General features: G+C 61.9%; 53 protein-coding genes and 1 other RNA gene. 29 read left to right on the top strand and 25 right to left on the bottom strand.

Annotated features, from left to right (window positions below; all coding sequences use genetic code 11):
- Window positions 1–186 precede the first annotated feature (186 nt).
- The 7 genes from mbhE to mnhG are packed head-to-tail and all read left to right on the top strand — an operon-like array spanning window position 187 to window position 5,944.
- Window positions 187–2,487: a hydrogen gas-evolving membrane-bound hydrogenase subunit E gene (gene mbhE / locus IG168_RS04780; RefSeq protein ID WP_226876535.1), complete on the top strand. Its 2,301-nt coding sequence runs from the start codon at window positions 187–189 to the stop codon at window positions 2,485–2,487.
- Window positions 2,484–2,900 carry an MnhB domain-containing protein gene (locus IG168_RS04775; RefSeq protein WP_193162294.1) on the top strand — a complete coding sequence of 139 codons (417 nt, stop codon included), beginning with the start codon at window positions 2,484–2,486 and terminating at the stop codon, window positions 2,898–2,900. The genes mbhE and IG168_RS04775 overlap by 4 nt, the downstream gene beginning before the upstream one ends.
- A 1-nt stretch (window position 2,901) precedes the next feature.
- On the top strand, window positions 2,902–3,270 hold the full coding sequence (locus IG168_RS04770) for a Na+/H+ antiporter subunit C (protein ID WP_193162287.1): 369 nt from the start codon (window positions 2,902–2,904) through the stop codon (window positions 3,268–3,270).
- Between the two features lies 1 nt (window position 3,271).
- Complete coding sequence (locus IG168_RS04765) at window positions 3,272–4,777, top strand: Na+/H+ antiporter subunit D (RefSeq protein WP_193162285.1); 1,506 nt, start codon at window positions 3,272–3,274, stop codon at window positions 4,775–4,777.
- 18 nt (window positions 4,778–4,795) lie between these two features.
- Window positions 4,796–5,269: a Na+/H+ antiporter subunit E gene (locus IG168_RS04760; RefSeq protein ID WP_193162283.1), complete on the top strand. Its 474-nt coding sequence runs from the start codon at window positions 4,796–4,798 to the stop codon at window positions 5,267–5,269.
- Window positions 5,269–5,610, top strand: a complete 342-nt coding sequence (locus IG168_RS04755; protein ID WP_193162281.1) for a monovalent cation/H+ antiporter complex subunit F — start codon at window positions 5,269–5,271, stop codon at window positions 5,608–5,610. The genes IG168_RS04760 and IG168_RS04755 overlap by 1 nt, the downstream gene beginning before the upstream one ends.
- Window positions 5,597–5,944 carry a monovalent cation/H(+) antiporter subunit G gene (mnhG, locus tag IG168_RS04750; RefSeq protein WP_319024663.1) on the top strand — a complete coding sequence of 116 codons (348 nt, stop codon included), beginning with the start codon at window positions 5,597–5,599 and terminating at the stop codon, window positions 5,942–5,944. Before IG168_RS04755 ends, mnhG begins: the two co-directional genes overlap by 14 nt.
- A gap of 87 nt (window positions 5,945–6,031) precedes the next feature.
- Here mnhG and IG168_RS04745 read toward each other — a convergent pair whose 3' ends face one another.
- The 5 genes from IG168_RS04745 to IG168_RS04725 form a co-directional block, all read right to left on the bottom strand.
- On the bottom strand, window positions 6,032–7,318 hold the full coding sequence (locus IG168_RS04745) for a DASH family cryptochrome (protein ID WP_193162276.1): 1,287 nt from the start codon (window positions 7,316–7,318) through the stop codon (window positions 6,032–6,034).
- Window positions 7,319–7,394: 76 nt separating this feature from the next.
- On the bottom strand, window positions 7,395–8,588 hold the full coding sequence (locus IG168_RS04740; protein WP_193162274.1) for a CaiB/BaiF CoA transferase family protein: 1,194 nt from the start codon (window positions 8,586–8,588) through the stop codon (window positions 7,395–7,397).
- A 119-nt stretch (window positions 8,589–8,707) separates the two neighbouring features.
- Window positions 8,708–9,853, bottom strand: coding sequence for an acyl-CoA dehydrogenase family protein (locus IG168_RS04735; RefSeq protein WP_193162272.1), 1,146 nt, complete (start codon window positions 9,851–9,853; stop codon window positions 8,708–8,710).
- Window positions 9,854–9,923: 70 nt separating this feature from the next.
- On the bottom strand, window positions 9,924–12,107 hold the full coding sequence (locus IG168_RS04730; protein WP_193162271.1) for a 3-hydroxyacyl-CoA dehydrogenase NAD-binding domain-containing protein: 2,184 nt from the start codon (window positions 12,105–12,107) through the stop codon (window positions 9,924–9,926).
- Window positions 12,108–12,251: 144 nt separating this feature from the next.
- Entirely contained in the window at window positions 12,252–13,463 is a 1,212-nt protein-coding gene (locus IG168_RS04725) for an acetyl-CoA C-acetyltransferase (RefSeq protein WP_193162269.1), read from the bottom strand.
- A 305-nt stretch (window positions 13,464–13,768) separates the two neighbouring features.
- Between IG168_RS04725 and IG168_RS04720 the strand changes: the two genes are divergently transcribed.
- The gene (locus IG168_RS04720) at window positions 13,769–15,001 is read left to right on the top strand and encodes an OmpA family protein (RefSeq protein ID WP_193162267.1); all 1,233 of its coding nucleotides are present in this window, start codon (window positions 13,769–13,771) and stop codon (window positions 14,999–15,001) included.
- Window positions 15,002–15,081: 80 nt separating this feature from the next.
- Here the strand turns inward: IG168_RS04720 and IG168_RS04715 are convergent, their stop codons facing one another.
- Window positions 15,082–16,116, bottom strand: coding sequence for an AraC family transcriptional regulator (locus IG168_RS04715; protein ID WP_319024662.1), 1,035 nt, complete (start codon window positions 16,114–16,116; stop codon window positions 15,082–15,084).
- 198 nt (window positions 16,117–16,314) lie between these two features.
- On the opposite strand from IG168_RS04715, the gene IG168_RS04710 reads away from it, so the two are divergent.
- Window positions 16,315–16,626 (top strand): helix-turn-helix domain-containing protein, encoded by a 312-nt coding sequence (locus IG168_RS04710; protein ID WP_193162263.1) that lies wholly within the window; start codon window positions 16,315–16,317, stop codon window positions 16,624–16,626.
- A gap of 97 nt (window positions 16,627–16,723) precedes the next feature.
- Here the strand turns inward: IG168_RS04710 and IG168_RS04705 are convergent, their stop codons facing one another.
- From IG168_RS04705 to rpiA, 3 genes are all read right to left on the bottom strand, one after another.
- On the bottom strand, window positions 16,724–17,098 hold the full coding sequence (locus IG168_RS04705; RefSeq protein ID WP_193162261.1) for a DUF4168 domain-containing protein: 375 nt from the start codon (window positions 17,096–17,098) through the stop codon (window positions 16,724–16,726).
- A 253-nt stretch (window positions 17,099–17,351) separates the two neighbouring features.
- Window positions 17,352–17,984 (bottom strand): transglycosylase SLT domain-containing protein, encoded by a 633-nt coding sequence (locus IG168_RS04700; protein WP_193162259.1) that lies wholly within the window; start codon window positions 17,982–17,984, stop codon window positions 17,352–17,354.
- A gap of 23 nt (window positions 17,985–18,007) precedes the next feature.
- On the bottom strand, window positions 18,008–18,682 hold the full coding sequence (rpiA, locus tag IG168_RS04695; RefSeq protein WP_193162257.1) for a ribose-5-phosphate isomerase RpiA: 675 nt from the start codon (window positions 18,680–18,682) through the stop codon (window positions 18,008–18,010).
- A 191-nt stretch (window positions 18,683–18,873) separates the two neighbouring features.
- Here rpiA and ilvA point away from each other — a divergent pair, with 191 nt between their 5' ends.
- Complete coding sequence (ilvA, locus tag IG168_RS04690) at window positions 18,874–20,415, top strand: threonine ammonia-lyase, biosynthetic (protein WP_193162255.1); 1,542 nt, start codon at window positions 18,874–18,876, stop codon at window positions 20,413–20,415.
- Between the two features lie 227 nt (window positions 20,416–20,642).
- Entirely contained in the window at window positions 20,643–20,780 is a 138-nt protein-coding gene (locus IG168_RS04685; RefSeq protein ID WP_193162318.1) for a hypothetical protein, read from the top strand.
- A gap of 80 nt (window positions 20,781–20,860) precedes the next feature.
- On the opposite strand, the gene IG168_RS04680 is transcribed toward IG168_RS04685, so the two are convergent.
- The 4 genes from IG168_RS04680 to IG168_RS04665 form a co-directional block, all read right to left on the bottom strand.
- Window positions 20,861–21,445 carry a 5-formyltetrahydrofolate cyclo-ligase gene (locus tag IG168_RS04680; protein WP_193162253.1) on the bottom strand — a complete coding sequence of 195 codons (585 nt, stop codon included), beginning with the start codon at window positions 21,443–21,445 and terminating at the stop codon, window positions 20,861–20,863.
- Between the two features lie 166 nt (window positions 21,446–21,611).
- A non-coding RNA gene (gene ssrS, locus IG168_RS04675) (6S RNA) lies at window positions 21,612–21,792 on the bottom strand.
- A 71-nt stretch (window positions 21,793–21,863) separates the two neighbouring features.
- Complete coding sequence (locus tag IG168_RS04670) at window positions 21,864–22,190, bottom strand: cell division protein ZapA (RefSeq protein WP_193162251.1); 327 nt, start codon at window positions 22,188–22,190, stop codon at window positions 21,864–21,866.
- A complete protein-coding gene (locus IG168_RS04665; RefSeq protein ID WP_193162249.1) occupies window positions 22,190–22,393 on the bottom strand; it encodes a TIGR02449 family protein in 204 nt (67 codons plus the stop codon). The genes IG168_RS04670 and IG168_RS04665 overlap by 1 nt, the downstream gene beginning before the upstream one ends.
- Window positions 22,394–22,648: 255 nt before the next feature.
- On the opposite strand from IG168_RS04665, the gene IG168_RS04660 reads away from it, so the two are divergent.
- From IG168_RS04660 to IG168_RS04625, 8 genes are all read left to right on the top strand, one after another.
- Complete coding sequence (locus tag IG168_RS04660; protein WP_193162247.1) at window positions 22,649–23,209, top strand: UPF0149 family protein; 561 nt, start codon at window positions 22,649–22,651, stop codon at window positions 23,207–23,209.
- Entirely contained in the window at window positions 23,209–24,591 is a 1,383-nt protein-coding gene (gene pepP, locus IG168_RS04655) for a Xaa-Pro aminopeptidase (RefSeq protein WP_226876534.1), read from the top strand. The genes IG168_RS04660 and pepP overlap by 1 nt, the downstream gene beginning before the upstream one ends.
- On the top strand, window positions 24,591–25,841 hold the full coding sequence (ubiH, locus tag IG168_RS04650; protein WP_193162245.1) for a 2-octaprenyl-6-methoxyphenyl hydroxylase: 1,251 nt from the start codon (window positions 24,591–24,593) through the stop codon (window positions 25,839–25,841). The genes pepP and ubiH overlap by 1 nt, the downstream gene beginning before the upstream one ends.
- 57 nt (window positions 25,842–25,898) lie before the next feature.
- Window positions 25,899–27,131, top strand: a complete 1,233-nt coding sequence (locus tag IG168_RS04645) for a UbiH/UbiF/VisC/COQ6 family ubiquinone biosynthesis hydroxylase (protein WP_193162243.1) — start codon at window positions 25,899–25,901, stop codon at window positions 27,129–27,131.
- Between the two features lie 33 nt (window positions 27,132–27,164).
- On the top strand, window positions 27,165–28,169 hold the full coding sequence (locus IG168_RS04640) for a rhomboid family intramembrane serine protease (RefSeq protein ID WP_193162241.1): 1,005 nt from the start codon (window positions 27,165–27,167) through the stop codon (window positions 28,167–28,169).
- Window positions 28,170–28,175: 6 nt separating this feature from the next.
- Window positions 28,176–29,312 carry a CNNM domain-containing protein gene (locus IG168_RS04635; protein ID WP_193162234.1) on the top strand — a complete coding sequence of 379 codons (1,137 nt, stop codon included), beginning with the start codon at window positions 28,176–28,178 and terminating at the stop codon, window positions 29,310–29,312.
- Window positions 29,313–29,536: 224 nt separating this feature from the next.
- Window positions 29,537–29,770: a hypothetical protein gene (locus tag IG168_RS04630; protein ID WP_193162226.1), complete on the top strand. Its 234-nt coding sequence runs from the start codon at window positions 29,537–29,539 to the stop codon at window positions 29,768–29,770.
- A 119-nt stretch (window positions 29,771–29,889) separates the two neighbouring features.
- Window positions 29,890–30,456 (top strand): CBS domain-containing protein, encoded by a 567-nt coding sequence (locus IG168_RS04625; protein WP_193162224.1) that lies wholly within the window; start codon window positions 29,890–29,892, stop codon window positions 30,454–30,456.
- 67 nt (window positions 30,457–30,523) lie between these two features.
- Here IG168_RS04625 and IG168_RS04620 read toward each other — a convergent pair whose 3' ends face one another.
- Window positions 30,524–31,216 (bottom strand): 2OG-Fe(II) oxygenase, encoded by a 693-nt coding sequence (locus IG168_RS04620; RefSeq protein ID WP_226876533.1) that lies wholly within the window; start codon window positions 31,214–31,216, stop codon window positions 30,524–30,526.
- Between the two features lie 158 nt (window positions 31,217–31,374).
- Window positions 31,375–33,642, bottom strand: a complete 2,268-nt coding sequence (locus tag IG168_RS04615) for a carbohydrate binding family 9 domain-containing protein (protein WP_193162222.1) — start codon at window positions 33,640–33,642, stop codon at window positions 31,375–31,377.
- A 414-nt stretch (window positions 33,643–34,056) separates the two neighbouring features.
- Here IG168_RS04615 and gcvT point away from each other — a divergent pair, with 414 nt between their 5' ends.
- From gcvT to IG168_RS04600, 3 genes are all read left to right on the top strand, one after another.
- A complete protein-coding gene (gene gcvT, locus IG168_RS04610) occupies window positions 34,057–35,145 on the top strand; it encodes a glycine cleavage system aminomethyltransferase GcvT (protein ID WP_193162220.1) in 1,089 nt (362 codons plus the stop codon).
- Between the two features lie 99 nt (window positions 35,146–35,244).
- The gene (gene gcvH / locus IG168_RS04605; protein WP_193162218.1) at window positions 35,245–35,631 is read left to right on the top strand and encodes a glycine cleavage system protein GcvH; all 387 of its coding nucleotides are present in this window, start codon (window positions 35,245–35,247) and stop codon (window positions 35,629–35,631) included.
- A 122-nt stretch (window positions 35,632–35,753) separates the two neighbouring features.
- Complete coding sequence (locus IG168_RS04600; protein WP_193162216.1) at window positions 35,754–37,361, top strand: winged helix-turn-helix domain-containing protein; 1,608 nt, start codon at window positions 35,754–35,756, stop codon at window positions 37,359–37,361.
- Window positions 37,362–37,383: 22 nt separating this feature from the next.
- Here the strand turns inward: IG168_RS04600 and IG168_RS04595 are convergent, their stop codons facing one another.
- From IG168_RS04595 to IG168_RS04580, 4 genes are all read right to left on the bottom strand, one after another.
- Window positions 37,384–38,469: a serine hydrolase domain-containing protein gene (locus tag IG168_RS04595; RefSeq protein ID WP_193162214.1), complete on the bottom strand. Its 1,086-nt coding sequence runs from the start codon at window positions 38,467–38,469 to the stop codon at window positions 37,384–37,386.
- 229 nt (window positions 38,470–38,698) lie between these two features.
- Entirely contained in the window at window positions 38,699–39,355 is a 657-nt protein-coding gene (locus tag IG168_RS04590) for a hypothetical protein (RefSeq protein WP_193162212.1), read from the bottom strand.
- A 171-nt stretch (window positions 39,356–39,526) separates the two neighbouring features.
- Window positions 39,527–41,782, bottom strand: a complete 2,256-nt coding sequence (gene ptsP / locus IG168_RS04585; protein ID WP_193162210.1) for a phosphoenolpyruvate--protein phosphotransferase — start codon at window positions 41,780–41,782, stop codon at window positions 39,527–39,529.
- Between the two features lie 76 nt (window positions 41,783–41,858).
- Window positions 41,859–42,548 carry an RNA pyrophosphohydrolase gene (locus IG168_RS04580; protein WP_319024661.1) on the bottom strand — a complete coding sequence of 230 codons (690 nt, stop codon included), beginning with the start codon at window positions 42,546–42,548 and terminating at the stop codon, window positions 41,859–41,861.
- A 144-nt stretch (window positions 42,549–42,692) separates the two neighbouring features.
- Between IG168_RS04580 and IG168_RS04575 the strand changes: the two genes are divergently transcribed.
- Window positions 42,693–43,358 carry a histidinol-phosphatase gene (locus IG168_RS04575; protein WP_193162208.1) on the top strand — a complete coding sequence of 222 codons (666 nt, stop codon included), beginning with the start codon at window positions 42,693–42,695 and terminating at the stop codon, window positions 43,356–43,358.
- A gap of 41 nt (window positions 43,359–43,399) precedes the next feature.
- Entirely contained in the window at window positions 43,400–44,572 is a 1,173-nt protein-coding gene (locus IG168_RS04570) for an imelysin family protein (RefSeq protein WP_319024660.1), read from the top strand.
- An 84-nt stretch (window positions 44,573–44,656) separates the two neighbouring features.
- Here the strand turns inward: IG168_RS04570 and IG168_RS04565 are convergent, their stop codons facing one another.
- From IG168_RS04565 to IG168_RS04540, 6 genes are all read right to left on the bottom strand, one after another.
- Entirely contained in the window at window positions 44,657–45,190 is a 534-nt protein-coding gene (locus IG168_RS04565; RefSeq protein WP_193162206.1) for a DUF882 domain-containing protein, read from the bottom strand.
- A 432-nt stretch (window positions 45,191–45,622) separates the two neighbouring features.
- On the bottom strand, window positions 45,623–46,156 hold the full coding sequence (locus tag IG168_RS04560) for a DUF882 domain-containing protein (RefSeq protein ID WP_193162204.1): 534 nt from the start codon (window positions 46,154–46,156) through the stop codon (window positions 45,623–45,625).
- Between the two features lie 360 nt (window positions 46,157–46,516).
- Window positions 46,517–47,701, bottom strand: coding sequence for a L,D-transpeptidase family protein (locus IG168_RS04555; protein ID WP_226876531.1), 1,185 nt, complete (start codon window positions 47,699–47,701; stop codon window positions 46,517–46,519).
- 6 nt (window positions 47,702–47,707) lie between these two features.
- Entirely contained in the window at window positions 47,708–48,985 is a 1,278-nt protein-coding gene (locus IG168_RS04550; RefSeq protein WP_193162202.1) for a L,D-transpeptidase family protein, read from the bottom strand.
- Between the two features lie 179 nt (window positions 48,986–49,164).
- Entirely contained in the window at window positions 49,165–51,081 is a 1,917-nt protein-coding gene (locus IG168_RS04545) for a L,D-transpeptidase family protein (protein ID WP_193162200.1), read from the bottom strand.
- A gap of 325 nt (window positions 51,082–51,406) precedes the next feature.
- Entirely contained in the window at window positions 51,407–52,219 is an 813-nt protein-coding gene (locus IG168_RS04540; RefSeq protein WP_193162198.1) for an NRDE family protein, read from the bottom strand.
- A gap of 114 nt (window positions 52,220–52,333) precedes the next feature.
- Between IG168_RS04540 and lgt the strand changes: the two genes are divergently transcribed.
- From lgt to IG168_RS04515, 5 genes are all read left to right on the top strand, one after another.
- The gene (gene lgt, locus IG168_RS04535; RefSeq protein WP_193162196.1) at window positions 52,334–53,173 is read left to right on the top strand and encodes a prolipoprotein diacylglyceryl transferase; all 840 of its coding nucleotides are present in this window, start codon (window positions 52,334–52,336) and stop codon (window positions 53,171–53,173) included.
- Window positions 53,174–54,007 carry a thymidylate synthase gene (locus tag IG168_RS04530; protein WP_193162194.1) on the top strand — a complete coding sequence of 278 codons (834 nt, stop codon included), beginning with the start codon at window positions 53,174–53,176 and terminating at the stop codon, window positions 54,005–54,007.
- Entirely contained in the window at window positions 54,008–54,523 is a 516-nt protein-coding gene (locus tag IG168_RS04525; RefSeq protein WP_193162192.1) for a dihydrofolate reductase, read from the top strand.
- Window positions 54,524–54,796: 273 nt separating this feature from the next.
- Entirely contained in the window at window positions 54,797–55,579 is a 783-nt protein-coding gene (locus IG168_RS04520) for a DUF3450 domain-containing protein (RefSeq protein ID WP_193162190.1), read from the top strand.
- A partial coding sequence (locus tag IG168_RS04515) for a MotA/TolQ/ExbB proton channel family protein (protein WP_193162188.1) occupies window positions 55,576–56,900 on the top strand: 1,325 nt, incomplete at its 3' end. The genes IG168_RS04520 and IG168_RS04515, both read left to right, overlap by 4 nt.

The raw sequence follows: 56,900 nt of genomic DNA, 5'->3' as shown, positions 1-56,900 counted from the left end.
CGGTATTGGGGCGCTGCCAGTCGATGTTGCCGTTGACCGCCGGCCAGTGGCCGCTCAACAGTTTCAGCAGAAAGGATTTGCCGCGGCTGTCGGCATCGCGCCCATAGGGCCGGACTACAATTGCCGGCTAGTGGGACTAACAGTCGGGCATGTGAGGCGGCACGGGGTTCGTGCCGGAAAGGGATTTTGACGCATAGCGAAGTGCATTCCGTGGGTCGGCGTGGCGATACAGTACTGCAGCTGATGGTACTGGCAGTGCCGGTGGCGGTGACTGTGTGGCTGCTGACACTGCTGGGCCCGGTGCGCGCTCAGGGAGCGCTGCGCTTTGGGATCGAGTGGGTGCCGAGCCTGGGTGTGGCGCTGGACTTTCTGGTGGATGGCCTGAGCCTGCTGTTTGCGTTGCTGGTTGGCGGCATCGGAATTTTTGTCACCGTCTACGCCGCCGGCTACCTGCGCGGCCACCCGCTGTTGCGCCGCTTTTACCTCTACCTGTTGCTGTTCATGCTGGGCATGCTCGGCCTTGTCCTGGCGGGCAACCTGATCACGCTGTTTGTCTTCTGGGAAATCACCACGCTCGCCAGTTACCTGCTGATCGGCTTTGATCACGCCAGCGCGACCGCCCGCCGTTCCGCCCTGCAGGCGCTGCTGGTCACCGCTCTGGGCGGCCTTGCGCTGCTCGTCGGGCTGGTGTTGCTGGGGATGGTGGCGAGCAGTTTCGATCTGGCCGCGGTGCTGGCCCGGGGCGAGCAGGTGCGGCAACACGCGCTCTACACGCCGATTTTTCTTCTCATCATCATCGGCGCCTTCGCCAAGTCGGCGCAGGTGCCGCTGCATTTCTGGCTGCCCAACGCCATGGCCGCGCCCACGCCGGTGAGCGCGTATCTGCACTCGGCCACCATGGTCAAGGCGGGTATTTATCTGATCGCACGGCTGCATCCAGTACTGGCATCTACCGATCTGTGGATGTGGACACTGACGCTGGTGGGCGCCGCCACGGCGGTTATCGCTGCGGTGCTGGCGCTGCGCCAGACCGATCTCAAGCTGGCCCTCGCCTACACCACGCTGGTGGCGCTGGGCACACTGACCATGTTCCTGGGTTCCGATGACTCTGTTGCAGTGGCTGCCGCGATCACTTTTGTTCTGGTGCACTCTTTCTACAAGGCGGCGCTGTTTATGGTGGTGGGCATTGTCGATCACCAGGCCGGTACGCGGGAAATCAACGCGCTGGGCGGGCTGGCCGGGCGGTTGCCGGTCACGTTTGTCGCCGCGCTGGCGGCGGGCCTTTCCATGGCCGGATTCCCGCCCTTTCTCGGCTTTATCGGCAAGGAACTGAAATACGAGGGCGCCCTGGCAATCGCCACCGAGCCGGTGCTGGTGGCGGGTGCGGCGGTGTTTGCCAATGCGCTGATGGTGGCGGTGGCGGCGACGGTGGTGCTGAAACCCTTTGTCGGCAGCCGTCCGCCGGCGCTGACCGCAACGCGCGAGGCGTCGGTGAGCCTGTGGCTGGGGCCGCTGCTGCTGGCGGCACTGGGGCTGACCTTCGGCCTGGCGCCGGGACTGCTGGCGGACACGCTGGTACAGCCGGCGGTTACCGCGATTCTGGGGCGTCCGGAAACGGTGAAGCTGAAGCTCTGGCACGGGGTCAATGTGCCGTTACTGCTGAGCGTGCTGACGCTGGCGCTGGGGGTTGCCGTGTTCGTGTGGCAGCGCCGCATGCGCGACCTGCTGAGTCGCGCGGCGCGCTGGCTGCCACTCAGCGCCGATCGGCTGTGGGACGGCGCCCTGGCGGCGCTGCGGCGGGGTGCCTATCTGCACACGCGCTGGTTGCAGCACGGCGTATTGAAGGGTTACCTGGCGGTGGTGTTCGCGGCGGTAGCGGCCGGCCTGCTGTGGGTGCTGGTGCACAGCGGTGGCCTGCCGGAGCAACTGGGCTGGCCGCGCCTGACCGTCAAGGAATGGGCTGCGCTGGCGCTGGTGCTGGCGGGCACGCTGGCGGCGGTGGGCTGTCGCGCGCCGCTGACCGCCATCTGTAGTCTGGGGGCCATGGGCGTGGGAATCGCGCTGATCTACCTGTTCTTCGGCGCGCCGGATGTGGCCATTACCCAGCTGTTGGTGGAAACCCTGTTCCTGGTGCTGGTGGCGATGATCCTGCACCGCCTACCACTGGCCAATGCGGTGCGCGGGCCGCGCGTGCGTCTCGGTCATGCGCTGCTCGCCAGTGCGGTGGGGATCGCCGTTAGCCTGGCCATACTGCTGGTGCTGCAGCAGCCGTTCGGCAGTCCCACCAAGAACTACTTTGAACTGGCGGCGGTGCCCGAGGCGTTCGGGCGCAATATCGTCAATGTCATCCTGGTGGACTTCCGCGCGCTGGATACTTTCGGCGAAGTGGTGGTGGTGCTGATTGCCGCCGTGGGCGCCGCCGCGCTGCTGGGGTCGCGACGCCGCGCGCTGTCCGCGCGGGCGCAAGGCACGAGGCGCAACCCGTGAAGTCGATCGTACTGCAGGGGACCACGCGCCTGCTGGTGCCCCTGCTGTTGTTGTTCTCGGTGTATATGCTGCTGCGCGGCCACAACCTGCCGGGCGGGGGCTTTATTGCCGGGTTGATTGCGGCGGCGGCTTTCATTCTCTGCGCGCTGGCGTGGGATATTCGCACGGCGCGCGCGGCACTGCGGATCTCACCGGCGCGCCTGGCGGCGGGCGGTGCGCTGCTGGCCGCGCTGTCGGGGGTGCCCGGCGCGCTTTGGGGGAACCCGCCTTTCACCGGCCTGTGGCTGTTTATCGGCGGCGGCGCGGGCGACAAGGGCCTGCCCCTCAGTACCGTGCTGCTGTTCGATGTGGGCATCTACCTGGCGGTGCTGGGGGCGGTGCTGACGCTGTTCTTTGCCTTGGAGGAGGACTGAGGTGGAAACCGCTCTGGCTGTACTGGTCGGCATCATGGTCGCGACCGGTGTCTACCTGATGCTGACCGCCAACCTGTTGCGCTACCTGTTCGGCCTGATACTGCTCTCCAATGCCGCCAATCTGGCGATCTTTGCCACCGGGCGGCTGACCCGCGCGGTGCCGCCACTGGTGCCGGAGGGATTGCAGGCGCCGGCGGAGCCGGTGGCGAATGCGCTGCCGCAGGCGATGATTCTCACCGCGATCGTGATCGGTTTTGGTCTGCTGGCGTTTACCCTGGCGCTGGTGGTGCGCTGCTATCGCGAACTCGGCACCCTCGACGCCAATGCCATGCGTCTGTCGGAGCCTCCCGCCGCCGACGAGGAGCACTGAATTGGGCTGGCTGCTGGCACTGCCTTTCCTGATCCCGATTGTCGCCGGTCTGCTGGCGCTGATGGCGCGCGGTCGTGTGTGGCTGGCGCGAGCCATCGGCCTGCTCGGATGCGCTGCACTGCTGCTGGTGACCCTGGGCATTTTTATTGTGGTAGCTCGCCACGGGCCGGTAGCGGCGCAGATGGGCAGCTGGCCGGCGCCTTTCGGCATCACCCTTGTGGCGGACCGCCTCAGCGCCATCATGCTGCTGGTGACCGGGGTGGTGGGCATATCGGTGATGGTGTTCGGGCTGGCGGATATTGACCGGCGCCGCGAGCGGCAGGGTTATCAGGGATTTTTCCAGTTGCTGCTGGCCGGGGTGTGCGGCAGTTTTGTCACCGGCGATCTGTTCAATCTGTACGTCTGGTTCGAGGTGATGTTGATCGCCTCATTCGCGCTGCTGGTGCTGGGCGGCGAGCGGCGGCAGCTGGATGGCGGCATCAAGTATGTGGCGCTCAACCTGGTTTCTACCCTGCTGATGTTGACCGCCATCGGTCTGGTGTACGGCCTTACTGGCACGCTGAATATGGCCGCCCTACATCTGGCCATGTCGGAGGTGCAGCAGCCGGCGGCGATCAATACGCTGGCGCTTTTGCTGATCGGCGCGTTCGGTATCAAGGCCGCACTGTTTCCCCTGTTTTTCTGGTTGCCGGCGTCCTACCACGTACCGCCGGTGGCGGTCACTGCGGTGTTTGCCGGCCTGCTTACCAAGGTTGGGGTCTACGCGCTGATCCGCACCTTCACGTTGATTTTCCCGGCGGATCTGGCGCTGGCACACGAACTGCTTTTGGGCATGGCGCTGTTGACCATGCTGACCGGTGTACTGGGTGCGGCGGCGCAATATGAATTCCGCCGCATTCTCGCTTTTCACATCATCAGCCAGATCGGCTTTCTGGTGCTGGGATTGGCGCTGTTCAGTCCGCTGGCGCTGGGCGGCTGCATTTTTTATATGGTCCACAATATCGTCGCCAAGACCAATCTGCTGCTGATCAGTGGCACCGCGCGGCGCATGGCGGGCAGTTTTGAGCTGGCGCAAATTGGCGGTCTCTACCGCGCGAGTCCGTTGTTGGCGACGCTGTTTTTTATCGCCGCATTTAGTCTCGCCGGCTTCCCGCCCCTGTCGGGTTTCTGGGCCAAGTTACTGCTGGTAATTGCAAGCCTCGAGCAGGCGGCCTACTGGGTGGTGGCGGTCATGCTGGTTACCGGCGCACTCACTTTGTTTTCGATGAGCAAGATCTGGGCTGGGGCCTTCTGGAAATCGCACCCCGGCGATGGCCCGCGGCTGCTGCACGCATTCGGCGCGGCGGAGCGCGTGCAGCGGCTATTGCCCGCGGTGGCACTGGTGCTGGTGACCCTGGCGCTGGGTCTCTTCCCGCAGCCGATGATCGCGTTTTCAGAGGCAGCGGCGAAGGAGTTGTTGAACCCAGCCGGGTATATCGATGTGGTGCTGGCGGGGCGCTCGCGGTGATATCAAAGGGTAAATAGTGTGAAGCTTTTTCTGATCAATATTTTGCTGGCGATCAGCTGGTCGGCCCTGACAGGCAATGCCTCGCTGACGAATTTTTTGCTGGGGTTTGCCATCGGTTACGGGGCGATCGCGCTGTCGCCTGTACCGCAGGGAAGCGGTGATTATTTCCGACGCCTGCCGCGCATTCTGAGCCTGCTGATTTTTTTTCTGCGCGAACTAGTGGTGTCCGGCATGCGCACCACGCGTGAGGTGCTGTCGCCGTTGCGGCGGAGTTGCCCGCAGGTGATTCGCGTAGCCACCGGGCTGCGCGAGCACAATCAGTTGCTGTTGCTGTCGCAACTGGTGTCGCTGACGCCAGGCACACTGGTTCTCGATATTTCGCCTGAGGCCGATGCGCTGTATGTGCATACGATGTTCGTGACCGATGCGGAAATATTCCGGTGCGAAATCCGTGACGGTTTGGAAAAGAGGATCAGGGAGGCGTTCGACTGATGTTGCAAGTGATTGTGGAGGGACGCTCGCCGCTGCTGGCATGGGCGGTGAACATCGCCTCCTGGCTGCTGCTGCTGGCCTTGGCGCTATGCTTTTACCGCCTGTTGCGCGGCCCGTCGCTGGCGGATCGGGTGGTGGCGCTGGACGTGCTGAATATTCTGGCGGTAGCCTACTGCGCACTGCTGGCAATAGCGTCGGGTCGCGCCGTTTACCTGGACGCGGCGATCGCACTGGCGTTGGTGGCCTTCCTGGTGACGGTGGCCTTCGCCCGCTTTGTAGAGCGCAGTGCATCAAAGCGGCCACCTGCGGCTGGGGCGGGAGGTGACCGTGTCGATCACTGAATGGCTGCTGGGACTGTTGATCCTGGTGGGAAGCTTTTTCGGTTTTACTGCGGCGTTGGGCCTGGTACGCATGCCGGATATCTATATGCGCATGAGCACCTCGGGCAAGGCCGCCACCCTTTGTTGTGGATTGCTGCTGGGCGGGGTGGCACTGTTGTTCCATGATGCGCGTGTCACGGCGCGGGCGGTGGCGGCAACCCTGTTTCTGTTCCTGACGGTACCGGTGGGTGCGCATATGATTGCGCGGGCCGCGTTCCGCACCGGCTCGTCGATGTGGAAGGGTCCAGACCGGGAGCAGGATCTGCGCCCACAATCCGCGCGCGATACGGATTGAAGCGGGACCGTCGGCATCGGCTTTGGTGTTGTTGTCGGCGCTGCGTAGCGGTTACGGGTCTTTGCCCGATGGCACAGGAGTGGGGCTCTAGCTGCTCCACAACTGGCGATAACTGCCGTCCGGGTCGTAGCGGTCCGCCTGCGCATCGATTTCGAATTTGCGGTCGCGCGGGTCGTTGCCCACGCCGCTCTGGTAGAGCCAGTTGCCGTAATTGCTGTGCACGTCGTAATCGATCAGCAGGCTTTCGAACCAGGCGGCGCCGATGCGCCAGTCCTGACCCAGTTCCTTGCACCAGTAGTTGGCCACGACCTGGCGGCCGCGATTACTCATCCAGCCGGTGGCGGCGATCTCGCGCATGTTTGCGTTGACGAAATCGTACGGCGTGCGCCCTTCGATCCACTGCTGCAACACTTCAGGATCCCGCTGCCACTGGCGTTCGCCATCGGACAGGCCTGCGGCGCGGAATATCCGGTCGCCCTGCTGCAGCGAGATGTACTTGAAGTAGTCGCGCCACAGCAGTTCGAAGATCAGCCAGTAAGTATCCTGGTTGGCGATGACGTCGCGCTCGAAGGCTTTCACTTTCCAGTACACCTGCCGCGGCGACAGGCAGCCGTTGGCGAGCCACGGCGACAGCTTGCTGCTGTAATCGCGGCCGAGCAGGCCATCCCGCGTGTGCTTGTAGCGGGTCAGGCCGAGGGTGCGCCAGAAGTACTGGTGAATTCGCGCACGCCCGGCATTGCTGCCGCCGACAAACGGGAAGGCGCTGCGCGGATCCGCGTCGAACAGTTCCAGGCCGAGCTCTTCCAGCTGGGGTATACGGCTGTCGCACTCGATCAGATTGCCGGGGCGGCGGCCGGGTGGCACGGGCACCAGCCTGCGCACCTGGGTTTCCGCTTCGCAGCGATCGCGGAATTTGCTGAAGACCTGGGGTATATCATCCAGTGACGCAATTGGAATATCGTCCGGGTGCAGCAGGAACTGGTCGTAGTACTCGTGCAGGTTGACGTCGCGCATCTCCGGCTTGGCGAACACGCGCTCGAGTGTCTGGCGTTCGTCGCGGGTCCACTCCCGCTGGCGGTAGATATCGGTGACGTTGTAACGCCGCACGATATCCGGCACCAGGGTCGCGGGATCGCCGTGGCAGATCATCAGGGAGATATTCAGTGCACGCAGCTGTGTGCGCAGGTCGCCGAGGCTCTGGCGCAGGAAGCGCGCCCGGTACTTGGCGGTGCGCCGGAAGCCGAATTCATCGGGCCGGAAGTACTGCGGATCAAAACAGTAGAGTGCGATGACGCCGGCGTCGCTGGAACAGGCCTGTTGCAGCGAGTGGTTGTCGCCGGTGCGCAGATCGTTGTGAAACCAGACCAGATTCATCGCGCAGCCTTCGGGTGGTTGGCCTGCCGCTATCGCCAGCCCCACCAGAACAGGGTTCTCCGATCAGCCGCGGGGATCAGGCAACCACGCCCTCGCCGCACAGCTGTTCGCACTCTTCGTCAGTGTATCCCAATAAATTTAGCAGCTCTCGCGAGTGGGCACCGAGGCTGGCGCCGGCAGTGTGCGCAGTGGGCTTGTGGCCGTCGAAGACAAATGGCGTGTTGATCTGTGCCAGCGCGGTGCCGTCGTCGAAGTTGGCGCTGCACAGCATGCCGCGTTCGCGCAGCAGCGCACTGCCGACGGCTTCACCGAAGTTCAGCACCGGTTCGACGCAGGCATCGCAATCGGCGAAGGTGCGCAGCCAGTCGTCCAAGGTGCGCGCGCCGATGGCGGCGGCAATATCCTGTTTCAGCGCTGCCTGCTGTTCGGTGTCGAGCACCCTTTCCAGCCAATCCGGGTGCCCCAGTGCGGTGAAGAACTGCTGGGCGAACTGGGGTTCCAGGCTGCCGACCGACAGGTAGCGACCGTCGGCGGTGCGGTAGTAATCGTAAAAGCCGCCGCCATTCAGCAATTCCTGTTCGATCTGTGGATCGCCGGCGCCGGCCAGGGCATTGGCGCCACTGACGGCGTTCAGGGCGAAGGCGCAGTCGGTCATGCTGATATCGATGCGGCTGCCGTCACCGGTCTGCTGGCGCTTGTACACGGCGGCGAGAATCGCCATCACCGCGTGGTGGGAGCCGCCGGCGATATCGGCGACCTGGGTGCCGGCGAGGGCGGGGCCCGACGCGCTGCGGCCGGAATAGCTGGCCAGGCCGGACAGGGCCAGGTAGTTGATATCGTGGCCGGCCCTGTCTTTCAGCGGGCCTGTCTGGCCGTAGCCGGTGATGGAGCAGTAGATCAGGTCCGGGTGGGTTTCCCGCAGGGATTCGTAACCGAGGCCGAGCCTGTCCATCACGCCGGGGCGGAACTGTTCCAGCACCACGTCGTACTCCGCCAGCAGGCGCCGCACGATATCGCCGGCACGGGCATCTTTCAGATTCAGTGCCATGGACTGTTTGTTGCGGTTGATGGTGGCGTGGGCGGCGGAGACCTTGTGGTGCTCGCCGACCATCGGCGGTAACCCGCGCAGCATATCCGGGCGGGTGGGGGATTCGATACGCAGCACCTCGGCGCCCATATCTGCCAGCAACATGGTGGCATAGGGGCCGGGCAGCAGTGTGGAAAAGTCGAGAATTTTCAGGCCCTGCAGTGGGCCGTTATTGTTATTCATAGCGTATCTGTTTTTTTTGGATTGCCGGGAAGCACAGCATCGCCATTCCGGGTTGAACCGGAACGACGATGCATCTGCAAAGAGCGCTCAGGCGCGTTAAAAAACTTCGCGCCCCGGGATCAGTCTTTGAGTAAATCGCGCGAAATAATCAGCTTCATGATTTCGTTGGTACCGGCGTAGATGCGCTGTACGCGGGCGTCAGCCCAGGCGCGGGCGATCGGGTATTCCCACATATAGCCGTAGCCGCCGTGCAGTTGCACGCATTCGTCGAGCAGCTTGCACTGGAAGTCGGTGGCCAGCAGCTTGGCCTTGGCGGCGGTGCTGGCGTCCAGTTTCTTCTCGTAGTGCAGTTCCATGCAGCGGTCGACGAACACGCGCAGTGCGGTCAGTTCGCTGTCCAGTTCTGCCAGCTTGAACTGGGTGTTCTGGAAGGCGGCGATGGGTTTGCCGAAGGCCTTGCGCTCGCGCACATAGTCGACGGTCCAGCGCAGACCCGCCTCCGCGTTGGCAATGGCGCCGATGGCGACCCCGAGGCGTTCCTGGGCCAGTTCCTGCATCAGGTAGATAAAGCCCTGGCCCTCGCCACCGAGCAGGTTTTCCACCGGCACCTTGACGTCGTCGAAGAACAGCTCGGAGGTGTCCTGGGCTTTCATGCCGACCTTGTCCAGGTTGGTGCCTTTCTTGAACCCGGGCAGGTCGGTCTCGACCAGCAATAGGCTGACACCGGCGGCGCCCTCTTCGGGATTGGTCTTGGCGACGACAATGACCAGGTCGGCCAGCTGGCCGTTGGTGATAAACGTCTTGGAGCCGTTCAGCAGGTAGTGGTCGCCGTGCTTGATCGCGGTGGTGCGCACATTCTGCAGGTCGGAGCCGGTGCCCGGTTCGGTCATCGCAATGGCGGTGACGATCTCGCCACTGATGCACTTTGGCAGGTATTTCTGTTTTTGTTCCTCGGTGCCGTAGTTGACGATATAGGGCACGGCGATATCCGAGTGCAGGCCCCAGCCGATACCACTGAGGCCGGCGCGGCAAATCTCCTCGGCGACAATCGCGTTGTAGCCGAAGTCCAGGCCCAGGCCGCCGTACTCCTCGGGAATCTGCGGACACAGGAAACCCATCTCGCCCGCCTTGTTCCACAGTGCGCGGTCCACCTGGCCGTCTTTTTCCCACTGGTGGTGAAAGGGCGCGGCTTCTTTTTCCAGAAATTTGCGCACGGTATCGCGAAACTGTTCGTGTTCTTCGTTAAAGACGGTTCTCGGGATCATCGTTGTTCTCCAATTTATTCTTTGCTACCTGATACTGTGATTTCGCCATACCGGCGATGTTAGAAGCTAGTTATTCGTCATTTGCATCCGCCAGTTGCCCATTGGATTCTGCCAGCTTTTGCAATGACTGCGGCGGAGCAAAGCGCTCGCCGTAATTTTCCGCCAGTTCCTGCGCGCGCGCGTAGAAGGCCTGCGGGCCGTACTGGTTGATGTACTGCAGGGCGCCGCCGGTCCACGGCGGGAAGCCAATGCCGAAGATGGAGCCGATATTGGCGTCGCGCACGCTGCGCAGGACGTCTTCGTCATAGCAGCGCAGTGTTTCGACGGCCATGGCAAACAGCAGCCGTTCCTTGACGTCTACAAGAGGCGGTTGCTGCGCCGCGGCGGGGAACTCGCCGGCAAGCCCACTCCACAGGTGTTTTTTGCCACTGTCCGGATAAGTGTAGAAGCCGGCGCCGGCGGCCTTGCCGGCGCGCCCCAGTTCCAGCATGCGATCGACGATGGCGTCCGCCGGGTGCGACGGCGCGGTTTTACCCTCACTGGCGAAATCCGCCACCGTCTGCTGGCGAATCCTGCCCATCAGTGTCAGCGATACCTCGTCGCTGACGGCCAGGGGGCCGACCGGGAAACCCGCCAGTGCAGCGGCATTCTCGATGGTGGCCGGGTGTACGCCCTCGCCGAGCATGGCGATGCCCTCATTGGTAAAACAGCCGAACACCCGCGAGGTAAAGAAACCGCGGCTGTCGTTGACCACGATCGGTGTCTTGCCGATCTGCAGTACGAAGGCGAAGGCCCTGGCGAGGGTCTCATCGCTGGTCTGCTCACCGCAGATGATTTCCACCAGCGGCATTTTTTCCGCGGGGGAGAAGAAGTGCAGGCCGATAAAGTTCTGTGGTCGCTCGGCGGCGCGGGCCAGGCCGGTGATCGGCAGCGTCGATGTATTGGAAGCAAACACCGCGTCGCCGGCCAGCTGCGCCTCCGCTTCGCGGGTGACTTGGGCCTTCAGGTTGCGGTCTTCGAACACCGCCTCGATGACCAGATCGCAACCCTGCAGATCGGCCGGATCGATGGTGGTGTGAATGCGGCCCAGCACCGCCTGCATCGCGGCTTCGTCCATGCGCCCGCGATCGACGCGCTTCTGCAGAGTACGCACAGTGTAGTCGCGGCCCTTTTCCGCCGCGTCCAGGGAGACATCCTTGAGAACCACATCGACGCCCTTGCCGGCACAGGCGCAGGCGATGCCGGCGCCCATCATGCCGGCACCGAGGATACCGATTTTCTGCACCGGTGCGGTTTCGCCGCTGCGCGCAGTGAGAAATTCGCGCGCGGTGTCCGGCAGTGAGGCGCCGGCCTTGATTGCGTTCAGGCCGAACCAGAAGGTACCGATCATGTTCTTCGCCACCTGGCCACAGGTGAGCTCGACGAAGTAGCGGGATTCGATTCGCGTGGCGGTGTCGAAATCCACCTGGGCGCCTTCGACTACCGTGGCGAGAATCGCTTCCGGCGCCGGCAGGCAGCCCTGGGTCTTCTGTTTCAGCATTGCCGGGGCCACCACCAGCAGCTGCGCATTCTTCGGGTTCTTGGCATCGCCGCCGGGCATGCGGTAGCCGGGCTGGTCCCAGGGCTGCTGCATGGATTCTTCGCTATTGGCGCGAATGAAAGCGCGGGCGTGGGCGAGCAGTTCGTCGGCGTCGCCAGCGAGCTGGTGAATCAGGCCCGCGTCCAGTGCGCGCTGTGCATCGACCTGCTTGCCTTCGAGCAGATACGGCAGTGAATTCTGCATACCGAGCAGGCGCGGCATGCGCACGCAGCCGCCGCCGCCGGGGAGCAGGCCGAGGGTCACTTCCGGCAGGCCGATCTTGACGGCACGGCTGTCGATGGCGATGCGGTGATGGCAGGCCAGCGCCAGTTCCCAGCCGCCGCCGAGGGCCGCGCCGTTGATCGCGGCCACCACCGGTTTGCCCTGGGTTTCCAGCCAGCGCAGGTCGGCTTTCAGGGCCTGGCAGTTGTCGAAAAACGCTTCGGCATCTTCGCGCCGTGCGGCGTACAGGCTTTTCAGGTCGCCGCCGGCAAAAAAGGTTTTCTTCGCCGAGCGCAGGATGATGCCGGCGAAGTCGTCACTCTGCAGTTGTTGCACCGCCTCGTGCAGGGAGTCGGTGAAGTCGGCGTCCATGACGTTGGCCGAAGCGTTGGGGTTGTCGAGGATCAGGTGGACGATATTGTCGCTGTCTTTTTCCAGGCGAATGGATTTCATTGTTTTATCCTTTTGTTTTGCGCGCCATGGATGGCTCGCCCGCAAACCGGCTGCGAACGCAGGCGGATTGTCGTGTCCGGTTCGCGGACAGGCGCCGCGAACCGGCGTGAAAAAATGCAGGGAGGCATTTTCTTCACGAGTGAATCAGCCGAGCCGCTCGATGATGGTGGCTACGCCCATGCCGCCGCCGACGCAGAGGGTGACGAGGCCGTAGCGTTGTTGCCGCACTTCCAGTTCGTCCAGCACCGTGCCGATTAGCATCGCGCCGGTGGCGCCGAGGGGATGGCCCATGGCGATGGCGCCGCCGTTGACGTTGATTTTCTGCGGATCGATATCCAGTTCGTGCTGGAAGCGCATGACCACTGCGGCGAAGGCCTCGTTGACTTCAAACAGGTCGATATCCTGCGCGTTAAGTCCGGCCACCTTGAGTGCCTTGCGCGTAGCCGGCGCCGGGCCGGTGAGCATGATAGTGGAGTCGGTACCGACGACGGCAGCGGACACGATACGCGCGCGGGGCTCAATGCCCAGGTTGCTGCCCGCCTGCTCGCTGCCCACCAGCAGGGCCGCGGCGCCGTCGACGATGCCGGAGGAGTTGCCGGCAGTGTGCACATGGTCGATGCGCTCCACCTGTGGGTAGCGTTCGCGGGTGACATTGTCGAAGCCCAGTTCGCCGAGACCGGCGAAGGACGGCTTCAGCTGGCCGAGGCCCTCCATCGACGTATCCGGGCGCACCAGCTGGTCGCGGTCGAGGATCAGCAGGCCGTTCTGGTCGCGCACGGGAATGACCGACTTTGCAAAGGCGCCGCGCTCCCAGGCGGCGGTCGCCTTGCGCTGGGATTCCAGCGCGAAGTGATCCACATCCTCACGGCTGAAGCCGCCGAGGGTGGCGATCAGGTCGGCGCCGATGCCCTGCGGGGCGAAACCGGTATCCAGCGACGTGTGCGGATCTGCAGCCCAGGCGCCGCCGTCGGAGCCCATCGGTACCCGCGACATGGATTCCACCCCGCCGGCGACAACCAGCTGTTCCCAGCCGGAGCGCACCTTGGCCGCGGCCAGGTTCACTGCCTCGGCACCGGACGCGCAGAAGCGGTTCAGGGTGACACCGCCCATATCCCAGTCCCAGCCGGCCACCAGGGCCGCGGTCTTGGCGATATCGGCGCCCTGGTCGCCGATGGGGGTGACGCAGCCCATGACGACGTCGTCGACGGCTGCCGTATCCAGGTTCGTGCGCTGCTGCAGCTGGCGCAGCAGGTCGGCGAGCAGCGTGACGGGTTTGACTTCGTGCAGGGCACCGCCGGGTTTGCCTTTGCCCCGCGGCGTGCGGATGGCGTCGTAGATATAGGCCTCAGTCGGCATGGTGTGAGCCTCTCGGTTTTGTGATTGTTGTTATTGGTTTTTTCCGTCCCGGCGATTGTGCCGGGCGCTGACAGTAACCTTAGTTGCACCGGCGGGCGCTGCAATGATCAAACGCGTCAGCAATGGTGACGCCGTTGGCGGCTGGCGCCAATTGCCAGACATTGTGTGACCGGAATCCAGATTGTGACCATAAATCCAATGCCGGGTCTCGTTTTCCGGTTATTCAGAATCGGACTAATCCGGATAATTTGCTGCCATACACTCATTGGAGACGTTTAGAGGTATTAAGCGACGAGGTTCGAGTTATGGCGGACAATTTATTGGATATGGCGGTGCGTCAGCTGGGTTCTTCCGGCATTGGCGCGCTGAGTGGTGCCCTGGGGCTGCCGGAGGGAAAAGGCGAGACTGCGTTGAATTCCGGACTCTCCTCGGTGCTCGCCGGTATGCTGAACAGAGGTAGCAGCAAAACCGGTCTCGCCGGCCTGTTCAATATGGTGACCGGTGCTACCGGCCTGGACCTGTCCTCCATTGGCGATGTGTTCCGTGACCCCGAGCAGATGAACAGCCTGCAGAAAAGCGGCGGCAATATGCTTGAGACGGTGTTCGGCAACAAGAGCAGCGACGTCGGCAATGTATTGTCCAACGCGTTGGGCCTGAGCGGCGGTACCGGTGGCAGTCTGCTGAAGGTGGCGGCGCCGATCGTGATGTCGCTGCTGGGCAAGCTCGTGAAGAGCAAGGGGCTCGATATCGGCGGCCTGGCGAATTTGCTGCTGGGGCAGAAAGCGCACATCAAGGACAAGATTCCGCCGGGGCTGTTGAAAGAGCTGAGTGTGCACGATTTCGAACACCTCGGTGAGCCGCTGGAAACCCAGGGCCACGAACAGCCGCAGACTATCCGCCCTCACGGCACTCAGGTGAAAAAGCGCGGCGGTTTTGGCAAGTGGTTCTGGCCGCTGCTGATCGCACTGGGGGCACTCTATGCACTCAATATGTGTGCGAAGAAAGAGCACGTGGAAGACCGGCCCGGAGAGGTGATCCTAGAGGAAGACCAGACCACTATCGAGAGCAAAAAGCCCGACGAATCCATGTCACAGAGCGGCGAGGCCATGAGCGGCCAGGCGATGGAGAGTGAGGAAGCGGGAGATTTTGCCACGCGCTTCCGCGATTACCTGGGCAACGCCTCGCGCGATCCGAATCGCGAGTTCCCGCTGACAATCCAGTTCGAAGTGGACAGCGCCAAGGTTACCGATGCGACGGTGCCGGATGTGGACGCACTGGCGAAGATCCTGCAGGAGAATCCCGGGGTGACTATCGCCATCGAGGGTCACACTTCCATGGAGGGCGACGAGGTGAAAAACCTGCAGCTGTCGCGGGAGCGCGCCGAGGCCGTGCGCCAGATGCTGGTGGACAAGGGTATCGATATCGAGCGGATCAGCGCGACCGGTATGGGCTCGACCAAGCCGATTGCCGACAACAATACCGAGGAGGGCAAGAAGAAAAACCGCCGCATCAGCGTGCGCGTGGTGAAATTTGAATAGCGCAATTTGAATCGTGCAATTCGAATAGCCTTCCGGCTCAAAAGAATCCCCGCGCTTGCGGGGATTCTTTTGACTGTGATTTAGCCGCGGTATTTTTCGCGATAGGCGCCCGGCGCAAGCCCGGTCCACTTCTTGAATGCGCGGTTGAAGGCGCTCGGTTCGGAAAAGCCCAGGCGCTCGGCAATCTCCGCCACGGCGGTTTCCTGCTTCTTCAACTGGTAGACGGCCATATCGCGGCGCACCGAATCCTTGATGTCCTGCCAGCTGTTGCCCTCGTCCTTCAGGCGCCGGCGCAAGGTCTGTGGCGAGGTAAACAGCCGTTCGGCCACGTCGTCGAGGGACAGGTTCTCGATGCCGTTCTGCTGCTGCAGCATGCGGCGGATGCGGCCGGTATAACTGTGATCGGACTTGTACTGGGCCAGCAGGCACTCGGGTGCGCGGGAGAGGAACTCGGACAGCTGCTGCTCGTCGCGCACCAGCGGCATCTGCAGGTAGCGGGTGCTGAATACCAGGCAGGTTTCGTGCTGGTTGAAGTAGTGCCGGCACGGGAACATATCGCTGTAATCCTCGTTGTAATCCGGCGGTGGAAACGCGAGGTTTACGCGTTCGAGCAAAATGGTGCGGTCGATCAGCCAGCTGAAAAAGCGCAGCCAGATCAGTGCCAGTGACTCGACGAAAATCTGGTTGGGCAGGCCCTTGTCGTTGCTGTGGTATATCAGCAGGCGGGCCTCTTCGCCGTCCTCGACCAGCTTGATCTGCAGGTCGTCGCTGACCATTTTTATGAAGCGGCCGGAGCGCAGCAGCGCGCGGCGCAGGTTCGGGCAGCTGATGCACGCGTGGCCCATCATCGCAAAGGTGCCCGGCAGCCAGGGGCGGGACAGGAAACCGCCGGATTCGTCGCCGAGCAGATCCCACTCCCGGCGCAGCATGCCGGCGACTTTCTCGCGGGGAATACGGCCATCGGGATCGTCGAGCACGGCCGGGTCGATATCGCTGTCCAGCAGCAGGCGCTGGCAGTCCAGCCCCGCGGCGCGGGCGCCGAGCAGCTGGGCGCTGATGGCGGCGGCGGGAATACCCGGATCGGTATCGCGGAATTTTGGTGTCTCGGTGTCCACGGTTTCAGCCCTCAACTTATAGTGGTTTTGGGGCGCGTGCCCGCTGAAGTGGAAAACGGATTATGCGCAAAGCGGCCGCGAAAGTCAGGTTTGGCGGTTTTGAGGCCGGTCAGGGGTAGCGGTTGTCGGTGTGTGCGGGGGGGGTGAGTCGCAGCCGGGGCTGTGATAAAAGGGGCGCTCTGAGCGAGGAGAACTGTCATGTCCGCGAGCCTGGAAAGCGCACTCAACCCCACCATCTGTCGGCGCATGCTGATCGCCTACCTGATCGAGCAGCTGCCCAAACCGAACAACCCGGCACTGGAGGACGTCACCGGCTGGCCGCGGCGCACGGTGCAGGACATCATTGCCAAGGGCTTACCGGGGCACGGCACCCAGGTGGATTTCATCCAGCAGGGGGTGCGCAACAACGATGGCTACTACCTGCTGCAGGACTGGGGTTCGTTTGACCGGGAATGGATCCAGGCGCACCTGCCAGCCATCTGCCGGGTGCTGAATGTGACGCTGGACTGAAGAACGGCGGAATATCGGGGAAGGCAGTAGGCGTTTTCCGGACCGCCCCATCCCGGTGAAAGGCGGGACGGGCCCGGGTTACCCCAGCGGTATCGGCTTACTGCGCTGGTGCTGACGCCTGCAGTATCTTGTTGACTCTCTCTAGCAGCGCCGGATCGGATTTCAGACTGCCGGCAATCTGCTGGTATTCGTCCTTGGTCAAACCGGTGGCCTCGATCGCCGCAATCATTTTTCCCTGGGCTTCCTGGTTGATTGCCTCGGCTTCCTTGATGTCGGCAGCGGCCTTCAGCTTGGGCGCATACTCGCGGCTGAGCAGGACGATCGATCGATAGGCGTCGGCGAACTGCTGCAGTTTGGGTTCGCTGTACGAGACCTTCTGTGCGCTGACCTGGTTTTTATCGGTTTCCGCCTGTGCCATCGGCAGGGCCAACAGCAGGGCGAGTGCGGCAAAACAAAGGGCTGGAGTTTTCATTGATCACCTCGTCAGTGTCGATGGACGCTTTTGCTTCGGCTAGGGACTTATTGGGATATTTCCCTATAGCGCCCAGCGTCACATTGGGGCTGCGCCGCGCCCGCCAGCGGACACAGCATCCAACGCCGACCTTTGCCGGGGCAAAAGTGAGGGGTTGTCAGCTCAGGGTAGACAGTTTCTCCGGCAAGTTGCGCATTTAGCCGCCACTCGCACAGATTTTTGCGGTGCGCCGTTGGCCCACTGTGCACAGTGTCTAGAAAATCCCGAGGAATTTATGGCGCCGCTTCAGCGAGCTCTCACAGCTGTTTAACTGGCGCTGGTACTTCTGCGCACGCGCGGAAACCTTATGCGCAACTTTTGTCAGCCAGGGTTTATTCCTAAAGGTGCGCCGATTGTAGCCACCCTGTCCCTCGTGATACGCGAGGTAGAGGTGATAGGTATCGTTACCGCGAATGCGGCATTGCTTTGCGCTGGTGTTGTTATACCAGCCGACGAAATCGATCGCGTCGCCGAAGTCGTCGCGGTCGGCACCGTAATTGAAGCTGGCGCGCTCATAGGTACGCCAGGTAGTGCTCAGTGCCTGGGCGTAGCCGTAGGCATCGGACGGGCGCGGCCCTGGAAAGATCCACAGGATCGTGGTGCGCGGCGGGCGCGCGTCCTGCACGAAGCGGGATTCCTGGTGCAGGAATGCCATCAGCGTGGGCACCGGGGTGCCCCACTTTTCCTCGGCGTCCTTGGCTTCGCCATACCAGTCTTTTTTCTCGCGGAAGATCGAGCAAATGTCGTCGGGGTTATTGGGCGGGCTCACGGCGCAACCGGCGAACAGCAGGGTGGCAGTCAGGGGGAAGAGCCGCACGTAGCGACGCCAGTTATTATTATTCAGCATGACAATTTTCTTGGTAGTGCAGGTTACTTGGCGGTGAAAGTCTTGACGCCGCCGGCAGTGCCCAGCAGCAAAATGTCGGCGGGGCGTTGTGCGAATAGACCGTTGGTCACTACGCCGGTCAGATTGTTGATAGCGGCTTCCAGTTCCAGCGGATCGGTAATCTGTAAATTGTGCACGTCCAGGATGACATTGCCGTTGTCGGTGGTCACACCCTGGCGGTAGACCGGATCGCCGCCCAGCTTGACCAGCTCCCGCGCCACCAGCGAGCGCGCCATCGGAATCACTTCCACCGGCAGCGGAAATCCGCCCAGAACCGGCACCCACTTGCTCTCGTCGGCGATACACACGAACTCATCACTGCAGGCGGCGACGATCTTCTCCCGGGTGAGTGCGGCACCGCCGCCCTTGATCAGCTGCAGGGCCGGGTTGGCTTCGTCCGCGCCGTCCACGTAGACGAGGATGCTGTCGACGCTGTTCAGGTCGTAGACCGGGATGTCGTGGGCCTTCAGGCGCTCGGCAGAGGCTTCGGAGCTGGCCACGGTACCGTCGAACTGCCCCTTGATTTCCGCCAGGTAGTCGATGAAGAAGTTGGCGGTGGAGCCGGTGCCGACACCGACGATGGAGTGGTCATCCAGTTTGGGGGCGATATAGTCGATGGCGGCGCGGGCCGTGGCCTTCTTGAGTTCGTCCTGGGTCATGGGGTACTGACTTCCTTTGCAATTATTCGTGTGCAAATCCCGATTTCGGGAAAATAATTCGCGCAATGCCGGCAATATGGTGGCAATGATGCTGGCGGAGGATTAGACTGGCTGACTCGTGCCGTGCGATCCCTATGCCCTATCACAGAGATCGCGCTCGAAGATTCATCCAACGGCAGCTGATTTACGCCATGCCCAAGTCCTATATAAAGCGCATTCTAGACGCGCGCATTTACGATGTCGCCACCGAGACGCCGCTGGATCCAATGCGCCAGCTGTCGCACCGCTGCAACAACCGCATTCTGCTCAAGCGCGAGGACCTGCAGCCGGTCTTTTCCTTCAAGGTGCGCGGTGCCTACAACAAACTGCTGCAGCTGCCCGCGGAGCAGCGTGCCCGCGGTGTGATCGCTGCGTCAGCCGGCAACCACGCCCAGGGCCTGGCGATGGCGGCGGCCCAGCTGGGGGTGCGCGCGACGATCGTGATGCCCACCACAACGCCGCAGATTAAGGTCAATGCGGTGCGTATGCGCGGTGCCGAAGCGGTGCTGCACGGCGATACTTTCGATGAAGCGGCAGCGCGGGCCGAAGAGATTGTCGAAGAGCGGGGCCTGACCTTCGTGCATCCCTACGACGATCCGGATGTCATTGCCGGGCAGGGCACCGTGGCGATGGAGCTGCTGCGCCAGCACCCGGGCCACCTGGATGCGGTGTTTATCCCGGTGGGCGGTGGCGGCCTGGCGGCGGGCATGGCTGCCTATATCAAGTATGTGCGCCCGGAGATCAAGGTGTACGCGGTCGAGCCGGAAGACGCGGCCTGTCTCAAGGCGGCGCTGGAGGCCGGCGAGCGGGTGCGCCTGCCCCAGGTGGGACTGTTTGCCGATGGCGTCGCGGTAGCGCAGATCGGCGCGGAGACCTTTCGCGTGCTGCGTGAGACTGTGGACGGGGTGATCACTGTTTCTAGCGACGAGATCTGCGCGGCGATCAAGGACATCTTCGAGGATACCCGTTCCATCGCCGAACCTGCCGGTGCCGTGGGGCTGGCCGGCATGAAGAAATTCATCGAGCAGAGCGGCAGCCGCAACGCGGCTCTGGCGACCGTGTGCAGCGGCGCCAACACCAATTTCGACCGCCTGCGCTATATCAGCGAGCGCACCGAGATCGGCGAGAAGCGCGAGGCGGTGCTGGCGGTGACCATTCCCGAGCGCCCGGGCAGTTATCTGCAGTTCTGCCGGGACCTGGGTGACCGCGCTATCACCGAATTCAACTACCGTTTCGCCAGCGGCGGCGAGGCGCATATCTTTGTCGGCCTGCAGGTGGCCACCGACGTGGATCGCCAGCAGTTGGTCGAGCGCCTGGATACCGGTGGCTACCGGGTCACTGACCTCACCGATAACGAAATGGCCAAGCTGCATATTCGCCACCTGGTCGGGGGGCGCGCCGAGGGCCTGACCGACGAGGTGGTCTACCGCTTCGAATTCCCGGAGCGCCCCGGGGCGCTGCGCAAGTTCCTCGAGCAGTTGGCCGGGCGCTGGAATATCACCCTGTTCCACTACCGCAACCACGGCGCGGCCTATGGCCGGGTGCTGGTGGGCATGCAGGTGGCGCCGGCGGAGAGGGAGGAATTGCGCGCCCTGCTGGAGCAGTTGCAGTATCCTTTCTGGGACGAGAGTGACAATCCGGCTTACCAGTTCTTCCTGGCAGGCAGTGCAGAAAGCCAACTTAGTCCCGTATGACAGGGTGATTTGCCGGCCGCGTAGACCGGGTTTTGGCCGCTGTCGAACTTTTTTGCGTGAAAATGCGACAAATTTCGCAAAAAACACACGGGTACCGGTTACTATTTGGACGATACTCAAGTATCTTGGCTGGCGTTGAACTTTTGCGTTGAAATGACTCTAACGCGGGGTGAAACGCTTATAACAAGGCTCACAACAAGAACAGCCGATCTAACAGGATGGTCCCCATGAAACCCGATGCACTGACAATCGCCGTGGTTGTCTTTGTTGCGGGCGTACTGCTGAGCAGCGCCGGTCTGCCCGAGGTTTTCGCCTCGGACCCCGAACCGCCGGCGGCTCTGCAGCAGGGAGTGGTTACGCGCTGAGCGCGATCCCTCCGCCCGCCAACGAACAAAAAAGGCCGGACGCGCAAGCGCCCGGCCTTTTTTGTTGCCTTGCAATTGGGTCAGCAGCGGTAGAAGCGCCGCTCGGTCACCACCCCGCCGAGCGGAATGTCCCAGCTGTCGGTGGGCAGATTTTCCACGCACTGTAACTGGTGGGCGGCGCCAATCAGCTCGGGGCCGGAGCTCGGCAGCACGCGCTTGAAGGCAAAGGTGCGGTCGTAGAAGCCGGCGCCCATTCCCAGTCGTGCGCCCGTCTCGTCAAAGGCCACCAGGGGCACCAGAACCAGGTCCAGACACTGCGGCTCGATACTGATACCGCGCAGTGGTTCGGGGATGCGATAGCGGTTGCGGAAAGTAAGCGGACCGCCATGCCAGCGCCGGAAGCGCAGATGCGGACGCGGTGCGGCCGGCAGTATCGGCAGGTAATAGTGTTTGTCCGGAAAGCGCTGGAACAGCCAGCGGATATCCAGCTCCCCGTCCATTGGCCAGTAGATGCCAATATGCCGAGCGCGCTGTAACTGGGGCGTGCGGCCCAGCTGGATGACTGCCGCGCGGCCGTGCTGGCGCTGCCGGTAGAGGCTCAGGCCGCGTCGCGCAGTGCGCATACGCCGGCGCAATTGTACTTTGCTTTCACTGGGCGAATGCATGGGGCTTGATCAGCTGCAGGGAACTCCGGTGAGAGATCGACACAGAAGAAAACCGCAGCGGTGACAGGGCTGCGGTTTCTGCTGGTGCGCCGTATGACCGTCGGCGCCGCGGGTGGCATTCTGTCCGATCGATGCAATGTGCACCAAAACGGACCGTGCCGTAAATCAGAGCCCCGAGCGTGCGGCTGAAGACGTAGCCTTGAACCGTAAAGTTCAAGGTGGTGGCCCCCGGGATGTATAAGGCTTTCCGCTACATGGCGGACTTGCGCACCAACACCCGCTGGAGACCCCCAGGGTCAGATTATCGGCTCGAGGACATAGTCAACTGGCCAACACCTCAGGGTCCATAAATTATAACGCCCATGGCCTCAAAAGGCTAAGCAAGACTGTTGGCGGAAATGTGCTATTGACGAAACTGTCAAGTTTTGTCGAGGTCGATATCGCCCAGTGCGGACTGCACTTTGTCCTGCAGTCGATCGAGCATTTCCTGCTCCAGCGGGATGCGGGCGAGCTCGGATTTGGCCTGGATCAACTCGTGGGCGATGTTCAGTGCGGCCATCACGGCGATGCGCTCGAGGCCGATAACTGAGCCGCTGGAGCGAATGCGCGACATGCGCTCGTGCAGCAGGCGAGCGGACGCCTGCAGTTCGGCGCGTTCGTCTTCCGAACAGGCAACGCGGTACTCCTTGTCGAGAATGGAGACTGTTACGGTTTCGGAAGATGCGGTTGCGGTTGAGTCACCCATCAGGATTCTTGCGCTATGCCTTTGAGGCGGTTAATCATGGCTTCGACCCGGGTGCGGGCGACTTCGTTATTTTTTACCAGGCGCTGGCGTTCGCGCTGCCAGTCAGATTCCTGCTGACGCAGCTCTCGATTATCGTCCGCCAGTTGCTGGCAGCGGGCGATCAGCGAATCCACAGTGCTTTCTAACGCTTGTAGTTTATCCATAATTCCTGCGTTTGATGTCTGCGCCTTGGGCGCCCGCGGAGATGGCGGCCACTCCGGGTAAACTCGCAACACGACAGACTGCGAGGGATTCCGCTACTATATTGCCGGTGTATGAGAGGGTCAATTGCCGCGCCTGCGCGACCAATCACAAATTTGTCTCTCGATTCCCTGCGGCGCTTCCCGGTTGACCCGGTTGCGGCAGAAAGCAGCGGATTGCACAAACTCTGATCACATTAACGCGAGCGAGCAGTATCCATGACAGCAGCGGCCAACCCGTTTGATTCCCTGGCAAATGCCATTCTCGCCGCCGGTGGCGTGGCGGACCCCAGTGAGCTGCATGGATTTGCCTGCGGTGTACTGTCCGCCGGAGCGCGTCCGGACAAGAAGCGCTGGCAGCAGGAGCTGGCGGACCTGATGCAACTGGAGGCTGTGCCCGCGGACCTGAACCGCGATTTCCTGCAGCTCGCGCAAGACAGCCTGGCCCATTTGCGCAACGGCGAATTCGATTTCCAACTGCTGCTGCCCAGCGACGAAGACATCGCCGCGCGCACGCAGACCCTGGGGCACTGGTGCCAGGGTTTCCTGCTCGGTTTCGGTATCGGCAATTACCAGGGTGAGCTGGAGGCCACCAGTCGCGAGGCGCTGGAGGATATCGGTAGTATCGCCCAGGTGGATGCAGATGCTGTCGAGGCCACCGATGATATGGAAAAACAATTGCTGCAGGTGCAGGAATATGTGCGGGTGGCGGTCATGAATATTTTTACCGAGACAGCGGGCCCGCAGCCCGATGCCGGCAGCGCTCCGACGGTACATTGATGTCGGTGGCGATGATGGCCGGGTCGAAAGCCGCCTCTGCAAATGCCGCTACTGCCATCGGCAAGGCGGAATACGCCCGGCGGCGAGCGCGGCTGATTGCCGCGCTGGGTGACGACAGCCTGGCGATCGTGCCGGCCGCGCGGGAACAATTGCGCTCGCGCGATACCTATTTCCCGTTTCGCCAGGACAGCGATTTTCACTACCTGACCGGATTCGAAGAGCCCGAAGCGTTGTTGGTGCTGATGCCCGGTCGCGCGCAGGGCGAGTCGCTGCTGTTCTGTCGCGAGCGCAACGCGGAAAAAGAAATATGGGACGGCCCGCGCCTGGGACCCGAGCGGGCCGCAGAACATTGCGGTTTGTGCGACGCCTTTCCGATCGGCGACCTCGACGATATCTTGCCGGGGCTGCTGGAGGGGCGCGCACGCATCTATTACTCCATGGGACGTTTCCCGCAGCTCGACCGGCGTCTGCAGAATTACCTGCATACTATCGACAACGCACCGGGCAGTACCGGGGTGCCGGAAATGGTCGGGCTCGACCACCTGTTGCACGACCTGCGTCTGTACAAGAGCGCGCAGGAATTGCGCCTGCTCGCGCGCGCCGCGGAAATTACCGCGGAAGCACACCGCCGCGCGATGGTGCGCTGCCAGCCGGGGCTGTTTGAGTATCAGCTGGAGGCGGAAATCCTGCACACCTTTGTCGATGCCGGGGCGCGCGAACCGGCCTATCCGACTATCGTCGGCGGCGGTAAAAATGCATTGGTGATGCACTATTGCAGCAACGCGGCGCCACTGAAAAATGGCGACCTGGTACTGGTGGATGCCGGCTGTGAATTCCGCGGTTACGCCGCCGATGTTACGCGCACCTATCCGGTCAACGGCCGCTTCTCGCCGGTGCAGAAAGCGCTTTATGAAATTGTTCTGGCCGCACAGCAGTCCGCGATCGATACGATTCGTGCGGGCAATGATTGGGACCAGCCACACGCGGCCAGCGTGCGTACCACAACCGAGGGGCTGGTGGATCTGGGCCTGTTGCGCGGCGACGTCGACGGCCTGATCGAGTCCGGTGCCTACCGTCGTTTTTACATGCACCGCGCCGGACACTGGCTCGGTATGGATGTGCACGATGCCGGTGACTACCGCGTGCACGGCCAGTGGCGGCAACTGGAGGCGGGCATGGTGATGACCGTGGAACCCGGTATTTATATTGCCGCGGACGATAAGCAGGTGCCGGAAAAATTCCGCGGTATCGGCATTCGTATCGAGGATGATGTGGCGCTGACCCGCGATGGCGTCCAGGTGCTGTCGGCAGCGGCGCCGAAAACGGTCGCGGATATCGAATATCTCATGGGGGAAACGGAAGTGCAGGGAGAGCTGTGGTGATGACGCGCGAACAGCAGGATACCTCGCAAGTGGATGTGGCGATTGTCGGCGGCGGCATGGCCGGCGCCAGCCTCGCACTGATGCTGACCCGCTACTGCCCGCAGCTCTCGGTGGCATTACTTGAGCAGCAGCCGCTCCCCGATCCCCGCGCGAGTTTGCAGCTGCCGAGTTTCGATACCCGCGCCACCGCGGTGTCCGCCGGCAGCCTGCAGATTTTTGCGGAGCTGGGCCTGTGGCCGGCGCTGCGCGAACACTGTGCGCCGATTGAGCATATCGGCGTGAGCGACCGCGGTCGCGCCCTGGGTGTTTCCCTGCAGGCGCGGCAGCAGGCGCCCGCCAGTTTTGAGGGCATGCTCGGCGCCGTGATTGAAAACGCCGCACTGGGCCCGGTCTTGCACCGTGCCCTGGCGCAGACGCCAGTCGGGCTGCTGGCCCCGGCGCGGGTCGATAGCGTACAGATGGGCACCGACGGTGCGCTGCTGCGCTGGCGCGACGGTAACGGCGACAGTGAGCGCCAGTTGCAGGCGCGCCTGCTGGTGGTGGCAGATGGTGTGGATTCGCCCCTGTGCCGCCAGCTGGGGATCGACACGGAGCGTGTTGAGTATCGCCAGCGGGCGCTGGTGACCACGGTCGGCCTGCAGCGCGCCCACGGCAATCGGGCCTATGAACGCTTTACCGACTCTGGCCCCATGGCCCTGCTGCCGTTGCCCCAGCGCGATGGCCACCACCGCATGGCGCTGGTGTGGACCTGCGAAGAGGACGCCGCCGAAGCACTGATGCAGCTGCCGGAGGAAGCGTTTATCGCACGCCTGCAGCGGACTTTCGGCTGGCGTGCCGGTCGCATTGTGCGGGCGGGTTCCCTGCAGAGTTACCCGCTCAGTCTGTCGCTGGCGCGGGAGCAGTGGCGCCGCGGCCTGGTGCTGGTGGGCAACTGTGCCCATTTCCTGCACCCGGTCGCCGGTCAGGGGTTCAACCTGACCCTGCGCGACTGTTACTGGCTGGCGCAGTCTCTCGTGCAGGCAGATTTGGCGCGAAATTCACCCGGGCAGCTAGACTTGTTACAGGAATACGGGCGCCAGCGGCAGCTGGATCAACAGCTGACCATCGGCTTCAGTGATCGCGTGCCGCCGCTGTTCGCCTCCGCGAACCTGATGGCGCGGGGGCTGCGGCAGGCCGGTCTGCTCGGGTTGACTCTGGCGCCACCGTTGCGCGCGAGTTTTGTCGGCCAGGCGGCGGGTTTTGGGCTTTAATTGTCTGCGTACCTGGCGGCGTTGTCGCCCGGTTTAAAATGGCGGAACAGTCATCCTATGAAAAGACAACGTTTGGATATCGCAATCGTCGGCGCGGGCATGGTTGGCCTGGCCCAAGCTACGCTGCTGGCCGTGCGCCATCCACAGTTACAAATCGCGGTGCTGGAGGCCTCCACTGACGTGCCGCAGGTTTCCGCCACCGAGTACGACCCCCGCGTCGTTGCGCTGACGCAGTCGTCGCGGGCACTGCTGGAAGAGGTCGGCGCCTGGGAGACATTCGGTGCCGAACGCGCCTGCCCCTATACGGAGATGCGCGTATGGGACGCCGAGGGCACCGGTTCGGTGTGTTTCAACAGCCGCGATGTGCAGATGCCGAACCTCGGCCATATCGTTGAAAACAATGTGGTGGTCGCCGCGCTGCGCGAGCGCCTTGCGGCACTGCCCAATGTGGAAATTGTTGCCGGGTTCCGTCTCGAGAGCTGGTGGCGCGATTGCGGCCTCTGGCACCTGCAGCCGCGCTCCGACCGCAATGTGGTCGAGGGGCTGGAGGAGCATCCCGAGGTGCTGCGCACGCGCCTGTTGGTCGGCGCTGACGGCGCCCGCTCCAAGGTTCGCGACCTGTTGCGCATCCGCTGCCACGATACCGACTACCACCAGACCGCACTCGTCTGCGTGGCCAAGTGTGAAAAATCTCACCAGCACACCGCCTGGCAGCGCTTCCTGAAAACGGGCCCGCTCGCTTTCCTGCCTCTCGAGGGACTCGGCGACGACAATCACTGTGCCGTGGTCTGGTCTGCGGACGAACCGCTGGCGCGGGAACTGGTTATGCTCGACGATGCCGCTTTTGCACTGAACCTGGAGAAGGCGTTCGAGAGTCGTCTCGGCAGTATTGCTTCTGTCAGTGAGCGTTTTTCGTTTCCACTACGTGCGCGCCACGCGGAATCCTATTACGGTCCCGGTGCTGTGTTGATCGGCGACGCCGCCCACAGTATTCACCCGCTCGCCGGGCAGGGCGCCAATCTCGGGCTGCAGGATGTGCTGGTGCTGAGTGAAGAAATCGCGCGCGCGCTCAAGCGCGGCCTGGAACCCTCCGATCCGTCGGTGATGGCGCGCTACCAGCGCCGCCGCCGCGGCGATAACGTGGCCACGCTGAAAGCCATGAGCACGTTCAAATCCCTGTTCGGTGCCGGCAATCTGCACTGGCGCTGGCTGCGCAACACCGGATTGAGTATGGTGGACGCCAGCCCGCTGCTGAAAAAACGCATTATCCTGCGCGCGATGGCGGTGTGAGCGCGCGGGGCCGACTCGATTAAGGCCGGACCCTTGAGCCACTGGATTACCGTTCGCGACTTTCCCCTCAATCAAGACCTGAGCGAGCTGGCGCAGTTTATTCAGCGCTGCGGCCTGCCGCTGCGCATTTCCGAAGAGAACAATCGCCAATTACTGTCGACTCCGGATCCGCGTCTGGGCGAATTGCTGACGCCGCTGCTGGACCGCTGGTGCGCGGGTGAACTCAATCTAGCCGATGTGCGGGTGGAGCCGGTCGTAGATTCTGCGACGGCTACTGACGAGGACGACAGCAAGGATTCGGCCGGCGCGGAGACCGCTAATTCCGGCACGTCCGCAGGCGACGCCGCGGGACACGAACCTGTCCTCGAGACGGCTTCACCACTGCCCAGTTGGCCCTGGCGGAAAACGCCGCTGAGCCTGGCGCTGATTGCGCTGTGTTTTCTCGGCTGGCTTCTGGTACGTGAAAACCTGGTCCAGTTGCTGGCTATCTACCCGCAGCGCGGCGGTGATTTCACTCCCGCCAATTCGACGCTCGCCTGGCACCTGACGCACGGGGAATACTGGCGTTTGTGGACGCCGGCAATCCTGCATTTCTCGTTTCCGCACGCGCTGTTCAATGCGATGGGTGTCTGGATTCTCGGGCGGCCGCTGGAGGCCCGCGCGGGTACATGGATGTTTGCCATTCTGGTTTTGGCCGCCGCGCCGGTGTCAAATCTGGCGCAGTACTTCTGGTCGCCGGGTATTCTGTTTGGCGGCATGTCCGGCGTCGTCTACGCGCTGGCGGGAGCAGTCTTCGTCGTGCAGCGCTGGCAACCGCAGTGGCGCGACGTGCCCGCTGGTATTGTCGCGCTGATGGTGGGCTGGCTATTGGTCTGCGCGACGGGACTGGTTACTTATATCTTTGATGTCGGTGTTGCCAACGCGGCGCACCTGGGGGGCTTCGCTGGCGGACTGCTGCTCGCGGCGCTTTACTGCCTGGCCGGCGGAGCGAAAAACTTTGCCGTAAACACTACCCCTGAAAATAAAGCGGCCAGCTGACCGCCTATGTTTTTACTGATTGTCTATGTCCTGGTCGCTCTCGGATTTTCGTTCCTGTGTTCGATTGCCGAAGCGGTCATTCTCAGCGTCACCATGCCCTATATCACGTTGCTGGAGCGGGAGGGGCATCGTGCTGGCCACCTGCTGCGCAAACTGAAAGAGGATATCAATGCGCCACTGTCGGCGATTCTGACACTGAACACGGTCGCCCATACCGCTGGCGCGGCCGGCGCCGGGGCACAGGCGACCATGATATTCGGTAACCAGTACCTGGGTCTGGCGTCGGCAATACTGACACTGCTGATTCTGGTTTTTTCCGAAATTATTCCCAAGACACTCGGTGCCGTTTACTGGCGTCAGCTGGCACCTTTGATCAGCTATGTCCTGCGCGCACTGGTATGGATTTTGTATCCATTTGTGAAGATGTCCGAGTGGCTTACCCGCGGGCTTTCCCGCGGTACGACGCTCACCGGATTCAGCCGCGAAGAATTTGCGGTGATGGCAGAACTGGGCGCGGCGGAAGGCCAGCTCGAGCGGCGCGAGTCGAATATTTTGCGCAATTTATTTTTTACGCTGCGCGATCATTCGGTACGCGAAGTCATGACACCGCGGACGGTCGTCTATTCACTGTCTCAGGATGCGACGGTGGCGGAAACCTATGAGGATGTGGAAAAAAGCCGTTTTTCCCGTATTCCGGTTTACGAGCGCGGCGATCCTGACTGTGTCGTGGGCTTCGTGCTCAAGCAGGATTTGTTGCTGTCGTTTGCGCGGGGCAATAGTCAAGGCAAGCTGGCGGAATTTCGCCGCGACATGTTGATGCTGCCGGAAACGGCGACCATCTATCAGGCGTTCCAGAAGATGCTCGCGCGGCGGGTGCAGATAAGCGCGATCGTCGACGAGTACGGCAGTCTCGAGGGACTGGTGACGCTGGAAGACTTGCTTGAAACCCTGTTGGGTGAAGAGATCGTCGACGAGGCGGACAAGACCCCGGATCGTCAGGCGCTCGCGAGGCGGCTGTGGCGCTGGCGCTCCAAGCGTTATGGATTAAAAGTAGACGAGGCGGCGCAACAGGCGCATGATAAGGATGAAATAGACGAGATGGACGAGGGACCGGATAGCGACAAGCTACCACCGCGGGACTGATCGCCGTTGCACAGTCTTGAAAAAACGGAACCCGGGGCCCATAACTAAGTCCAAAGCAGTATCGCCCGCAATCCGCGCAGCGGAGGGGCGCTAGCAGTTTGAACTGCGTATTCCGGCGACAGCCTGGAATATTTTTACTGGGAATAATGATTTTGCGCATAGGGTTACTCTTTATAGTTCTTCAGTCAGTACTGCTTTGCGCAGCAGTACAGGCTGAGCCCGGTGTGTCCAAGGGGTTTACGGACCTCAGCTGCAGTGTGCTGCAGCCTGTCGACAGTGACGACGACAACGACCTCTTCCAGAACAATCCCGATAACGACGCCGACCTGCAGCACGTGGACAACACCATCGTGCTGGCGACGACGTTTGTTGTTTACGGCTTCCTGCCAATCAGCAACCGCCCGCAATCCCGTCAAATTGACAGCAACGCGATTCGCGGTCCCCCCTCTCTGGCCTGACTCCCCGCAAACTTTTTGCAAGGTATTTACGGATGCTGCCACCGACGGCGCACCGTGATTGAGTTTGAATGCGCGCTCCGGGCAATCCCCCGCCGCGCAAATCCCAGAGAGTTAAGCCAATGAAAAACCTAGATTTCCTCCGTCTGCAGGATTTTGACAAGCTGGTGTTCCCGGACGATTTCAGTGACCTGAGCCTGGACTCCCCGGCGCTCAGCTTTGTGTCGGATTTCAAAAGCCATCACCCGTCACTGCTGACGCCATCGGTGTCGGCACTGGATGCGGCGCAGGTCATGCGCGCGGGCCACTTGAGCGCGGTGCTGGTACTGGATAGTGAGGGGGTGTTTACCGGCTTGCTGACCTCGGAAGACATCTCCTACCAGCGGGTCATGCAATGTGTGGCCGCCGGTGTCGCGCGTCAGGAGCTGACGGTCGGTGACCTGATGCGCCCGCGCAGCGAGCTGAAAATGCTGAGCTACCAGCAGGTCGAGAAAAGCACCATCCGCGAAGTGCTGGAAGCGATGCGCCGCAGCGGCCAGCGCGAGTGCCTGGTGGTGGACCTGCACAACCATCATGTGCGTGGGTTGATCAGCGCGTCTGAAGTGGGTACGCGCCTGCACGCCGAAATCAATATCGATACGGCGCCGAGCTTCGCCGAACTGCTGCGGACCATGACGCCGGTGCACTGAGCCGGATCCGCAGTAACTCCCTCGCTAGCGATGCGACCGCCGAATGCTCGGCAGTCGCGCGCAACCCTCAGGCCGGCGGATCAATATTGTCGCCGAGACTGCCGTTCACCCGGAACCAGCCGGTAACGCTGTAGCGCGGCCGGTTGACCGTCAGGACTTCGTGGGGAAACTCCTCACTCAGAAAAATCACCATTTGGCCGAAGCGCGGCGCCACCTTGAATAACGGGTCGGCGGCCGTTGCTGCGTCCGGGCTCTCCGGCGGGTAGACCGCTAGCTCGCCACCATCGCGGGGCTGCCAGTTTGGTGTCAGGTAGAGCACGGTGCTGACGACCCGGTTGGTGCCGCCCTTGAATGCATCCAGGTGTTTTTTATAGAAAGTGCCGCGCTCGTAATAGGCGTAGTGACACTCATAGTCGAACAGCCCCAGAAACAGGCGCCGGTTCAGTCCCTGGCGCAGAGTCTCCATCCAGTTCAGGTAACTGCTCACAGCGGGATTGGCGTCGTCCAGCCAGAAAATCCGGTCGCTGCGTACGAAACGGTTGAGCTGGTGATCTTCCTCACGACCGATACCGGCGCGCTTGAACTGGTCACGATCGATGGAGCGGAAATGGCGGAGCATCCCCCCCAGTGTTGCCGGTGACACTGGCGCGGGCAGTACGATGTAGCCGTCCTTGCGCAGGGCGTGGGCAATCCGATCGAGCGGATCGTCGCCGTGGGGCCCCTGGCGGTTCAGCAGCGATACTGCGGTTGGGTTGTGCAAGCAGGTGGGCTCCGGGAAAGCCGCCGGTGCGGGCGCGCCGGCCGTGAATAGGCCGGAGACTTATACACCCGGGCGCATTGCTTGCAAAGCAAAATTTACGGCGGTCGGGTCCGCCCCGGCGGCGCCGAGGGAAAGGTTTCCCGCCGCTGCTTAGGGGCTCAGTTGGGCAGCCAGGCGTAGCTCATTTTCAGGAATGCCGAGCGGTCGGATTTCTCCATCCGGTCGAGCAGATCACTGTCCAGTGCATGGTCCGAATAGCCGATGAAGAACACTGTCTGCGGGTTGACCTTATAGGAGTAGAGCAGCTGCGATCCCAGGGAGCGGTTCTGGTGGGACAGATCCTCCGTATCCAGGTACAGGTCCAGGTTCCTCTCGATATCCGCATGCTGCAGTGTCAGTCGCAGGGCGCTGCGGGTGTCGAACTGATAGGTGAGGCGCAGGTCGGTCAGATTGGCGGTAAACAGGCGTCCGCCGTCGACATCGAGTGTGCGGTAGTTATGCTGAATCCGCGCCTCCAGGTGGCGGCCGATGTTCCAGGTAATCCGCGGGTCGAACTGCACCAGGTCTCCGGCGCGGTTGTTGTCATAGTCGATGGCATCCCCGACGCGGGTGTAGGCGCCGAGGAACAGGCCCGGCAGTGGCCGGACCTCGGTATAGAGCGACAGCAGGTTCTGGTCGTACATTGTGCCTTCGTAGGCCTGGACCCGGGTCAGACCGCCGAACTCCACATGGGATTGCAGCGGCCCCTCCACAAATACGTAGGATTCCAGTTCGCGCTCCAGCAGGTTGCCGTCCGTGTCGTGGGTGATATCCCAGTCGCCGTACACCTCGACGCGGTTCCACCAGTTGTTGCGCTCCCCGTGCCAGGTATGGCCGAGGCCGGCGACGGATTTCTGGTAGCCCACCTGGGTGATAAAGCCGAGGTCGGAGCGGAAGTCTTCGCCGAACTGCTGGTGGGCGACATTCCAGGACCAGCTCCTTGAGTTGTGGCGGTAGCGCACCTGGCCGGCGACGTCGCTCTGCTTCTCCGCCAGTCCGAATTCGTCCTGTACTTCCAGCGGGTTCTCCGACCGGGAGGCCAGCAGTTGCCCCTGCAGGCTGTCGTTTTCATTGATGCGGTATTTGCCGTCGACGCCGTAAACCTGGTTCAGGTAGTCGTCGGCACTGCGACTGGTGACCAGGGCACCGATGGTGGACTCATTGCCGAAATCCCGGCGGTAGCGCACAACCGCGTTCTGGCTGGCGCTGTCGTAGTTGGCGATGTCGGAACTCTCCACGCCGGGAACCACGAAATTGGTCTGCTGGTCATCGGTGATAAAGACACCGGTGGTGTTGCTGTCGGACTTGCTGGTGAACTTCACCCCGTAATCCGGGGTGCCGATATTGCGGGTGTGCACGATCGGCAGGAAGGTTTCGAAATAGTCGGCGCTATCTAGAAAGAAGGGCCTTCGCTCCGGGTAGAAGAGCGAGAAATTAGTGTTGACGTCCAGCTGCGCCACATCCGCTTCCACCTGGGAAAAATCCGGGTTCAGAGTGGCGTTCAGGGTGGAGTTGGCCGACAGGCCCCAGCGCACGTCCACACCGACTTCGGTGGCGTCGGCGCCCTTCTGCCAGTCTTCACCGGCTTCGGGATCGCGAGTCTCCCCGCGGGAGGCGGTAGCGGTCGGTACGATTTCCAGGTTGCGCCCGGGCTCGGCGTCGCGGAAGCCCTCCAGTTTACCCAGTTGGCACAGGTAGCAGGCACGGTCTCGGTCCAGCGGATTGCTGGAGATGCGCGCGCGGTCCTGGCGCGGGCGGAAGCGCAGCAGGTCCACGCCCCATACCTGGGTTTCCAGGCCACTGTGGAAGCGCAGGATATTCAGCGGTATGGCCATCTCCACCACATAGCCCTGCTCGTCGATCTCGCCGGCGGAATCCCAGGTGGCGTTCCACGAGTCATCCTCGTTGCCGTTGACATCGTCGTTGATCAGGTCCATCTGCACACCCAGTGGATTGGCGAAGAACTCAAAGGCGCGGCGCTGGTCGTTGAAGGTGTCCAGGACGATGCCGACGAAATCGTCCGAATAGGCGCTGTCCCTGCCGCGCATAAACGCGCGGATCTCTTCCGGATTCGGGTCGCTGGCGACGAAGGCGATGTACAGGGTACTGCCGTTCTCGACCAGGAATGCCTCGGTTTTTACCGATGGCCGCTCGTTCTCGCGCGGCCGGGTTTCGTAATTGAGTTGCACACGGCTGGCGCTGTCCCAGATAACGTCGTCCAGTACGCCGTCGATGGTCGCGGTCTTGTCGGCGTGGGGGATGGCGATATTGTCCGCAGTGACGACCACCGGGGATTCGGCGAGCGGGCTTTGGCAGAACAGGCTGGAAAATAGAGTGGCGAATACAACGCGGCCGAGTTTGCCTCTGGCCGGAAACGGGATATCCATATTCGGTAAACCAGTTATTAGAATTATGATGGGGAGTTTACCTTTCTTTACAGCGGATGTTGCGGCGCTTTGTCCCGTGAAAGCAACTTTCTGGCTGACAGTCATCCCCCTCACGCCGTCCCCCTCACGCCATCCGGGCAGCGGCAGGTCGTTGACCGCGGCGAGGTAAACCCACGGCGCGGACCGAGTTGGCGGGGGCCCGGGGCCACGCCGTCGCCAAACTCTGCTATTCCTTATCCCGGGTTTCGGGGTTGCCCAAATCTGCGGCAATCCGAATCTTTGTCGGCGGTTGGTGCGCGGGGCAGGTTTAAGTCCCGCTGCCTGCTAGGCTTGCAGAATATCGCCGTCTGGTCACTGCGGCGGGGTGCCCGTTAAAATAGCCGGCTTTTAGATCTAGCGGATTGAGAACAAAACATGGGAAACAGAACGCCTCTGTATGACACACATGTCGCCATGGGCGGCAAAATGGTGGATTTTGGCGGTTGGGATATGCCGCTCCACTATGGCTCTCAGATGGACGAACACAACAAGGTGCGCACAGCCGCCGGCATGTTCGATGTTTCCCATATGACCGTGGTGGATGTCGACGGCGATGGCGCCCGCGATTACCTGCGCCACCTGCTGGCCAATGATGTGGCCAAGCTGGACGGAAAGCCGGGCAAGGCCCTGTACACCGGCATGCTGAACGAAAAAGGTGGCGTGATCGACGACCTCATCGTCTATCTGCGCGAGCCCGGTTACCGCGTGGTGGTCAACTGCGCGACCCGCGAGAAAGACCTGGCCTGGATGAACCAGCAGGCGGCAGCCTTCGACGTGACCCTGACCGAACGCCCGAACCTGGCGATGGTGGCCATTCAGGGGCCCGAGGCTCTCGACAAGGTCAAGGAAGTGCTGGGTCTTCACTGGATCCCGGCCATCGACGGACTCAAGGTCTTTGAGAGCGTTGCCCGCGGCGACTGGTTTGTCGCCCGCACCGGCTACACCGGTGAGGATGGACTGGAAATCATGCTGGCCGGCGATGACGCTCCCGGTTTCTGGCGCGCGCTGGCGGATGCTGGCGTCGCTCCCTGTGGCCTCGGCGCGCGGGACACCCTGCGCCTGGAAGCGGGTATGAACCTCTACGGCCACGAGATGGACGACGAGACCTCCCCGCTGGTCGCCAACATGGGCTGGACCATCGCCTGGCAACCGGAAGACCGCGACTTTATCGGCCGCGGCCCGCTGACCGAAGAGAAAGCGGCGGGCGTCAAACAGAAACTGGTGGGCCTGGTGCTGGAGGAGCGCGGGGTACTGCGCGCGGACCAGTCCGTGGTAGTGGACGGCAGCGACGACCGCGGTATCATCACCAGCGGCACCTTTTCCCCGACTCTGGGCCACTCCATTGCACTGGCGCGCGTGCCGGTGACGGTCGGCGAGACCGCCCAGGTGGAAATGCGCAATAAGCTGGTGCCGGTCAAGGTCGTCAAGCCGTGCTTCGTGCGCAACGGCAAGTCGGTGATTTGAACGCGGCGCCCATTGATTCAACCGGCGCAGGGGCGGTGAGCCCGGCGCCTTTCGAGCTTTGAAGACTGAATTAAAAATGCTTAATCGAGGGATCACAGCATGAGCGAAATTCGCAACGAACTGAAATACCTGTCCAGCCACGAGTGGGCGCGCCTGGAAGAGGACGGTACCGTCACCATCGGTATTAGCGATCACGCCCAGGACGCGCTGGGTGATGTGGTGTTTGTGGAAACCCCGGAAGTGGGTACCACGCTGGCGGCCGGCGACGAAGCCGGTGTGGTCGAGTCGGTGAAGGCCGCGAGCGATATCTACTCTCCGGTGTCCGGTGAGGTGGTTGCCGTCAACGAGGCGCTGGAAGACGCTCCGGAAACCGTGAACTCCTCCCCCTACGACGACGGCTGGTTCTTCCGTGTCAAGCCGAGCGATGCCAGCGAGCTGGACAACATGCTCGACGCCGATGCCTACCGCGCCGAAGCGGAAGACTGAGCGAGAGCGACAGTTCCAGAAGCAAAAAAGCCGCGCCGATAACGAGCGCGGCTTTTTTTTGCCCTTTCGCTTTTGCCCTTTTGTTTTTACCAGGGGTTGAGGGCGGGAACTGCGCCAACTCTATGGATTACACTGGGCCATCCAATATCGTGATTCACACCATGCGCTATCAACTGGATGACCTGACCATCGATCTCTCGCGCCAGCAAGTGCAGCGGGGTGCGGAGCTGCTGAATGTATCCGGCCTCAGTTTTCGCCTGCTGGCATATATGCTGCAGCGCGGTTCGGAAGTTGTTTCGTTCGATGCGCTGATCGACGGTGTCTGGGCGCCGAGCGTCGTTAACGAGGAGACGGTCACCCAGCGCATCAGGTTGTTGCGCGCCGCGCTGGGGGATGATGGCCGCAGCCCACGTTACATCCGCTCGGTACGCGGCAGCGGTTACCAACTTGTGGTAGTGCCGCAGGCTCTCGCAGCCGAAGTGGGCGAGGTTCGGGCACAGCGCCAAAGCGGCGTGTCCACAGGCCTGCGCCGTTGGCGCTCTGCCGGACTGCTGGCTGTGGTCGCGCTGGCGGCGACAGCCGCCTGGTGGGTGATCGACGGCGGTGTGCAGCGGCAACCCCGGGGGCCGCAGGGCGATCTGCTCGCCCGCGCCGACTACTACGCCGGTATCGGCCAGCGGGAGAACAACGAGCGCGCGGCGGCGCTCTACCGGCAGGTGCTGGAGGCTGAGCCGGAGAATACCCATGCGGAACTGGGCCTCAGCTTTGCCTACAGCGCAAAAGTCTGCCGCTACGACGGCGATGGGAAGTGGACTGAAAAGGCCGAGTCCCTTGCGCTCCGGGCGCTCGACGGTGAGCCCGACAATTACCGCGCTCACGAAGCACTGGGGTACGCTCTGGACTGCCGCGGCCAGGTGGATGCGGCCATCTCTGCCTATCGGCGGGCAGTGGCGCTGGCACCGCCGCAGCAGAGCGGCAGCCGCACCGCACTGGCCTACCTGCTCGCGCAGCGGGGCGAGCTGGCGCAGGCGCTGGCGATGAATCTGTCGGTTCGCGATGACGATCCGGGCCAGACATTCAATGATCTGCAACTGGCGCGCAACTACGAACTGCTCGGTTACCCGGCCGCTGCCGAGACGCTGTATGCACGCAGTTTTGCGCTGTATCCGGACAATCTTTTCTCCAATGTCGCCTACCCCAGAAGCCTCTTTTTGCAGGGCCGTTACAGCCAGGCGCGGACTGTGCTCGAGCGCGCGGGTGCTCGACCGGTACATCCGGATTTCTGGGAATTACAGGGTGAAATGGCGCTGTTGCAGGGGGACCGACAGCGAGCACTGGCGAGTTTCCGCAAGGCCCACGAGGCGCGCCCTTCCGATCCCTATTTCGATACGTTGCTGCGGCTCTACCGGGTGCCACGCGCTGACGAGTGGATACCGCAGCGACTGGCGGCGCTGGCCGAGCAGCGTGCACAGGGCGTGGACGCCTCTTCGCTGTGGCTCGAGCAGGCCCTGTTACTGCAGGCGCAGGGGGCCACACCGGATGCGGTGGATGCCTTGCAAGCGGCGGTGGACCGCGGCTATCGCGATAGCGCCTATCTGCTGGTCTCTCCGTTGTTTGCCGATCTGCGCGGCGCGCCGGAATTTACGCAGGTGATCGACCACATCGGTGATGCGGTGCACACCCAGCGGGAACTGGTCCCGCCAGAATTGCGCCCGCAAGTGCCGCTCTGAGCTGCGGAGCCACCGGGGAATATCAGCCCTGCAGGGCGTTCAGAATATATTTTTGGAACAGTCGGTGGCTCTGTGGGTGACCGTAAGCTTCGCCGTAGGCGGTACTGGTGATAACCGCCACCAGTGACAGTTCCGGCATCACAAACACGTAGTTGCCGCCGTTGCCCGCCATGGCCCAGGCTTTCACCGGTCGGCCATGCAATTCGAAGGGCGCGTGCCACAGCAGGTAGCCGTACTCGTAGCCCTCGCGGGGCACTGCCCGCGGCGTCAGCATGGCGTCAATCCAGTGGCTGGGAACGACCTGCTGTTCGCGCCAGCGCCCGTGCTGGTTCAGAAGCAGCCCCAACTTGAGCAGGTCGCGGCTGCGATAGCCGGTGCCGCCGCCGGGCATGGCACCACCGGTCGGGGTGTACTGCCACTTGGCCGTGTCTATCCCCAGTGGCTGGTAGAGGGTGGCCTCGGCGAAGTTATCGAGACGTTCGCCGGTGGCGCTCTCTATTGCGGCCCCGAGCAACACACTGCCGGCGGTGCAATAGGAGAAGGCCCTGCCGTAGGGGGAGTCCTCGGGTTTGCTCACCCAGGCCGGGAAACCGCGCACCGGCAGATCGAGTGCGAATTTGACCCAGTCCCGCACCAGGTACATGCGTTCCTCATTCCCGCGCGAAAAGCTGTTTTCGTCGTCGCATTCCAGTGGGGAGCTCATGGTCAACAGGTCTTCCAGTGTCATCGCCGACTTGAGCGGGTCCGGGTTGGCGAGTGGCTGGTAGTTGGGAAAGAAGTTGACCACTCGCGCGTCCACGCCAGGGATGGTCTTGCGCTCGATCGCCGCGCCGAGCAGCAGTGCGGTCACGGTTTTGGTCAGGGAGCGCGTGTTGTGCAGCGCAGTGCGGCTGCTGTCGCCGAAATATTTCTCGTAAACCAGCTTGCCATTCATGGCGACCAGGACACTGGTGAGCTTGTGAAACTTGTCCTGCTTCACATCCGTTTCTATGCCCGCGAGTATCGCGGCGTCGATGCCCGCATCCGCGGGGTTGGCTACGGGGAGTGCGGCCGCCGCCGGTACCGCGAACAGCAGTGCCAGTAGAAAAGTGCAGGTTCTTTGGTACATGGGGTTCTCCAATGAAGTGCTATCAGGTGGCGCTATTGGAGTCGGGGACAGTGTGAAAAGCCTGAAGCCTGTATGAAGAATTATGAAGGGCGGGATCGCCGGGATGCTCGACGTAGCGGAAGGCTGATAGGAAGTGCATCAAGGCCGAGTCATCCGGAAATAAAAAAGCCGCACCGGAGAGCCGGTACGGCTTTTTGGGTTTTGTACGGAGTTGTCCGACGACTGGGGTTCAGTCGTAAGACGTCATTTCGCGCACTTCGCTGTCATTGATGATCTGATCCAGTTGGGCCTTGTACGCGAGCAAGATATTGTTTTGCGGAGATTGGTTGCCCTTCTCATCAATTACGTCGCGTTCTTTAATATTTTTGCTAAGCAGTTTGCCGCCCTGCAGATCGTAAACCAGTACGTCGGTATCTGTGTCAAAGTTGAAGGCGGATACCCAGTTCAGATTGATGCTGTAATACCATTCATTGAGCACCAGGCTGATCATCTTGTTGGCATTGTTCTGCTCCAGCAGTTGAGTCACTGCCTCGTCTTGTGGAACTTCATCCAGGTCAACGGACGTAGCGTTCCAGCCTGATTGGTTCAGGCCATTGACAAGGCGGCTCTGCAAAAACTGCGCAAGGTTTCTGTCCTTGTCTTCGGGCTCAGTGGCCAATATGTTATTTACTTGCCAGTCCATTGGGATACCGAACGAACCGTGGACTTTTCCGGTAAACGTTTTCGGCTTGCCATCTTTCACCCGTTTGCGTTGATCAATGACAGAAATCAGTACGGGCTCTTTGACTTGATATTCCGGCGTTGCAGACTGCTCTTGCAATGAAACTGGTGTAACACACGCTGTAACCAGCATTGGCATGATCAGCAAGGCTATTTTTTTTAGCATGACTTGTCCTTTTTTATTGAATGCAAAATACCCCGAAAGCATCGCTGACAGTTACCCCAAAGTATTTGGTTTCGTCAGCGCCGGACGAGTCTAGCACCTCCGTACCCGTGGATCGATTTCACGCCATTACACGGGGAATATGGAGACTTAGAGTAATTCGAAGGACGGATTTTACTGAGGCTGTAACAGTGCCTTGATACCGATCCGTTTCAGATAGGCCTGCACTGTCTCTTCGATTTCCTCCGCACAGTGCATTGCCAGCACGCTCTGCAGCAGCTTGTCGGTATCGGCCTTGCGCACTGCGCGCAGTGCAGCCTTGACCCGCGGCAGGTTGGTGGCATTCATCGACAGTACGTCGTAACCCATCGCCACTAACAGTAGAGCGCCACCGGGATCGCCGGCCAGTTCACCGCAGATACCCACTTTGGTGTTGGCGGCGTGGCCGGCACTGACGACTTCCTGCAGCGCGCGCAGCACCGCCGGGTGCAGGGCGTGATAGATATTGGCGACGCGGCTGTTGTTACGGTCCACCGCCAGCAGGTATTGGGTCAGGTCGTTGCTACCTACGGACATGAAGTCCACCTGCTCCGCCAGTTCGCGTGCCTGGTAAACTGCCGAGGGTACTTCGATCATGATGCCGAGCGGCGGCATGGAAATATCGTAGCCCTCGTCCACCAGCTCCCCGTGGGCGCGCTCTACCAGCTTGCGTGCCGCTACCAGTTCTCCCAGTCCACTGATCATCGGCAGCATAATGCGCAGGTTGCCGAGCCCCTTGCCCGCTTTCATCATCGCGCGCACCTGGCCGAGGAAGATTTCCGGGTGGTCGAGGGTCACGCGGATACCGCGCCAGCCGAGGAAGGGATTGGTCTCTTCGATGGGGAAATAGGCCAGCGCCTTGTCGCCGCCGATATCCAGGGTGCGCATGGTCACCGGGCGCGGGGCGAAGGCCTCGAGCTGTTCGCGGTAGATCTCGCGCTGTTCCTCCTCGGAGGGGAAGCGGTCGCGCAGCAGAAAGGGGACTTCGGTACGGTAGAGGCCGACACCCTCGGCGCCGCGTTCGAGTGAGCGCACTACATCGGCCATCAGGCCGGTGTTCACCCACAGGCGCACCCGGTGACCGTCGGCGGTTTCCCCGGGCAGGCCCGCCAGGTGGTCGAGGTTGCGGGCGAGTTCCCGCTCTTCGGCGACAATGGCGTCGAAGCGGCGCCGCAGTTCGCGTCCGGGGTGCACGTGCAGTTCGCCGCGGTAGCCGTCGACCACCAGATCGGCACCCTCAATCTGTTCGTAGGGCAGGTCCTGTACACCCATCACCGCCGGCAGGCCCATAGCACGGGCGATAATCGCCACGTGGCTGTTGGAGGATCCCTTGACTGAGACCAGACCGATCAGCTTTTCCCGCGGCACTTCGGCGAGCATGGCGGCGGTGAGCTCCTCGCCGATCAGCACGGTGTTTTCCGGGTAGTCGCGCTGGCTCTGCTGCTGCTGGCGCAGGTGCACGAGTACCCGCGCACCCAGGTCACGCACGTCGGCGGCGCGGTCGCGGAAATAGGCATCAGACATGGCTTCGAAGCGGCGCACGTGTTCGAGCATGACTTCGGCCCAGGCGCGGGGTGCGCTGATCTGCTGGCGGATACGATCGCATACCTCTACGGCCAGCGAGTTGTCGTCGAGCATGCTGATGTAAGCGTCAAACAGCGCGCGTTCTTCGCGGTTCAGATCGTCCTTGAGGCGCTCCCCGACTTCGCGGATTTCGTCGCGGGCGGAGGCGAGCGCCTGGTGGAAGAGTTCCAGTTCGGCGTCCACGTCGATGCAACAGGAGTAGGGGACTGTGGCAAGGTTGGCCTGGGGCGCGATCACGTGGGCGCGGCCAATGGCAACCCCGGGCGATGCGGCGATACCGCCGAATTTGGCTTCGTTGCGCTGCTGGCCGATGGCGACCAGCACGCCGGTAGCCTCGGCGTGGGCGATGACCCCGGCGAGCTGAGCAGACAGAGTGACGAGAAAAGCTTCTTCCCCCTCGTCGAAACGGCGTTTTTCCGCCTGCTGCACCACGAGCACGCCGAGCACATTGCGGTGGTGAATGATGGGGGTGCCCAGAAAGGCACTGAAGCGCTCTTCGCCAGTAGCCGGGAAATACTGATAGGCGGGGTGGGCCTCGGCCTGTTCCAGGTTGATCGGCTCCTCGCGGGTGACCACATTGCCCACCAGGCCCTCGCCGGGCGCCAGGTGAACCTGCCCCACCGCGCTCTGGTTCAGGCCGCGAGTGGCCATCAGCACGTAATTGCCGGACTGCTTGTCGCGCAGATATACAGAGCACACCCGGGTGTGCATCACCTCGCGCACGCGGCGCACGATGATATCCAGCACCGCGGGCAAATCCCGGGCCGAGTTAACTTCCTGAACAATGCTGCGCAGAGATCCGAGCAAAGGCCTGTCCTCGCCATCCAATGGGTTGAAATTCGGTCTACCCGATCCGGCCGCGGGCAGGATCGGGTAGACCCGCTTACTCCTGCTCTCGCAGCCAGCGTTTCTCTAATTGTATTTGCTGGGGAACGAGTTCGGTGAGGGCGCGCCGATAAACCTCGCGCTTGAAGGTCACCACCTTGCTGAGCGGGTGCCAGTAACTGACCCAACGCCAGTGATCGAATTCCGGTTTGTAGCCGTTATTGAAACTGATAGCGCTTTCCGGGGCCTCCAGCTGCAACAGGTACCACTTCTGCTTCTGGCCGATACACAGGGGCTCAGAGCGCCGCCGTACCAGGCGCTGCGGCAGCCGATAGCGCAACCAGCCGCGGGTGCAGGCGATCATGCGCACCTGGTCCCGGGTCAGGCCGATTTCCTCGTAGAGTTCGCGATACAGGGCCTGCTCCGGAGACTCGCCCGGATTGATGCCGCCCTGGGGGAATTGCCAGGCGTCCTTGCCACCTATCCGCCGTGCCCACAGCGCCTGGCCGCGGGCGTTCAGCACAATGATGCCGACGTTGGGGCGGAAGCCCTCGGCGTCGATATTGCTGCTGTTGTCGCCACCGCGCCCGCGGTTCTTTTTGGTGCTCGCGGGGTTGTCGGTGCGGTTAGACTGCCTGGCGGATTTCCGGCGGTTCTTGCGCCCGGTCGATGCCGGTTTGCCCTCGCCCAAAATACCGTCCTCAAATTGTTGGTGTGCGGCGACTCGCCGCACAGACTTGTCCAGCATTGTTCCACAGCGGGGGTATTACGGCAATTCGCGGACGACGTCGCTGTGCGGCGGCTGTCGAACGGGTAAAATCAGGCGCCGCCGTGCACAATTGGCGGCGAAATGGTCCGCGGGACCTATAGTTATTTAAGAAGGGAGTATGCCGTGCAGCTGGCGATATTTGACCTCGACAACACGTTAATCGGTGGCGATAGCGATTACGCCTGGGGCGAGTTCCTGGTGCAGCGCGAACACGTCGACAGCGAGCGCTACCGCGAGGCCAACGACCGCTTCTACCGTGATTACCAGCGCGGCGACCTGGATATCTTTGCCTATCTGGAGTTCGCGCTGGAGCCGCTGGCCCAGCTATCCCGGGGCCAGCTGGGCAACCTGCAGCGGGAATTCATGGAGGAAGTGATCAGCGAGATCTGGTTGCCGCGGGCCGAAGAGTTAATTGGTCGGCATCGCCGCGAAGGCCACCATATTATGATCATCACTGCGACCAACCGCTTCGTGGTGGAGCCCATCGCCGCGCAGCTGGGGGTGGATACCCTGCTCGCCACCGAGCCGGAAGAGGTGGAGGGGCGCTTTACCGGGCGGGTGGTCGGGGAGCCCTGTTTTCAGGGCGGCAAGGTCGTGCGGCTGCAGCAGTGGCTGGCGCACAATCCGGGCTATAGCGCCGCGGAAAAGTGGTTTTACAGTGATTCCATCAATGATCTGCCGCTGCTGCAGCAAGTGGATCACCCGGTCGCAGTGGATCCGGATGCGCGCCTGCGCGCCGAGGCCGAAGCGCGCGGGTGGCCGGTCATCAGCCTGCGCGATGTGGATTGAGCCAGTTTTAGATTTATTCAATAAGGTTTCTGGGGATTTTTGTGATCGCAGTCAAGATTCGGCACGCACTCACCGTGCTGCTGTGTAGCGGGCTTCTGGCAATTTCGGCCTGTAGCGAAAAGCGGGTGGAGGAAAAGCCGGAGGCCGCGAAACCGGTACCGCAGGCGTTAAACGAAGAGGCGGCCGAGGCGCTGTCGCGCGCTGTCTGGCAGGCGGGCCAGGTGAAACTGGCGGAAACCCAGGCGGCGGTGGAAGCGCTGAATAGCGCGCTGGCCACACTGCTGAAACAGCCCACCGACGACCACCTGGAGGCGGCCAAGCTGGCCTGGCTCGATGCCCACCGCAATTTTGCCGCAACACTGCCCTACATAGAGCTGGCTTTTGCGCCCGCGGAGCTGCGCAGCGAGGGGCGCAAGCTGGTCCTGTCCCTGGACAGCTGGCCAGTGCAGCCCGGTTACCTGGATACGGTGCCCGGTTATTCCAACAGTGGCATCGTCAACGATACGGCGATCGACCTGACGCTTGCCAATCTGCGCAAACAGCACCGCCTGACCGCCAATGAGGAGGCCAGTACCGGATTTCACGCGATGGAAATCATGCTGTGGGGTCCCACCGGAGAGCGGACCGCGGAACAGTTTGTGGCGGTGAGTAAGGGAGAGAAGCCGGAGGCCCAGGCCGCCAATCGCCGCCGTGCGCTGACGCAGTTGATGGGCCAGGCGATGGAAGAGGATCTCGCGGATCTGGCGCGGCGCTGGCCCTTTGCCGCCAACGACCTGTCGCGCTATTTCCTCGCCCTGAGTCCGGCGGCTCGCATGCAGCAGATCCGCGCCGCGGAGATACGCACGCTCGACGAGGAGCTGCTGCGGCGCTTGCCGGAGAGCTCCGAGAGTGACGTCGAGAGCGGCCGTGCCGCGGACTCCAAGCTGGCAATGCTGGCCATGCTGCGCACACTGCGGTCCAACTGGGTGCCGGCCGAAGGTACTGGTCTGGCGGAACTGTTGCTGGATCGCCACCAGGTGCGCGCGCTGGATCAGAGCTTTGCCGAGCTGGAAGCGCTGATGTTGAAGATGGAGGATCCGATCGAGCTGGCGGAACTGAGCCAGCTGGCGCGGGCGCGTGATCTGCTGGAGCAGATTGCGGGGCTGATGTCCGGCACCACCCAGGTGCCGACGCCCGCCGATGAGATGACTCCGGTATCCGTTCCCGCGGATTGACCGGACTTCGTCCCAGAAACGACAAACCCCGGCACTTGGCCGGGGTTTGTGTTTCTGCAGGTCCCGCCTTGCGGCGGGCCGCTGTTACCAGCGGCGAACCGGACCGGTATCGACGTGCACGAAGTTACTTTTCGGGTAGTAACCCACGCCGCCGAGCTTCAGTTCGAGGGCCGCCTTGCGCACTTTGCTCAGGGGGATACCCGGCATGCGCAGGTCGATCGCCATACCACGTGTGTGGTAGCTGCGTTTCGCCACACCCTTCGAACGTGCACGCAACATGGCGTTGGTCTTGGGTGAACGATAGCCCGAGATAATTTCGATCTCACCGTTGTAACCCAGCTTTTCCTTCAGCTTGTACACCAGTTCGAGTACTTTCGGGTCCATACGCGTGACTTCGTTGGCGCGGTGGTCACGCAGCAGGCGGTTGAATTGCTTCAGGCCACTGCTGTCAAAGCTGCCGTTCGACCAGAAGGCGGTATTCAACCGTTCCCCGGTGTGCAGGTTGCGCATTCTCAGTGTGCGGGAGTTACCCACTTTCGCGAATGTCGGGCCGGCACTGACCGCAGCCGCTGTAGCGCAAGTTACTGCCAGGAACCGGCGTCTGGATGGATTGTTCATACCCTGTTTCCGCCTCGTCGTTTGTTTCTCGTCATGAGTCTTTTGTCGTTTTTGCCGCCAGAAGACTCGGGAGTTAATGTATAAAAAATAACCTATCGTTACAAACCGGGCAGGGGTAATGAGGAAATAATTGTAGGGTGGGGTTGGTAATTTAATCCTCCATAGACTATGTGGATGCCCCTTTTGGTCTTAATTGCAGGTAAGTCACGCCAGGTTGCCGGGACAGCGTTGTCATTTGAGGCCTTGCACTGAAAAATCATTTTTCTGCGACCAGTCGAGCAATTTTGGTCATTTACTGGTCGAAAACTGGGAGAACCCGAGGAAACCGGTGTCTGTACCGGCGGACTGACCGGACTTCGTCCAGAAACGACAAACCCCGGTACCAGGCCGGGGTTTGTGTTTCTGCAGGTCCCGCCTTGCGGCGGGCCGCTGTTACCAGCGGCGAACCGGACCGGTATCGACGTGCACGAAGTTACTTTTCGGGTAGTAACCCACGCCGCCGAGCTTCAGTTCGAGGGCCGCCTGGCGCACTTTGCTCAGGGGGATACCCGGCATGCGCAGGTCCATCGCCATACCACGCGTGTGGTAGCTGCGTTTCGCAACGCCACTCGAGCGTGAGCGCAGCATGGCGTTGGTCTTGGGCGAACGGTAGCCCGAGATAATCTCGATCTCACCGTCGTAGCCCAGCTTTTCCTTCAGCTTGTACACCAGTTCGAACAGTTTCGGGTCGATGCGCGTCTCTTCGTTGGCGCGGTGGTCACGCAGCAGGCGGTTGAATTTCTTCAGTCCGCTGCTATCAAAGCCACCGCCCGACCAGAAGGCGGTATTCAACCGTTCCCCGGTGTGCAGGTTGCGCATTCTCAGCGTGCGGGTATTACCCACTTTCGCGAATGTCGGGCCAGCGCTTACCGCGGCCGCTGTCGCACAAGTTACTGCCAGGAACCGGCGTCTGGATGGATTGTTCATACCCTGTTTCCGCCTCGTCGTTTGTTTCTCATCGTGAGTCTTTTGTCGTATATGCCGCCAGAAGACTCGAGAGGAACTGTATAAAAAATAACCAGACGTTACAAACCGGGCAGGGTTAATGAGGAAATAATCGCAGGGTGGGGTTGGTAATTTAATCCTCCGTAGACTATCCGGATGCTGATTTGGCGTGAAGCGCTGAGAGCGCGACATAGAAAAGTGGAGACAGCGTTGTCATTTGAGGGGCCAGGCTGAAAAATCATTTTTCTGCGACCAGTGGGTTCGGTTTGGTCAGAAAAGTGGCTTGGTGGCGGAAACGGTGGGGGAATCGCGTCGGAAAGATCTGAATACTGGAGCGGAAGCCTAGTGCGGCGTGGTTTCTGCGCTGTCGCGGCGATAGACATCGCGGCGGAACTGGGCCCTGCCGCGGTCGTCGATCCACGCGGTGATATAGGTGATGAACAGGCGCGGCGGCTGCTCAACCCGAATATTGAGGCTCTCGTCACCGGTGGTGGCCTCGGCGACGCGGGTTCTGTCCCAGCCCTGCTCGCTCAATAGGGCGTAGGCCAGCTCTTCCGGTTGCTCCAGGCGGATGCAGCCGTGGCTGAAGGCACGCTCGCGGAGGCCGAACAGGCTCTGGGCCTGGGTATCGTGGAGGTAAATTGCCTGCTTGTTGGGGACGACAAACTTGACCCGTCCCAGGGTGTTGCCGGGGCCACTGACCTGGCGCAGCGTGGCGTCGCCGTGGGCGGCCTTGGCAATACCGTCGGATGAAATGGGCGCAGTATGGTTACTGCCGTAATTGACCACCCGGTATCCGCGGCGGTGCATGGCTTCCGGATTGTTGCGGGCCTTGGGCAGCAATTCGGTGAGCAGGATGCTGCGGGGAACTGTCCAGCTGGGGTTGAAGACAATATTGGTGATGCGGCTGCGGAGTTCCGGGGTGCGGCTGCTGGTCTTGCCGACCACAGTTTTCATCCTGAGTGTGACGCGCCCCTTATCGATCAGCTGCAGTTGGTAATCGGGGACGTTGATCAGCACATAGCGGCCGCTCTTGGGCACTGTTATTTTGTCCCAGCGACTGGCGTTCAGTTCCAATTGACGCGCGCGTTCCAGCGGCGGCACGGCGAGTTCGGCCAGGGTGGCGCTGCCGGTGATGCCATTGATGACCAGGCCGTGGCGGTGCTGGTAGCGTTCCACTGCCACCTGTACACCCGCGTCAAAGCGTTTCGCATCCCCGCCGCCGGTACCGGACAGTGGGCCGGGCAGCCCGCGGTAATCGCCGAGCAATTCGAGCAACTTGCGCAATTGCGCCACGCGCGGATCGCTGTCACCGGGTTTCAGGGAGCCGCCGCGGGCGAGTGGTTGCCACTGCTGCTGCAGATTGCGGTAGCGCTGGGCTTCGGTACGCAGTGCTTCGCCGGCGCGGGTCGGGTCCACGGCTATGGGCGGTTCCGCGTGGGGGACACGCGCGGCGGCCGCCGCGGGCAGTACCGCCATCAGCGCCAGGGAAAGCAGGGCCGCCAGCTGGCGGACAGTTCTGCGCATGATGTGTTACCCGCTGCCGCTGTCATTTGTGTCGGCACTGTCGCCGGCGTGCTCTGGCCGGTCCTGTTCATAGATATCGGGCCGGAATTGTAAAAGCCCCTCCTCGTCGACCCAGGCCGTCCAGTAAGTGATGTACACGGGAATGGGCACTTTCAGCTCGATGCCACGGGTGCGGCTGCTGTTGAGGGCGCGTTCGACGCGATGCTCGCTCCAGTTGTTCTGCTCCCTGAGCATCATCCGGGCAAACTCCAGCGGTTTTTCCAGGCGGATACAGCCGTGGCTGAAGGCCCGCTGGCTGCGCTGGAACAGGTGCTTGCTGTTGGTGTCGTGGAGGAAGATGGCCTCGCGGTTGGGGATGACGAACTTGACCCGCCCCAGCGCATTGCCGGGACCGCCCTTCTGCTGCAGGCTGACGCTGCCCAGCCGGGTGGCGGCAATATTGCGTGCAGTGAACGGCACCCTGCGGCCGCTGTGGTTGACCAACCGGTAGCCGTCGGCGGTCAGGCTGGCACTGCCTTTGGGCAGCAGCTCGCGCACTGCGATATTGCGCGGTACCCGCCAGATGGGATTGAAGATGACTCGGGTCATCCGCGTCGCCAGCTGCGGTGTCATGTGTTTGGGTTTGCCCACGACAACGCGCATCCTGTATTCCTCCTGGCCGCGATGCATCAGGCGCAGGCTGAAATCGGGAATGTTGACGAGGATGTAGCGGGGGCCCAGTTCCTTGGGCATGTTGCGCCAGCGATGCAGGTTGGCGGCCAGGGTGCGGGCCCGCTCCGCCGGATCGACGTTCAGGCGCGCGCGCGTGCGGTCGTCCACCAGGGCGTCCTCCTTGAGCCCGTGACGCCGCTGGAACCGACGCACCGCCTGCTGCAGCCGCTTGTCGTATTCATCGGCCCTAGTCGCCGGGCCGGTGTGGTCGTCCAGGGCGTAGTCGCCGTATTGCATCAACAGGGTGCGCAGCTGCCGGACCCGCGAGTCGCGCATCCCCGGAGCCAGCGGTGGGCCGCTGTCGAGCGGGTGCCATTCGTCCCCGGCGGCCAGGGCGCGGTAGCGTGTCAACTCTTCGCTGAGCAGGGCGAACTGGCGCCCGTAGGGAGTGTAGGGGGTAAAGCGGTCAGCGCTGGCGGCAGCCTCGCTGCCGTCGGCGGCGGGCGGTTCCGGAGCGGATTGTGCCCGCACCCCGGGCAGTTCCAGCGCCAGGGCAATCGCCAGTCCCAGTGCCAGGGCGCTGCCGTGTTGCGGGTGTTCGCGGAGATGCTGTTGCTGGTTGCCGACGCCCATGGTGTACCCCTGCAAGCCGGTATGTATCAGTTGGACTGATGGCCGTGCTCACATTGGTAACTTGTGACCGGCGGCACCCCAATACTTTTGGGGAATGCGCCGGCGGGGCTATCGGGCGGTATCGGAATATGGCTGGCGGAGAGCAGTTTTTGTGACTGCCCTCCGCCGACTGGTCTCGATCAGAACTGGTTGTCCATCAGACCATCCTTGCCGTAAATGTCCGGGCGGAAATTCAGGCGTCCCTCGCCGTCGACCCAGGCGGTCCAGTAGGTGATGTAGACCGGTACCTTCTCTTCCATCTCCACTTCGGTGGTCTCGTCGCCAACGGTCAGCTGGTCGATACGCCACTGGTCCCAGTTTCCCTGGGGCCGCAGCAGTGCCTCGGCCAGGTGGCGGGGGTGTTCCAGGCGGATGCAGCCGTGGCTGTAGTCGCGGTCCGTGAGAGAGAACAGGCTGCGCGCGCGGGTGTCGTGCAGGTAGACGTCATATTTGTTGGGGATCTCGAACTTCACCCGTCCGAGAATATTGTCTTCGCCGCCCATCTGGCGCATCAGGTAGGAACCGGCGCCGGCGGCGGAGAGGTTTTTCGGAGTCAGGGGCAGGTTTTCGCCACTGGCATTGACCACCCGGTAACCCATGTCTTCCATGCCGCTCGGGTTGGCGCGCGCCTTCGGTAACAGCTCGTTGACGAGGATGCTGCGCGGCACCGTCCAGGTGGGATTGAAGATGACTTTACTGACGCGGGTGGTGATCTCCGGTGTGGCGTGTTTTTTCTTACCCACCACCACGTTCATCGACAGTCTTATCCGGTCGTCCTCCACATAGTGCAGCTTGTACTCGGGCACATTGACCTGGATAAAACGGCTGCCGAGATTCGCCGGCAGGCTATTGCGGCGGCGGATATTGGTTTCGATGATCTGTGCCCGGGCGGTCGGCGACAGGTTCAGCCGTTTGCGGGTTTCGCGTCCGACAATGCCGTCCGGTCTCAGCCCGTGGCGGGTCTGGAAGCGCACCACGGCCTCGTGCAGGCGGCGGTCGAACTTGTCGCTGTTGGGTTCGCCGGGGTAGCCATAGTAATCGCCGTATAGGGACAGCATGCTGCGCAGCATCGCCACGTGGGGGTGCTTGGCGCCAATGGTCATTGCCGGCCCCGGGGGCAGCGGGCGCCAGTAGCCGCTGGCGGCCATGCTGCGCATGCGCATTAGCTCTTGGCGCAGCGCCCCGGCATCGCCGCCGTAGGGTGTGTTCTCCTCGTAATAGGGGCCTTCGCTGTGTTCCGGGACCCGGCCGACCGCAGGTTGACCGTTGTCGCTGCGCAGGTAGTTGCGATAGCCGTTGCGCGGCGGCAGGCCGCCGCTGGCAAAGCGCGATGCATTGGTCGAACTGTTGTAACTGGGGCGGTTGTAGGTGGAGTAGTGGCGCGAGCGGTCAATATTGTCGCGGGTGTAATAGGTGCTGCGATTGCCGTCCGCGCGGTTATAGCCACGGAAATAGCGCCGGCCGCTGTCGCCAGACGACTGTCGCAGTGCCTGGGGCATGCCTACCAGCTGAAAGCCGCCCTCGGAAGCACTGACCGGTGTGATGTCGCGGCGCGGGCGATTCTTCGGGTTGAGCTTGTCGAGCTGGGTGTCCTGGGCATAGGACACAAAGGCGTCGGTGAGCAGCACGTCGAGCACTGCAGCCATCTGCAGCCGCTGTGGTGTGTCGCGCAGGGTGCGGTCGAAGTAGCCGAGGTGATAGCGGTAGTCGACCATGCTGCTGGGGTTGCCGGAGCTGGACGCGGTGAGCTGCTTGAGTAGGTCGTTGGCGGTGTCGCTCAGGCTGTAATTGTCAAACCACAGCAGGCGATAGTCGGTACGCTGGTAAATACGCCGGACTGCGGCGGGATTGAAAATCGGGTCCTGGGCAGGCCAGGAGTCCGGGCTTTCCTCCAGCCAGCGTATCAGGTGTGGGCGCACGGCATTTTCCGGCAGAACCGGAACCGTTTTCTGGTTGGCGGTAAACGCGTAATAAAGGGCAAATACGCACAGGCCGCCGAGCAGCAATAGCGGCAGCGGAGATTTGCGTGTGCGGCGCTCTGGGTTGAAATACGACATGGTACCTCAGCGATACTGCAGGGGCCCGGTTTGCCATTTTCGGCCAACGGCCGGACGCCAGATCGTTCATACCTTCCCAACCTGCGGCGAGCCGATCCCGTTTTTCGTCGATGCTATCGACGGCTCGCCTGTGTCATGCGTCCCGCGCGACCTTCCTTATAAATGGGCTGCGGTTGCGGTTACCTTGCGCGTAACTCAACCAATATCAGCCTGTGAAAATAAGTATGGCAACAAATGCAAAATTTGCTTGGCGTTTAATTCTTTTTACCTTATCCGACAGCGTTATTTCTGACCGTCAGGTTTCGTTACATCGCCTCCGGGCGCATCAGTCGAGGGCGAAATAGCGCACGGAATCCACCGGTTGACCGTCGCAGAAACTCTGCTCCCACAATTGCGTGCGGCCGGTCAAGTCGACCGCGATTACGGTGCTGGCGCGGGTGCCGTAGCCACCGGGGTTGTCGCCGCCGATCGAGTCGGGAAAATCGCCGCGGTCGATGTGAATGAACAGCGGCGACAGGGCCAGTTCGAGCGCGGGGCTGACGCCGGTGTGGGGCAGGTCAGCCTCCGGGGCCGTGCGCCGGTCCCGCAGCAGTGCCAGTGCGGGCTGGACGAAACCCGCCTCGTCGATCTGTTCACCGGCGTCCTCCAGCAGCCCGGCCAGGCGCGCCTTGCCCGCTTCCACTTTGGGCCACGGGGCGTCCGGCGCGCCGTTGGAAATACCGTGAATACCGGGCGTCACTGCGAAGGGGGTGTGGCGGTTGCCTGCGCACACCAGCTCCTCGGCGGCGCCGAGCTGGAACAGCAACGCGTTGAAGCCGCGATAGCGGTCGTCGCAAATGCCGCTGGAAAAGTCCCGCGGTGTCCCGCCGCTATGCAGAAAGTCCCGCGGAATATCGCCGCGGGACAGCGGATCCGGAGGTGGAAGTTGACCCGGCTCGCGGATATTGGTCACGGCCGCCGCGCGACCGCGGGCGATTCCGGCCCAGGTGCCGCCGCCCTCGAGGTCGCGCCCGGCGACAATACCGCTATCCCAGGGGGCGGCGGCTGCGGTCGGGCGCCGGTAGAACTCGTCCCGGTTGGCGATCAGTAGCAGGGGAAATAGCGGATGGCTGCGGTAGGCGAACAGAACTAGACACATGGCTTTGGTCACTGGCTTGTGGTGCAGGGCGCGCTCCGGTGGTCCAGAGCGCCGCTTAAACTGGTAAACTCCTGTGCCCAATCATATGCGCTCATCAACCGTTGTGACTTTTCTATGTTGACCTATCCCGAAATAAACCCGGTAGCCGTGGCAATTGGCCCGCTGAAAGTGCACTGGTATGGACTGATGTATCTCGGGGGCTTTATCGCCGCCTGGTGGCTGGCGCTGCGGCGCAGTCGCAAGCCCTGGTCGCCGGTGATCAAGTCGGAAGTCGAAGACATGATCCTCTACTGCGCCATCGGCGTCGTGGTGGGGGGGCGCATCGGTTACATGCTCTTCTACAACCTGCCAGAGCTGCTGGCCGACCCTCTGTCCCTGTTCCGGGTCTGGGAGGGGGGCATGAGTTTCCACGGCGGGTTTGTCGGCGTGATGCTGGCTGCGACCCTGTATGCGCGCAAGATAGGCACCACCTTCCCGGCGCTGATCGACTTCGTCGCGCCGCTGGTGCCCATCGGCCTCGGTCTCGGGCGTATCGGCAACTTTATCGGCCAAGAGCTGTGGGGGCGTCCTACCGATATGCCCTGGGGCATGGTGTTCCCGCGCGATCCGGAACAGCTGGTGCGCCACCCGTCACAGCTGTACCAGGCCTTCTTTGAAGGGCTGGTGCTCTTTGCGATTCTCTGGTGGTTTTCCAGCAAGCCGCGCCCGCGCCTCGCAGTTGGCGGCCTTTTTGTGCTGCTCTACGGCATTTTCCGCTTTATGGTGGAATTCGTGCGCGAACCGGATGCGCAAATTGGCTTCGAGTGGTTCGGCTGGATGACCCGGGGCCAGGAGCTGTGCCTGCCGATGATCGCTGCCGGCATTGCCATCCTGATCTGGAGTTACCGCACCCAGCCGCTGCCCCAGGGGCGCGGCGGCCAGGGTAACTCCGCAGCAAAAGGTGGAGCACAATAAATGAAGCAGTATCTCGACTTGATGCGCCATGTGCGTGACAACGGCACCCGCAAGAGCGACCGCACTGGTACCGGCACCCTCAGCGTGTTCGGCTATCAGATGCGCTTCGACCTGGCGCAGGGTTTCCCGCTGATAACAACCAAGAAGTGCCACCTGCGCTCGATCATTCACGAGCTGCTGTGGTTCCTGAAGGGCGATACCAATATTGCCTACCTGCAAGAGCACGGCGTGCGCATTTGGGACGAGTGGGCCGACGATAACGGTGACCTGGGACCGGTGTACGGCTACCAGTGGCGCTCGTGGCCCACTCCGGATAGCCGCAAAATTGACCAGATTGAAGAGCTGCTGGCGCAGCTGAAGAATCGCCCGGATTCCCGCCGCTTAATTGTCAGCGCCTGGAATCCTGCCGATCTGCCCGATGAGGGGGTATCGCCGGCGCAAAACGCGGCTGCGGGTCGTATGGCGCTGGCGCCCTGCCACGCGCTGTTCCAGTTCTACGTGGCCGACGGCAAGCTGTCGTGCCAGCTGTACCAGCGCAGCGCCGATATTTTTCTCGGCGTGCCGTTCAATATCGCCTCCTACAGCCTGTTGACGCTGATGCTGGCGCAGGTGTGCGGGCTGCAGCCGGGGGAATTTATCCACACTTTCGGTGATGCACACCTCTATTCCAACCATATGGAACAGGTGGCCGAGCAGCTCTCCCGTGAACCGCTGCCGCTGCCGCAGATGCACCTGAATCCGGACGTGACCGACCTGTTCGCTTTCCGCTATGAGGATTTCGAGCTGCGCGGCTACGAGGCTCACCCGCACATTCCCGCACCGGTCGCTGTATAAATGAAGAAAGAAATCCCGCTCGCCCTGATCGTCGCGGTCGCGCGCAACGGTGCCATCGGTCGTGACAATGGCCTGCCGTGGCGAATTTCCGGTGACCTGCAGTTCTTCAAACGCACCACTTTGGGGAAACCGGTGGTCATGGGTCGCAAGACCTACGAATCCATCGGTCGACCGCTGCCCGGTCGCGACAATATAGTGATTACCCGCAACCCGGACTGGCAGGCGGATGGAGTACACTGCGCCGCTTCGCTGGATGCGGCGCTGGAGATTGCGCAGGAATCGGCGGTGTGCAACGGTGCCGCGGAGGTGATGGTGATCGGCGGTGCGCAGATCTACCGCCAGGCCCTGCCGCTGGCATCCCGGCTGTACCTGACCGAAGTGGATGCAGATATCGACGGAGATGCACATTTCCCGCCGATTACTGACTCCTGGAAGGAAAGCGGTCGGGAGTGTTACCCGTCGTCGGACAAGGACGAATATAACTACTGCTTAGTCCAGTACGACAGGTTGAAATAAGTGCAGATTGGTCGTTTAATGATCGCTCTGTGAAATCCCGTGATGGCTCACAGCGTCAAAACCGCCGCAAATGTGTGCGCGCAACCCGGTTTTGTTACCCGGTTGTTACCTTGCTACACACGCGGGTCGATAGTGTCAATCGGCATTTGAATAATCAAATCGGCTGTTTACAATGTGCGGCTCTTAGCTGTCTTCAAACCAAAATCATACCGCGTTGTGGCAGCTAACCCATCGCGACCATGTTGTGAAATGTTGAACCCACTGGGGGGTCTAATGAAAACCAAGCGATTCATGGCTGTGGCGCTGACCACTGCGCTGTCTGCCGGCGCACTGTACGGCAGCGTAGCCACTGCGGATACTCTCGATAACGTCCTGGCTGTAGAGAAGCAAAAAACTACTGCAGCTCAGACTTCGCAAAAGCGTATCGACAAAATTGCCGAAGAGACCAGCAGCCTGCTGCAGGACTTCAAGGTGGTTAACAAGCAAATTGAAGGTCTGCGCGTTTACAACCGCCAGCTCGAAAAGCAGCTGGCTAACCAGCTGGCAGTGATCAAGGATCTGGACGAATCCATCGAGAACGTCACCGTGATCGAGCGCCAGATTCAGCCGCTGATTCTGAAAATGCTGGACGGCCTCGAGCAGTTCATCAAGCTCGACGCTCCGTTCAAGCTCGACGAGCGCCTCGCCAACCTCGAAGGCGTTAAGAAGGCTATGGACCGTTCCGATGTCACCGTTGCGGAAAAATTCCGCCAGGTGCTGGAGCTGTACAACTTCGAAGCCGAATACGCGCGCAAGATCAACAGCTACGGCGACACTCTGAACGTGAACGGCACCGATCGCGAAGTGAACGTACTGCAAATCGGTCGTATCGCGCTGCTCGCTCAGACTACCGACTCCAAAATCTCCCTGGCTTACGACAAAGAGCAGAAAGCCTGGGTTGAGATCGATGCCGGCGAATACCGTCGCGCCATCATGAACGGCCTGAAGATCGCCAAGAAGCAGGCCAGTACTGACATTATGGTTATGCCGATTCCGGCTCCGGAGGCTGCGCAATGAAAACCTCTATCGCCAAACGCCTAATTGCCGTAGCAGCGGCTGGCCTGATTAGCGTCAGCGCCGTTGCAGAAGAGAAAGCCACTTCCCTGGACCAGCTGCTGAAAATGGTTCGCGATTCCAAAATCGCCGAATCCAAAGAGCACCAGAAGCGGGAAGCGGATTTCCGTCGTCAGAAAGCCAATCAACAGGCTCTGCTGACCAAGGCCGAGAACACTCGCGCCGCTGAGGAAGCACGTTCCGCTCAGCTGGAAAACAAATACCAGGAACAGGAAGTGATGGTCCAGCAGAAGCGTCAGCAGCTGGACGAGCGCATGGGCTCCCTGAAGGAGCTGTTTGGTCACCTGACCTCCACTGCCGGCGACCTGCGCGCCAACCTGGAGAACTCCCTGGTGTCCGCTCAGTACCCGGGCCGCACCGAGTTCCTGGATCAGCTGATCGACAAGATGAACTCTCAGACCAAACTGCCGACCATCGATGAAATCGAGCGTCTGTGGTACGAGCTGCAGCGTGAAATCGTTGAAGACGGCAAGGTTGTCAAGTTCACCGGTACCGTGATCAAGCCGGACGGCGAGCAGGCCGAGCAGGAAGTGGTCCGCGTAGGTAACTTCAACCTGGTTTCCAATGGCAAGTACCTGGAAATGAGCGACGGCAACAAGATGGCCGAGCTGATTCGCCAGCCCGACGGCAAGTACCTGAGCATGGCCAAAGACCTGCAGGCAGCCACTTCCGGTTTCACTCCGTTCGGTATCGACCCGACTGGCCCGACTGGCGGTTCCTACCTGAAAGCCATGATCAACAGCCCGAGCATTGTTGAGCGCTGGCATCAGGGTGGCATCGTCGGCTACATCATCAGTGCCGTTGGTGTGATCGCTATGCTGCTGGCCGTATGGCGCCTGATTGTACTGTCCGGTGTTAACGCCCGCGTAAGCGCCCAGCTGCGCTCCGAGACTCCGAACACCAACAACCCGCTGGGTCGTGTTCTGGCTGTCGCCGAAGAGAGCAAGGGTGTGGACCCCGAGACTCTGGAGCTGAAGATGGAAGAGGCGGTTCTGAAAGAGCGCCCGGCCATCGAATCCGGCCTGAACCTGCTGAAGATTATTGCCATGGTGGCTCCGCTGCTGGGTCTGCTGGGTACCGTGACCGGTATGATCGTGACCTTCCAGGCCATCACCATCTTCGGTGCAGGCGATCCGAAGGCCATGGCTGGCGGTATCTCCGCAGCACTTATGACCACCGTACTTGGTCTGGTCGTAGCAATCCCGACCGTACTGATGCACACCATCGTAAACGGTCGCGCCAAGCGTATCCTGCACGTTCTCGA

Origin of the sequence: Microbulbifer hainanensis (genome assembly GCF_014904735.1) — a bacterium.
Classification (GTDB): domain Bacteria; phylum Pseudomonadota; class Gammaproteobacteria; order Pseudomonadales; family Cellvibrionaceae; genus Microbulbifer; species Microbulbifer hainanensis.
This window is presented reverse-complemented; position numbering and strand designations above follow the sequence as displayed.

What these genes read in the sequence shown, in the direction of transcription:
- IG168_RS04560 (WP_193162204.1), bottom strand. Translation starts at nt 46,156, where the DNA reads ATGAACAATCCATCCAGACGCCGGTTCCTGGCAGTAACTTGTGCGACA.
- IG168_RS04740 (WP_193162274.1), bottom strand. Translation starts at nt 8,588, where the DNA reads ATGAATAACAATAACGGCCCACTGCAGGGCCTGAAAATTCTCGACTTT.
- IG168_RS04705 (WP_193162261.1), bottom strand. Translation starts at nt 17,098, where the DNA reads ATGAAAACTCCAGCCCTTTGTTTTGCCGCACTCGCCCTGCTGTTGGCC.
- IG168_RS04680 (WP_193162253.1), bottom strand. Translation starts at nt 21,445, where the DNA reads ATGCATTCGCCCAGTGAAAGCAAAGTACAATTGCGCCGGCGTATGCGC.
- IG168_RS04725 (WP_193162269.1), bottom strand. Translation starts at nt 13,463, where the DNA reads ATGCCGACTGAGGCCTATATCTACGACGCCATCCGCACGCCGCGGGGC.
- IG168_RS04580 (WP_319024661.1), bottom strand. Translation starts at nt 42,548, where the DNA reads ATGCTGGACAAGTCTGTGCGGCGAGTCGCCGCACACCAACAATTTGAG.
- gcvH (WP_193162218.1), top strand. Translation starts at nt 35,245, where the DNA reads ATGAGCGAAATTCGCAACGAACTGAAATACCTGTCCAGCCACGAGTGG.
- IG168_RS04520 (WP_193162190.1), top strand. Translation starts at nt 54,797, where the DNA reads ATGAAAACCAAGCGATTCATGGCTGTGGCGCTGACCACTGCGCTGTCT.
- ilvA (WP_193162255.1), top strand. Translation starts at nt 18,874, where the DNA reads ATGCCCAAGTCCTATATAAAGCGCATTCTAGACGCGCGCATTTACGAT.
- IG168_RS04550 (WP_193162202.1), bottom strand. Translation starts at nt 48,985, where the DNA reads ATGGGCGTCGGCAACCAGCAACAGCATCTCCGCGAACACCCGCAACAC.
- IG168_RS04665 (WP_193162249.1), bottom strand. Translation starts at nt 22,393, where the DNA reads ATGGATAAACTACAAGCGTTAGAAAGCACTGTGGATTCGCTGATCGCC.
- IG168_RS04530 (WP_193162194.1), top strand. Translation starts at nt 53,174, where the DNA reads ATGAAGCAGTATCTCGACTTGATGCGCCATGTGCGTGACAACGGCACC.
- IG168_RS04685 (WP_193162318.1), top strand. Translation starts at nt 20,643, where the DNA reads ATGAAACCCGATGCACTGACAATCGCCGTGGTTGTCTTTGTTGCGGGC.
- IG168_RS04615 (WP_193162222.1), bottom strand. Translation starts at nt 33,642, where the DNA reads ATGGATATCCCGTTTCCGGCCAGAGGCAAACTCGGCCGCGTTGTATTC.
- IG168_RS04600 (WP_193162216.1), top strand. Translation starts at nt 35,754, where the DNA reads ATGGATTACACTGGGCCATCCAATATCGTGATTCACACCATGCGCTAT.
- IG168_RS04735 (WP_193162272.1), bottom strand. Translation starts at nt 9,853, where the DNA reads ATGATCCCGAGAACCGTCTTTAACGAAGAACACGAACAGTTTCGCGAT.
- pepP (WP_226876534.1), top strand. Translation starts at nt 23,209, where the DNA reads ATGTCGGTGGCGATGATGGCCGGGTCGAAAGCCGCCTCTGCAAATGCC.
- IG168_RS04730 (WP_193162271.1), bottom strand. Translation starts at nt 12,107, where the DNA reads ATGAAATCCATTCGCCTGGAAAAAGACAGCGACAATATCGTCCACCTG.
- IG168_RS04660 (WP_193162247.1), top strand. Translation starts at nt 22,649, where the DNA reads ATGACAGCAGCGGCCAACCCGTTTGATTCCCTGGCAAATGCCATTCTC.
- IG168_RS04525 (WP_193162192.1), top strand. Translation starts at nt 54,008, where the DNA reads ATGAAGAAAGAAATCCCGCTCGCCCTGATCGTCGCGGTCGCGCGCAAC.
- lgt (WP_193162196.1), top strand. Translation starts at nt 52,334, where the DNA reads ATGTTGACCTATCCCGAAATAAACCCGGTAGCCGTGGCAATTGGCCCG.
- gcvT (WP_193162220.1), top strand. Translation starts at nt 34,057, where the DNA reads ATGGGAAACAGAACGCCTCTGTATGACACACATGTCGCCATGGGCGGC.
- IG168_RS04555 (WP_226876531.1), bottom strand. Translation starts at nt 47,701, where the DNA reads ATGCGCAGAACTGTCCGCCAGCTGGCGGCCCTGCTTTCCCTGGCGCTG.
- IG168_RS04755 (WP_193162281.1), top strand. Translation starts at nt 5,269, where the DNA reads ATGTTGCAAGTGATTGTGGAGGGACGCTCGCCGCTGCTGGCATGGGCG.
- IG168_RS04645 (WP_193162243.1), top strand. Translation starts at nt 25,899, where the DNA reads ATGAAAAGACAACGTTTGGATATCGCAATCGTCGGCGCGGGCATGGTT.
- IG168_RS04720 (WP_193162267.1), top strand. Translation starts at nt 13,769, where the DNA reads ATGGCGGACAATTTATTGGATATGGCGGTGCGTCAGCTGGGTTCTTCC.
- IG168_RS04595 (WP_193162214.1), bottom strand. Translation starts at nt 38,469, where the DNA reads ATGTACCAAAGAACCTGCACTTTTCTACTGGCACTGCTGTTCGCGGTA.
- IG168_RS04540 (WP_193162198.1), bottom strand. Translation starts at nt 52,219, where the DNA reads ATGTGTCTAGTTCTGTTCGCCTACCGCAGCCATCCGCTATTTCCCCTG.
- IG168_RS04670 (WP_193162251.1), bottom strand. Translation starts at nt 22,190, where the DNA reads ATGGGTGACTCAACCGCAACCGCATCTTCCGAAACCGTAACAGTCTCC.
- IG168_RS04545 (WP_193162200.1), bottom strand. Translation starts at nt 51,081, where the DNA reads ATGTCGTATTTCAACCCAGAGCGCCGCACACGCAAATCTCCGCTGCCG.
- IG168_RS04710 (WP_193162263.1), top strand. Translation starts at nt 16,315, where the DNA reads ATGTCCGCGAGCCTGGAAAGCGCACTCAACCCCACCATCTGTCGGCGC.
- IG168_RS04635 (WP_193162234.1), top strand. Translation starts at nt 28,176, where the DNA reads ATGTTTTTACTGATTGTCTATGTCCTGGTCGCTCTCGGATTTTCGTTC.
- IG168_RS04590 (WP_193162212.1), bottom strand. Translation starts at nt 39,355, where the DNA reads ATGCTAAAAAAAATAGCCTTGCTGATCATGCCAATGCTGGTTACAGCG.
- IG168_RS04565 (WP_193162206.1), bottom strand. Translation starts at nt 45,190, where the DNA reads ATGAACAATCCATCCAGACGCCGGTTCCTGGCAGTAACTTGCGCTACA.
- IG168_RS04745 (WP_193162276.1), bottom strand. Translation starts at nt 7,318, where the DNA reads ATGAATCTGGTCTGGTTTCACAACGATCTGCGCACCGGCGACAACCAC.
- IG168_RS04625 (WP_193162224.1), top strand. Translation starts at nt 29,890, where the DNA reads ATGAAAAACCTAGATTTCCTCCGTCTGCAGGATTTTGACAAGCTGGTG.
- ubiH (WP_193162245.1), top strand. Translation starts at nt 24,591, where the DNA reads ATGACGCGCGAACAGCAGGATACCTCGCAAGTGGATGTGGCGATTGTC.
- IG168_RS04700 (WP_193162259.1), bottom strand. Translation starts at nt 17,984, where the DNA reads ATGCTGAATAATAATAACTGGCGTCGCTACGTGCGGCTCTTCCCCCTG.
- rpiA (WP_193162257.1), bottom strand. Translation starts at nt 18,682, where the DNA reads ATGACCCAGGACGAACTCAAGAAGGCCACGGCCCGCGCCGCCATCGAC.